Source organism: Corynebacterium sp. HMSC08F01, from assembly GCF_001807545.1.
GTDB classification, from domain to species: Bacteria; Actinomycetota; Actinomycetes; order Mycobacteriales; family Mycobacteriaceae; genus Corynebacterium; species Corynebacterium coyleae.
Genome location: NZ_KV789314.1, coordinates 195,232 through 252,902, shown reverse-complemented (window position 1 = coordinate 252,902; position 57,671 = coordinate 195,232). Strand labels below are relative to the sequence as shown.

At 61.1% G+C, this 57,671-nt stretch carries 51 protein-coding genes, 1 pseudogene and 1 riboswitch (1 of these 53 running past the window's edge); of the genes and pseudogenes, 45 read left to right on the top strand and 7 right to left on the bottom strand.

The window, feature by feature from the left end; genetic code table 11:
• The 13 genes from ctaF to HMPREF3171_RS07640 form a co-directional block, all read left to right on the top strand.
• Nucleotides 1-182 carry the 3' portion of an aa3-type cytochrome oxidase subunit IV gene (gene ctaF, locus HMPREF3171_RS07705; protein ID WP_070422166.1) on the top strand. The gene continues 250 nt to the left of window position 1, outside the view, so 182 of the gene's 432 nt are visible here — the last part of the coding sequence; the start codon falls outside the window, past its left edge; its stop codon occupies nucleotides 180-182.
• Between the two features lie 417 nt (nucleotides 183-599).
• Nucleotides 600-1,220, top strand: coding sequence for an aa3-type cytochrome oxidase subunit III (ctaE, locus tag HMPREF3171_RS07695; RefSeq protein WP_180950032.1), 621 nt, complete (start codon nucleotides 600-602; stop codon nucleotides 1,218-1,220).
• A gap of 62 nt (nucleotides 1,221-1,282) precedes the next feature.
• Entirely contained in the window at nucleotides 1,283-2,131 is an 849-nt protein-coding gene (gene qcrC, locus HMPREF3171_RS07690; RefSeq protein WP_070422169.1) for a cytochrome bc1 complex diheme cytochrome c subunit, read from the top strand.
• Nucleotides 2,128-3,348, top strand: coding sequence for a cytochrome bc1 complex Rieske iron-sulfur subunit (gene qcrA, locus HMPREF3171_RS07685; protein ID WP_070422170.1), 1,221 nt, complete (start codon nucleotides 2,128-2,130; stop codon nucleotides 3,346-3,348). The genes qcrC and qcrA overlap by 4 nt, the downstream gene beginning before the upstream one ends.
• Nucleotides 3,348-4,970: a cytochrome bc1 complex cytochrome b subunit gene (gene qcrB / locus HMPREF3171_RS07680; protein WP_070422171.1), complete on the top strand. Its 1,623-nt coding sequence runs from the start codon at nucleotides 3,348-3,350 to the stop codon at nucleotides 4,968-4,970. The genes qcrA and qcrB overlap by 1 nt, the downstream gene beginning before the upstream one ends.
• A 391-nt stretch (nucleotides 4,971-5,361) precedes the next feature.
• Nucleotides 5,362-5,504: riboswitch (cyclic di-AMP (ydaO/yuaA leader) on the top strand.
• Nucleotides 5,505-5,518: 14 nt separating this feature from the next.
• Nucleotides 5,519-6,265 carry a C40 family peptidase gene (locus HMPREF3171_RS07675; protein WP_070422172.1) on the top strand — a complete coding sequence of 249 codons (747 nt, stop codon included), beginning with the start codon at nucleotides 5,519-5,521 and terminating at the stop codon, nucleotides 6,263-6,265.
• A 195-nt stretch (nucleotides 6,266-6,460) separates the two neighbouring features.
• On the top strand, nucleotides 6,461-7,489 hold the full coding sequence (locus tag HMPREF3171_RS07670) for a C40 family peptidase (protein ID WP_246815349.1): 1,029 nt from the start codon (nucleotides 6,461-6,463) through the stop codon (nucleotides 7,487-7,489).
• 7 nt (nucleotides 7,490-7,496) lie between these two features.
• Nucleotides 7,497-8,624: a glycosyltransferase family 4 protein gene (locus tag HMPREF3171_RS07665; RefSeq protein ID WP_070484012.1), complete on the top strand. Its 1,128-nt coding sequence runs from the start codon at nucleotides 7,497-7,499 to the stop codon at nucleotides 8,622-8,624.
• A gap of 35 nt (nucleotides 8,625-8,659) precedes the next feature.
• Nucleotides 8,660-9,622, top strand: a complete 963-nt coding sequence (locus HMPREF3171_RS07660; RefSeq protein ID WP_070484010.1) for an ROK family protein — start codon at nucleotides 8,660-8,662, stop codon at nucleotides 9,620-9,622.
• Nucleotides 9,623-9,636: 14 nt separating this feature from the next.
• Complete coding sequence (locus tag HMPREF3171_RS07655; protein ID WP_070484008.1) at nucleotides 9,637-10,389, top strand: lysophospholipid acyltransferase family protein; 753 nt, start codon at nucleotides 9,637-9,639, stop codon at nucleotides 10,387-10,389.
• A complete protein-coding gene (locus tag HMPREF3171_RS07650; protein ID WP_070484006.1) occupies nucleotides 10,389-10,604 on the top strand; it encodes a hypothetical protein in 216 nt (71 codons plus the stop codon). Before HMPREF3171_RS07655 ends, HMPREF3171_RS07650 begins: the two co-directional genes overlap by 1 nt.
• A gap of 9 nt (nucleotides 10,605-10,613) precedes the next feature.
• The gene (locus HMPREF3171_RS07645) at nucleotides 10,614-11,126 is read left to right on the top strand and encodes a polyadenylate-specific 3'-exoribonuclease AS (RefSeq protein WP_070484004.1); all 513 of its coding nucleotides are present in this window, start codon (nucleotides 10,614-10,616) and stop codon (nucleotides 11,124-11,126) included.
• A gap of 78 nt (nucleotides 11,127-11,204) precedes the next feature.
• Nucleotides 11,205-12,593 (top strand): class II 3-deoxy-7-phosphoheptulonate synthase, encoded by a 1,389-nt coding sequence (locus HMPREF3171_RS07640; protein WP_070422179.1) that lies wholly within the window; start codon nucleotides 11,205-11,207, stop codon nucleotides 12,591-12,593.
• 33 nt (nucleotides 12,594-12,626) lie between these two features.
• Here the strand turns inward: HMPREF3171_RS07640 and HMPREF3171_RS07635 are convergent.
• A pseudogene (locus HMPREF3171_RS07635) lies at nucleotides 12,627-13,916 on the bottom strand (protein kinase domain-containing protein); the annotation flags it as partial.
• Between the two features lie 25 nt (nucleotides 13,917-13,941).
• Here HMPREF3171_RS07635 and HMPREF3171_RS07630 point away from each other — a divergent pair.
• Nucleotides 13,942-14,304: an Rv2175c family DNA-binding protein gene (locus HMPREF3171_RS07630; protein ID WP_246815348.1), complete on the top strand. Its 363-nt coding sequence runs from the start codon at nucleotides 13,942-13,944 to the stop codon at nucleotides 14,302-14,304.
• Here the strand turns inward: HMPREF3171_RS07630 and HMPREF3171_RS07625 are convergent.
• The 3 genes from HMPREF3171_RS07625 to HMPREF3171_RS07615 are packed head-to-tail and all read right to left on the bottom strand — an operon-like array spanning nucleotide 14,273 to nucleotide 17,441.
• Entirely contained in the window at nucleotides 14,273-15,718 is a 1,446-nt protein-coding gene (locus HMPREF3171_RS07625) for an alpha-(1->6)-mannopyranosyltransferase A (RefSeq protein WP_070483997.1), read from the bottom strand. The genes HMPREF3171_RS07630 and HMPREF3171_RS07625 overlap by 32 nt on opposite strands.
• Nucleotides 15,718-16,809: a polyprenyl synthetase family protein gene (locus tag HMPREF3171_RS07620; protein ID WP_070450867.1), complete on the bottom strand. Its 1,092-nt coding sequence runs from the start codon at nucleotides 16,807-16,809 to the stop codon at nucleotides 15,718-15,720. Before HMPREF3171_RS07620 ends, HMPREF3171_RS07625 begins: the two co-directional genes overlap by 1 nt.
• Nucleotides 16,810-16,853: 44 nt before the next feature.
• Nucleotides 16,854-17,441, bottom strand: coding sequence for a GNAT family N-acetyltransferase (locus tag HMPREF3171_RS07615; protein WP_141743381.1), 588 nt, complete (start codon nucleotides 17,439-17,441; stop codon nucleotides 16,854-16,856).
• 167 nt (nucleotides 17,442-17,608) lie between these two features.
• Between HMPREF3171_RS07615 and HMPREF3171_RS07610 the strand changes: the two genes are divergently transcribed.
• From HMPREF3171_RS07610 to ileS, 21 genes are all read left to right on the top strand, one after another.
• Nucleotides 17,609-18,043: an SAV_6107 family HEPN domain-containing protein gene (locus tag HMPREF3171_RS07610; RefSeq protein WP_070483992.1), complete on the top strand. Its 435-nt coding sequence runs from the start codon at nucleotides 17,609-17,611 to the stop codon at nucleotides 18,041-18,043.
• 81 nt (nucleotides 18,044-18,124) lie between these two features.
• Nucleotides 18,125-18,517 carry a DUF3040 domain-containing protein gene (locus HMPREF3171_RS07605; RefSeq protein ID WP_070450870.1) on the top strand — a complete coding sequence of 131 codons (393 nt, stop codon included), beginning with the start codon at nucleotides 18,125-18,127 and terminating at the stop codon, nucleotides 18,515-18,517.
• 428 nt (nucleotides 18,518-18,945) lie between these two features.
• Complete coding sequence (gene mraZ, locus HMPREF3171_RS07600; protein WP_070422186.1) at nucleotides 18,946-19,380, top strand: division/cell wall cluster transcriptional repressor MraZ; 435 nt, start codon at nucleotides 18,946-18,948, stop codon at nucleotides 19,378-19,380.
• A gap of 175 nt (nucleotides 19,381-19,555) precedes the next feature.
• On the top strand, nucleotides 19,556-20,569 hold the full coding sequence (gene rsmH, locus HMPREF3171_RS07595; protein ID WP_070483991.1) for a 16S rRNA (cytosine(1402)-N(4))-methyltransferase RsmH: 1,014 nt from the start codon (nucleotides 19,556-19,558) through the stop codon (nucleotides 20,567-20,569).
• A gap of 47 nt (nucleotides 20,570-20,616) precedes the next feature.
• Entirely contained in the window at nucleotides 20,617-21,324 is a 708-nt protein-coding gene (locus HMPREF3171_RS07590) for a cell division protein FtsL (protein ID WP_141739360.1), read from the top strand.
• A 109-nt stretch (nucleotides 21,325-21,433) separates the two neighbouring features.
• Nucleotides 21,434-23,386 (top strand): peptidoglycan D,D-transpeptidase FtsI family protein, encoded by a 1,953-nt coding sequence (locus HMPREF3171_RS07585; RefSeq protein WP_083279395.1) that lies wholly within the window; start codon nucleotides 21,434-21,436, stop codon nucleotides 23,384-23,386.
• A 24-nt stretch (nucleotides 23,387-23,410) separates the two neighbouring features.
• Complete coding sequence (locus HMPREF3171_RS07580) at nucleotides 23,411-24,916, top strand: UDP-N-acetylmuramoyl-L-alanyl-D-glutamate--2,6-diaminopimelate ligase (protein WP_070483989.1); 1,506 nt, start codon at nucleotides 23,411-23,413, stop codon at nucleotides 24,914-24,916.
• Entirely contained in the window at nucleotides 24,913-26,433 is a 1,521-nt protein-coding gene (locus HMPREF3171_RS07575) for a UDP-N-acetylmuramoyl-tripeptide--D-alanyl-D-alanine ligase (protein WP_070483987.1), read from the top strand. Before HMPREF3171_RS07580 ends, HMPREF3171_RS07575 begins: the two co-directional genes overlap by 4 nt.
• A gap of 39 nt (nucleotides 26,434-26,472) precedes the next feature.
• The gene (gene mraY, locus HMPREF3171_RS07570; protein WP_070483986.1) at nucleotides 26,473-27,579 is read left to right on the top strand and encodes a phospho-N-acetylmuramoyl-pentapeptide-transferase; all 1,107 of its coding nucleotides are present in this window, start codon (nucleotides 26,473-26,475) and stop codon (nucleotides 27,577-27,579) included.
• Complete coding sequence (gene murD / locus HMPREF3171_RS07565) at nucleotides 27,576-28,970, top strand: UDP-N-acetylmuramoyl-L-alanine--D-glutamate ligase (protein WP_246815347.1); 1,395 nt, start codon at nucleotides 27,576-27,578, stop codon at nucleotides 28,968-28,970. The genes mraY and murD overlap by 4 nt, the downstream gene beginning before the upstream one ends.
• Nucleotides 28,971-29,013: 43 nt before the next feature.
• Entirely contained in the window at nucleotides 29,014-30,408 is a 1,395-nt protein-coding gene (locus HMPREF3171_RS07560; protein WP_070422193.1) for an FtsW/RodA/SpoVE family cell cycle protein, read from the top strand.
• 12 nt (nucleotides 30,409-30,420) lie between these two features.
• Nucleotides 30,421-31,497 (top strand): UDP-N-acetylglucosamine--N-acetylmuramyl-(pentapeptide) pyrophosphoryl-undecaprenol N-acetylglucosamine transferase, encoded by a 1,077-nt coding sequence (locus HMPREF3171_RS07555; protein ID WP_070483982.1) that lies wholly within the window; start codon nucleotides 30,421-30,423, stop codon nucleotides 31,495-31,497.
• Nucleotides 31,497-32,918 carry a UDP-N-acetylmuramate--L-alanine ligase gene (murC, locus tag HMPREF3171_RS07550; protein WP_070483981.1) on the top strand — a complete coding sequence of 474 codons (1,422 nt, stop codon included), beginning with the start codon at nucleotides 31,497-31,499 and terminating at the stop codon, nucleotides 32,916-32,918. Before HMPREF3171_RS07555 ends, murC begins: the two co-directional genes overlap by 1 nt.
• Nucleotides 32,919-32,935: 17 nt before the next feature.
• Nucleotides 32,936-33,613 carry a cell division protein FtsQ/DivIB gene (locus HMPREF3171_RS07545; protein ID WP_070483976.1) on the top strand — a complete coding sequence of 226 codons (678 nt, stop codon included), beginning with the start codon at nucleotides 32,936-32,938 and terminating at the stop codon, nucleotides 33,611-33,613.
• Nucleotides 33,614-33,745: 132 nt separating this feature from the next.
• Nucleotides 33,746-34,960, top strand: a complete 1,215-nt coding sequence (gene ftsZ, locus HMPREF3171_RS07540; RefSeq protein WP_070422197.1) for a cell division protein FtsZ — start codon at nucleotides 33,746-33,748, stop codon at nucleotides 34,958-34,960.
• 14 nt (nucleotides 34,961-34,974) lie between these two features.
• Nucleotides 34,975-35,700 (top strand): peptidoglycan editing factor PgeF, encoded by a 726-nt coding sequence (gene pgeF, locus HMPREF3171_RS07535; protein WP_070483975.1) that lies wholly within the window; start codon nucleotides 34,975-34,977, stop codon nucleotides 35,698-35,700.
• On the top strand, nucleotides 35,693-36,379 hold the full coding sequence (locus HMPREF3171_RS07530) for a YggS family pyridoxal phosphate-dependent enzyme (protein WP_070483973.1): 687 nt from the start codon (nucleotides 35,693-35,695) through the stop codon (nucleotides 36,377-36,379). The genes pgeF and HMPREF3171_RS07530 overlap by 8 nt, the downstream gene beginning before the upstream one ends.
• A gap of 35 nt (nucleotides 36,380-36,414) precedes the next feature.
• Nucleotides 36,415-36,897: a cell division protein SepF gene (locus HMPREF3171_RS07525; RefSeq protein WP_070483971.1), complete on the top strand. Its 483-nt coding sequence runs from the start codon at nucleotides 36,415-36,417 to the stop codon at nucleotides 36,895-36,897.
• 22 nt (nucleotides 36,898-36,919) lie between these two features.
• Nucleotides 36,920-37,228, top strand: coding sequence for a YggT family protein (locus tag HMPREF3171_RS07520; protein WP_070422201.1), 309 nt, complete (start codon nucleotides 36,920-36,922; stop codon nucleotides 37,226-37,228).
• 131 nt (nucleotides 37,229-37,359) lie between these two features.
• A complete protein-coding gene (locus HMPREF3171_RS07515) occupies nucleotides 37,360-38,319 on the top strand; it encodes a DivIVA domain-containing protein (protein ID WP_070483969.1) in 960 nt (319 codons plus the stop codon).
• Nucleotides 38,320-38,537: 218 nt separating this feature from the next.
• Complete coding sequence (ileS, locus tag HMPREF3171_RS07510; RefSeq protein WP_070483968.1) at nucleotides 38,538-41,702, top strand: isoleucine--tRNA ligase; 3,165 nt, start codon at nucleotides 38,538-38,540, stop codon at nucleotides 41,700-41,702.
• A gap of 74 nt (nucleotides 41,703-41,776) precedes the next feature.
• Here ileS and HMPREF3171_RS07505 read toward each other — a convergent pair whose 3' ends face one another.
• Nucleotides 41,777-42,940 carry a S1 family peptidase gene (locus tag HMPREF3171_RS07505; protein WP_070483966.1) on the bottom strand — a complete coding sequence of 388 codons (1,164 nt, stop codon included), beginning with the start codon at nucleotides 42,938-42,940 and terminating at the stop codon, nucleotides 41,777-41,779.
• A 217-nt stretch (nucleotides 42,941-43,157) separates the two neighbouring features.
• Here HMPREF3171_RS07505 and HMPREF3171_RS07500 point away from each other — a divergent pair, with 217 nt between their 5' ends.
• Nucleotides 43,158-44,456 (top strand): HNH endonuclease signature motif containing protein, encoded by a 1,299-nt coding sequence (locus tag HMPREF3171_RS07500; protein ID WP_070483964.1) that lies wholly within the window; start codon nucleotides 43,158-43,160, stop codon nucleotides 44,454-44,456.
• A gap of 42 nt (nucleotides 44,457-44,498) precedes the next feature.
• A complete protein-coding gene (locus tag HMPREF3171_RS07495; RefSeq protein WP_070483962.1) occupies nucleotides 44,499-45,881 on the top strand; it encodes a DNA polymerase IV in 1,383 nt (460 codons plus the stop codon).
• Here HMPREF3171_RS07495 and HMPREF3171_RS07490 read toward each other — a convergent pair.
• A complete protein-coding gene (locus HMPREF3171_RS07490; protein WP_070484142.1) occupies nucleotides 45,870-46,763 on the bottom strand; it encodes an asparaginase in 894 nt (297 codons plus the stop codon). The genes HMPREF3171_RS07495 and HMPREF3171_RS07490 overlap by 12 nt on opposite strands.
• Nucleotides 46,764-46,838: 75 nt before the next feature.
• Between HMPREF3171_RS07490 and HMPREF3171_RS07485 the strand changes: the two genes are divergently transcribed.
• Nucleotides 46,839-47,426 (top strand): WKL family lipoprotein, encoded by a 588-nt coding sequence (locus HMPREF3171_RS07485; protein ID WP_070483960.1) that lies wholly within the window; start codon nucleotides 46,839-46,841, stop codon nucleotides 47,424-47,426.
• 4 nt (nucleotides 47,427-47,430) lie between these two features.
• On the opposite strand, the gene HMPREF3171_RS07480 is transcribed toward HMPREF3171_RS07485, so the two are convergent.
• Nucleotides 47,431-48,351: an oxidoreductase gene (locus tag HMPREF3171_RS07480; protein WP_141743380.1), complete on the bottom strand. Its 921-nt coding sequence runs from the start codon at nucleotides 48,349-48,351 to the stop codon at nucleotides 47,431-47,433.
• 63 nt (nucleotides 48,352-48,414) lie between these two features.
• Here HMPREF3171_RS07480 and lspA point away from each other — a divergent pair, with 63 nt between their 5' ends.
• The 7 genes from lspA to dnaE all read left to right on the top strand — a co-directional run.
• Nucleotides 48,415-48,921: a signal peptidase II gene (gene lspA / locus HMPREF3171_RS07475; RefSeq protein WP_070422208.1), complete on the top strand. Its 507-nt coding sequence runs from the start codon at nucleotides 48,415-48,417 to the stop codon at nucleotides 48,919-48,921.
• Nucleotides 48,914-49,840, top strand: a complete 927-nt coding sequence (locus HMPREF3171_RS07470) for an RluA family pseudouridine synthase (protein ID WP_070422209.1) — start codon at nucleotides 48,914-48,916, stop codon at nucleotides 49,838-49,840. The genes lspA and HMPREF3171_RS07470 overlap by 8 nt, the downstream gene beginning before the upstream one ends.
• Entirely contained in the window at nucleotides 49,821-50,339 is a 519-nt protein-coding gene (locus tag HMPREF3171_RS07465; RefSeq protein ID WP_141743379.1) for a hypothetical protein, read from the top strand. Before HMPREF3171_RS07470 ends, HMPREF3171_RS07465 begins: the two co-directional genes overlap by 20 nt.
• Nucleotides 50,340-50,377: 38 nt before the next feature.
• Complete coding sequence (locus tag HMPREF3171_RS07460) at nucleotides 50,378-51,967, top strand: efflux RND transporter periplasmic adaptor subunit (protein ID WP_070450906.1); 1,590 nt, start codon at nucleotides 50,378-50,380, stop codon at nucleotides 51,965-51,967.
• A 162-nt stretch (nucleotides 51,968-52,129) separates the two neighbouring features.
• Complete coding sequence (locus tag HMPREF3171_RS07455) at nucleotides 52,130-52,840, top strand: ABC transporter ATP-binding protein (protein WP_070422382.1); 711 nt, start codon at nucleotides 52,130-52,132, stop codon at nucleotides 52,838-52,840.
• Nucleotides 52,841-54,109 carry an ABC transporter permease gene (locus tag HMPREF3171_RS07450; RefSeq protein WP_070450908.1) on the top strand — a complete coding sequence of 423 codons (1,269 nt, stop codon included), beginning with the start codon at nucleotides 52,841-52,843 and terminating at the stop codon, nucleotides 54,107-54,109.
• A 33-nt stretch (nucleotides 54,110-54,142) separates the two neighbouring features.
• On the top strand, nucleotides 54,143-57,671 hold a 3,529-nt coding region (dnaE, locus tag HMPREF3171_RS07445), incomplete at its 3' end, for a DNA polymerase III subunit alpha (protein ID WP_246815346.1).

Sequence of the window (57,671 nt, the reverse complement as noted above, 5' to 3'; positions counted from 1 at the left end):
GCGTGCTGGGCTTCTTCTCGCCGGGCTCGATCTGGCCGTTTACGATGTCTGCATCGATTCTGTTCCTCGGTCTCGGCATTGCCTTCTGGCAGTTCTGGCTGATCGCCTTTGGTGCGGTCATGCTGATCTGGGCTACCGCCCAGCTGAACCTGCAGTACGGCATTCCGCGCGAGAAGCACTAACGCAGAAAGAGTGGGTCGCGGCCTTCCTGGCCCACGATAATGCCCCTTCCGAGTTATCGGAAGGGGCACTTTTGTTGTTAAAGAGATATCAATCAATCGAAAGTTTAGGCACGAAGCGGGGGTGTGCCACAATGTGATGTCGGGCACACTTGGGAACTTTCTGGAACCCCAGCGCGACTCCTATTTGCTCGAGTAATTGGAGGAACTATCTTGTGGGGGAGCCGGCGACTTTGGGTGGCGGGGCAATGACCTGCGTTGATGTGCGTCGGATAGACGCTATAAAAAGTTCCCGAAATTCTAAAAATTATTTTTGCAACCAAAATGTTTTTAAATGCTGCTGGTTGGGCCCTGTCTCACAGGGAAATCGTGGGGGTGAATGAGATGAATATCAGGAAGAAATAGGGGATAATCGCATGCGTGACGACCGCAACTACTAACCCAAATATGGCGACTCCGCAGAATCGTCTTCCGGCGCTGAACCGGCCGAACATGGTCAGCGTTGGCACGATCGCGTTCCTCGCCCAAGAGCTCATGTTCTTTGCCGGCTTGTTCGCGATGTACTTCACATCGCGTGCAAACGGCCTCGCCGCAGGTGACTGGAGCAACCAGACGGACCACCTCAACGTCCTTTTCGGCGGAATCATTACCGTCGTGCTGATTGGTTCCTCTTTCACCTCTCAGTTCGGCGTGTTCGCTGCAGAACGAGGTGACGTATACGGCTTGCGCAAGTGGTTCACCGTAACCGTTGTGCTTGGCGTCATCTTCCTCGGTCTGGTGGCATTCGAATGGACCGAGATGGTCATGCACGGCGTGACCCCGCAGTCCAGCGTTTATGGATCGGTGTTCTACATCATCACCGGTTTCCACATGGCGCACGTGACTGCAGGCATCATCGCGTTCATCGTTGTGCTGATGCGAGTAGCCAAGTCGAAGTTCACCCCGGCACAGGCAACTGCTGCCATGGTGGTTTCGTACTACTGGCACTTCGTCGACGCCATTTGGATCGGCGTGTTCATCACCCTGTACCTCGTCCAGTAGCCGTGCCCTGGGTATAACCCGGGCTGCAGACGTGTTCTGAAAACTCGTTAATAAGGAACAAAATGGAAAACTCACCCAACAAGAAGCGTCGCGCACGCAAGGCGCAGCGCACCTTCGCAGGTGCTGCTGCGTTGACGCTGGGCTTGTCCGGCGCGGGTCTTCTCGCATCGGCGTTGGCCCCTAATGCACAGGTGGCCACCGCCCAGCGTGACGACCAGGCCCTTATCCAGGAGGGTAAGGAAATCTACGACGTCGCTTGCATCACCTGCCACGGTGCGAACCTGCAGGGCGTTGCCGACCGTGGTCCGTCTCTGATCGGTACCGGCGAAGGCGCCGTGTACTTCCAGGTCAACTCTGGCCGTATGCCGATGATGTCGAACGACGCGCAGGCTGAGCGTAAGAAGCCGCGCTACACGGAGAACCAGGCTCTCGCCTTGGCTGCATATGTCGCAGCCAACGGTGGTGGCCCGGAGCTCGTGTACAACCCGGACGGCACCCTGGCTAAGGAAGAGCTGCGCGGCAAGAACTACGACGGCAAGGTTCAGGAAGCAGACGTCGCACGTGGCGGCGAACTCTTCCGTTTGAACTGCGCCTCCTGTCACAACTTCACCGGTCGTGGTGGCGCATTGTCTTCTGGTAAGTACGCCCCGGTGCTCGACCCTGCGAACGAGCAGGAGATCTACCAGGCGATGCTCACTGGTCCGCAGAACATGCCGAAGTTCTCTGACCGTCAGCTCAGCGCTGATGAGAAGAAGGACATCATTGCCTTCATTAAGTCGACCAAGGAGACCCCGTCCCCGGGTGGCTGGTCCCTCGGTGGCCTCGGCCCGGTTTCTGAAGGTATTGCGATGTGGATGATCGGCATCTCGCTGGTCGCCGCTGGTGCTATGTGGATTGGATCCCGCTCATGAGTGATGTGAAGAAGAATTACACGAAGGAAGAGCTTGACCGCATGAGCAATGCGGAGCTCGCTGCTCTCGGCACGGAGCTTGACGACGTAACGGTTGCTTACCGTAAGGAGCGCTTCCCGGTCGAGGGTGACCCTCGCGAGAAGTCCTCTGAGCGTGGCATCAAGATTTGGTTGGCCATCTCGGTTCTCGCCGCGATTGCTTTCCTCGGTGTTTACCTGTTCTGGCCGTGGGAGCCGAAGTTCCACGGCGACGAAGGACTCTGGATCTACACCTTCTACACGCCACTGCTTGGCCTGACCGCAGGTCTGGCCTTCCTCGGCCTGGGTGTTGCAATCATCCAGTACGTGAAGAAGTTTGTCCCTGAAGAGATCGCTGTACAGCGTCGCCATGACGGCCCGTCCAGCGAACTGGATCGTCGCACTACGACCGCACTGCTGAACGATGCTTGGGAGACCTCGACGCTTGGTCGTCGCAAGGCGCTCAAGGGTCTGCTCGGCACCGCTGGTGTCCTCGCCGGTCTGATGGTCATCGCTCCGCTTGGCGGCATGATCAAGAACCCGTGGAAGGTCCGCCACGAGCTGAACTACTTCGGCGACGGCACCCTGTGGACCCACGGCTGGACCGTCCAGGATCAAGGCGTGAAGGTTTACCTCGGCCGCGACACCGGTGCGATTGCAGAACTTCACAAGGGTGAGGTCGGCTCGCACTACACCACCGCCGGCGTGTCTCGCCTGGTGCGTATGCGTCCGGAGGACCTTGCCGCCGCTGCGATGGAGACCGTGTTCCCGCTCTACCCAGAGGACGTCAATGACGGCAAGGAATACGACCCGAAGCGCGATGTGTATGAGAACCACATGCACTCCATCCACGGTCCGCGCAACGCTGTCATGCTGATCCGTCTGCGTTCTGAGGACGCGAAGCGCGTCATCGAACGTGAGGGTCAGGAAGACTTCCACTACGGCGATTACTACGCCTACTCCAAGATTTGCACGCACATTGGTTGCCCGACCTCGCTGTACGAGGCTCAGACCAACCGCATCCTGTGCCCGTGCCACCAGTCGCAGTTCGATGCGTTGCAGCACGGTAAGCCGATCTTCGGTCCCGCCGCTCGTGCACTGCCGCAGCTTCCTGTGACGGTTGACGAAGACGGTTACCTCATCGCCAACGGGAACTTCATTGAGCCCGTCGGCCCGGCATTCTGGGAGCGTCAGTCCTAATGAGTACGAAACTTCAGCAAGCCGCAAACAATGCGGATTCCCGCTTTACCGTTGCGGGCGTCCTGCGCCCGCAGCTCAACAAGGTCTTCCCGACGCACTGGTCCTTCATGCTCGGCGAGATGGCGCTCTACAGCTTCATCATCCTGCTGCTGACCGGTATCTACCTGGCCTTGTTCTTCGACCCGTCGATCACCAAGGTGATCTACGACGGTGCATACCTGCCGCTCAACGGCGTCGAAATGTCCCGTGCATACGCAACCGCGCTTGACATTTCCTTTGACGTCCGCGGTGGCCTGTTTGTTCGTCAGATGCACCACTGGGCTGCACTGATGTTCATGATGGCCATGTTCGCCCACATGATGCGTGTCTTCTTCACCGGTGCGTTCCGTCGCCCGCGTGAGGCAAACTGGCTCATCGGTGTAACCCTTGTCCTCCTCGGCATGATTGAGGGCTTCATGGGCTACTCCCTGCCGGACGATCTGCTCTCCGGTGTTGGTCTGCGCATTATGTCCGCGATCATCCTGGGCCTGCCGATCATCGGCACCTGGATGCACTGGGCTATCTTCGGCGGCGACTTCCCGTCCGATCTGATGCTGGACCGCTTCTACATCCTGCACGTGCTGATCCTGCCGGGCATCATCCTGGCGCTGATCGCAGCTCACCTGCTGCTCGTGTGGTTCCAGAAGCACACCCAGTTCCCGGGACCGGGTCGCACCGAGAACAACGTTGTTGGTGTCCGCATCATGCCGGTGTTTGCAACGCACGCAATCGGCTACATGATGATCGTGTTCGCAGTGCTGGCTGCAATGGCTGGTCTGACCACCATCAACGGTATTTGGAACATCGGCCCGTACAACCCGTCGCAGGTGTCTGCTGGTTCGCAGCCTGACGTCTACATGCTGTGGACTGATGGTGCCGCCCGTGTCATGCCGGCTTGGGAGCTCTACATCGGTAGCTACACCATCCCGGGTGCATTCTGGGTCGCACTGCTCTGTGGTCTGATGGTTGCGCTGCTCATCGCCTACCCCTTTATCGAGAAGAAGGTCACCGGCGACGACGCACACCACAACTTGCTGCAGCGTCCGCGTGACGTTCCGGTACGTACCGGCATCGGCGTGATGGGTCTGACCTTCTTCCTGCTGATGACCATCTCCGGTGGTAACGACCACGTTGCTCACTTCTTCCAGATCTCGCTGAACGCGATGACCTGGGTGGGACGTATCGGCATCATTGTTCTGCCGCCGCTGGCATTCTTCATCACCTACCGTCTGTGCATCGGCCTGCAGCGCTCCGACCGCGCTGTGCTGGAGCACGGTATCGAGACCGGCATCATCAAGCGTTTGCCGAACGGTGCCTTCATCGAGATCCACCAGCCGCTTGGCCCAGTGGACGAGAATGGTCACCCGGTTCCGCTCGAGTACGCAGGTGCTCGTGTGCCGAAGCAGATGAACCAGCTTGGCTTCGCTGACTCTGAGACCATCGGTAAGTTCTCGCCCGCCGAGATCGGCGTGTCTGAGCGTGTACGCGATGCAGAGAAGCAGAAGCACGAGGAGGCTGTCGAGACGCTGCGTGCTCTCGAGGCCAACAAGGATCGCGACGACCGCGACGTATCGCCTCGCTAGCATGTAAGTAGTTGCGTGAATCGCCCCGCACCACACTGTGGTGCGGGGCGATTTTCTTTGTAACAATGAGGTTAACAAGCAAGTGTGAGAAAGATCACACAATCCGTTTTAATTGGGTTGTCTTTAACTTTGCGGAGATCAACTTGCTTCTTGGTTTGGCGGATAAATGCGCAGCGTATGGCTGTGTTTTGAGGTTGTTGGACCGTTCTTAGTTTTCATTTAGAAACGCAGACTTCGACGCTGTTTCGCATCAAATCTTTTGATAACGGAACTGTAACGGCGTGTTGGCTGGACACTCTTGTTGCCGTTTCGTAACCTGTTCGAGACATTGCGACAACAGCCGTTGGAAGCATGGATCGAAAACAACATATGAGCCGTAACTCTGAAGTGGAGATCGGAAAAGCCGATCGAAGCCGAAGGGGGCCGGGGAACCAGAGTGGAGCACCTGCTCCCGTGGGGCGTAGGTCGTTCGGACCGAGGGTCATTTCTCAACACCCCGCCCGACAGCTAACCCGGTTGGCGAAGAGAAGATATGGAGAAAATCTAAAGTGGCAAAGCACCGTCGCCAGACCAACACCGCAGCCCGCGCAGCAGCGGCCACCACCGCTCTCGCAGCAGGCGCTGCGCTCATCGCGCCGGCCGCCGCCTCCGCAGCAGAGGTCCGCGTCCCCAACTCGCCGATCGCAGTACAGGTCCCGGGTATTGAGACCATTCCAGGCGTAGCGGCAATCCCGGGCATTGACGCCTGGATCCCGTCGCTGAAGGGCGCAGCCGCTACGGGCGACGCTCAGGCTGCTATCGCTCGCGTGAAGGCTCTGCCTGGTGTGAACAACGTTCCGGGCTTCAGCGCCTTCATCGCGAACGTCGAGAAGCAGGTTCTGCCGGCACAGGCCGCAACCAACTACTCGGCACCGGCCGCTGCGCCGCAGCCGGCTCCGGCCCCGCAGCCGTCCTTCGCTGAGCGCGTCGTGTCCATCGCGCAGTCCAAGGTTGGTTCCCCGTACGTTTACGGTGCAGCTGGCCCGAACGCATTCGACTGCTCCGGTTTCACCTCCTGGGTTTACGCTCAGGCTGGCAAGTCCATCCCGCGTACCTCCCAGGCTCAGGCTGCTGCTGGCCAGCAGGTTGCGCTGAGCAACATCCAGCCGGGTGACATCGTTGTTTACTACGGTGGTGCATCCCACGTTGGTATCTACGTTGGCAACGGCCAGATCATCGATGCGCTGAACTCCGGTATCCCGGTGGGCTACCGCGATCTGCACCTCATGCCGATCCACTCTGTGGTTCGCTTCTAACGGCACGTTTTCAAGCCCCGACTCTCTGTTTGGAGTTGGGGCTTTCGTGCGTTTTGGGGACCTTGACACCTCGTGCGTCACACCAGTGCTCTTGATTCACAATATGCTGTGTGGCCATGTTTTTTGCTTGGACGGTGGGACCGATGTCGCTATAGTTTTTGTGTTCTCACAAGTATTGCGAAAAAGGTTTTGGTCGTGGGTAAGCACTCTTTTCAGTCTCGTCGTCCTTCTGCTCAGAAGACCGCGGTGTCCGCGCTCGTCGGCGCCATTCTCGCCGGCGGCGTAGCGGCCCCTGTGAAGGCCGATGATGTCGATGCTCTCATCGATGAGATGGAGCAGATCTCCCACGACGCCACTGCGAAGTCGGAAGAAATTAAGGGACTCGAAGAGAAAATCGCCGATTCAGAGCGCAAGGTTGAGGAAGCCAATGGCCGCGCTGCAGAGGCGAAACAGGAACTTGCCGCTATTCAAGAGGTAAGCAACGAGCATCGCAGGAATGTCGGTGACATTGCGCAGTCCCGTTACCGTATCCCGAAATCTGACGCGATCCTGACCACCCTGGATTCGGGCAACCCGCAAGAGGCGATCGACCGTTCCGCTTATTTGGCGGCGCTCACTCGCAAGTCTCAGCGTGCGTTGATCGACTTGGAGGATGCCAACCGGGTGGCGGCAGAGAAGTCCAACTCGGCCAATATTGCGGTGGCAGAGGCACGCCATGCGCGCAATGAGCTGGAGATCCAGCGTAAGAAGCTGGAGCGTGAACGTGAAGAGTTGGATAACAAGGTTCGTGACATCGAACACCGCGTAGACAACTTGAGCGAGGCCGATCGCCTGCGCTGGATCAATAAGGACAACCCGATCAGCGGCGCGTCGCTTCCGGGCGTGGACTCCGGAATCGTTGGTGCGGCGTTGGCGCAAGTGGGTAAGCCATATGGCTGGGGCTCTGCTGGACCGGATGCGTTCGATTGCTCTGGTTTGATGGTGTGGGCGTATGGGCAGAACGGCATTAGCATTCCGCGTACCTCCCAAGCGCAGCTTGCGGGTGGCACGCCGGTGTCGCTGGATGCGTTGCAGCCGGGTGACATCATTGGTTACTACCCGGGTGTGACTCACGTGGGTATGTACATCGGTAACGGCATGGTCGTGCACTCGTCTGACTACGGCATTCCGATCCAGGTAGTGCCGGCGAACTCCATGCCGATTCAGGGGGCTGTGCGCTACTAGCGCGATTATGACCACGTTGTTGGTAACGAATGATTTCCCGCCCACTGTCGGCGGGATTCAGTCGTACTTACGGGATTACGTCGACGAGCTCGTCAAGCGCGAAGGCCCGGAATCAATCGTGGTGCTCGCCTCCGTCCAGGAAGCAGATGCTGCGCGCGAGTGGGACGCCGAGCAGAGTTTCGCGGTGATTCGTTGGCCTCGCAACATCATGTTGCCTACCCCGGGGCTTGCTCGGGAGATGGCTCGAATTATCAGAACACACAGCATCGACACTGTGTGGTTCGGTGCGGCTGCACCGTTGGCAATTCTCGGAGCCCAGGCGAAACGCGCTGGAGCAAAACGTGTGGTGGCTACTACCCACGGCCACGAGGTTGGCTGGGCGATGATTCCCGGGGCCCGTCAGGTGTTGTGCCGGATTGGTCGTAGCGCGGATGTGGTGACGTACATTTCGCGGTTCACGATAGAGCGCTTGCAGGCGGTGTTCGGCGATGACGTCGACTATGTTGCGCTGCCGTCGGGGGTGGACACGGATTTCTTCGCGCCAGCGAGCGCGCACAAGCGGGATGAAACGCGGCGCTGGCTCGGCGTGGGTGATGCGCCACTTGTGGTGTGTTCGTCGCGGTTGGTCCCGCGCAAGGGACAGGATGTGTTGATCCGTGCGTTGCCGGAGATTCGTCGATACGCGCCGAATGCGAGATTGGTGATTGTGGGGGAGGGGCCGTACGAGCAGCGGCTGCGCAAGCTCGCCGCGTCTTCGCCGGGCGTGGAATTCACGGGCCGGGTGTCGCGCGAGCGGTTGCGCGACATTGTGGCTGCCTCCGATGTGTTTGCCATGCCCGCGCGGACGCGGTGGGGTGGTCTTGATGTGGAAGGTCTGGGGATTGTGTATCTCGAGGCGCAGGCGTGTGGGGTTGCGGTAGTCGCTGGCGATTCCGGTGGTGCGCCGGAGACGGTGGTGCCGGAAAGCGGTGTCGTCGTCAATGGTCGCGATGTGAATGAGGTCGCGCGGTCCATTGGGCAATTGCTTTGCGACGACCACCGCACCGCCATGGGCACCGCCGGGCGCAAGCATGTACAACGGGAGTTTTCGTGGGGCACTCTGGGGGAGCGCCTGCGCGACGTGTTGGCGGGTTAGGGCTGACCGCTGTCAGGGGCATAAACTGTCCGGCTATGACTTCACAACGAGGAGACCAGGCGCTGACAGTCGGCTTTGACATTGGCGGGACGAACGCTCGTGCATCTGTGGTCGCGCCGGATGGGTCGATCCTCGACACGGTGAGTACGCGGACCCCGCAGGACGCTGACGGGCTGACCCGCACGATCGTGCAGATGGTCGAGCAGCTCCAGGACAAACACGAGATCGGGGCAGTTGGCGCTGCCGTTGCGGGCTTCCTCGACCCGGAGTGTGAAATCGTGCGTTTTGCGCCCCATTTGCCGTGGCGTGATGATCAGCCGGTGCGCAAAGATTTGGAGAATGCGCTGGGGCTGCCGGTCCGGCTCGAGCACGATGCGAATGCGGCAGCCTGGGGTGAGTATCGGTTCGGTGCCGCTCGTGACGCAGAGACGTGGGTGTTTTTCGCCGTCGGCACAGGGATCGGCGCAACGCTGATGCACCGTGGCGAGATTTACCGTGGTGCGTTCGGCACCGCGCCTGAGTTTGGCCACATCACGGTGGTGCCGGGTGGTCGGGTGTGCTCGTGTGGCAAGCAGGGCTGTCTTGAGCGTTACGCTTCTGGCACTTCTCTGGTCGATTGTGCGATCGAGATTGCCAGCAGGGGAGGGTATCGAGGTTCCGATTTGTACCGGGAGGTCGTCGAAAAGCGAGCAAGCGGGCACGACATTATGGCCGCAGCACGCGCAGGCGATGGGCTGGGTGTGGCGGCTCTGGAGAGTTTCTCCATCTGGCTGGGACGAGGCCTGGCAATGGTGTCCGACATTTTGGATCCATCGCTGATCGTCCTCGGCGGTGGTGTGAGCGAAGACGCTGATCTTTTCCTTGACGCTGCCAAAGCGTCCATGGCGTCGAACATCGTCGGCGCTGGATACCGTCCGCTGCCGGAGATCCTCTGTGCTGAGCTCGGAGCGAAGGCGGGTATGATTGGCGTTGCTGATTTGGCCCGCCAGCTGCGATAAAAAGGGGAGAAACAATGGCAAACAAGTGGTATTCCCTGTTCAAGGCTATTTTCGGGCCGTCGCTGTTGGTGTGGAACCGCCCGCGCATTTACGGTGTGGAGAACATCCCGGACGAAGGTCCGGCCCTGTTGGTTTCTAACCATCAGGCTGTGCTGGATTCCTTTTACTTGCCGTTGATGGTTCGCCGACAGCTGAAGTTCCCGGCCAAAATGGAGTACTTCACTGGCACGGGGCTCAGTGGACGTTTGCAGCGGTTTTTCTTCACCGCCGTGGGTCAAGTTCCCATTGACCGAAGCTCCGACACCGCCGGGGACGTCTTGCTGGAAACGGTGAAGAAGATTTTCGACGACGGCGAGCTCTTCGGCATTTATGCCGAGGGAACCCGTTCGCCGGATGGGCGTGTGTACAAGGGGCGCACTGGCATGGCGCGCATCGCTATGCCAACCGGCGTGCCTGTGATTTTGGTCGGCATGATTGGATCTGGTCGCGCGAACCCGATCGGCACCAAGCTCATCCGGCCGGTCAAGGTGCAGATCAAGATTTCGGAGCCGATTGATCCGCGAGCTTGGGCGGTTGAAAATGGCTACGACCCTGACTCGCGCGAGGTCATGCGTCCCTTTACGGACTACTGCATGCATCGCATTGCAGAGATGATCGGTGAGGAATACGTGGATGTCTACGCGACCGATGTGAAGAAGTCCCTCGAGCAGACGGGGAAGTACCCCGAAGGTGCTGAACCGAAAACTGGGCCGAAAGGTGTGCAGTAATGAATAAACCGCTTGTTACCCGAATCGCGTTGGTGTGCGTCGTTGTTGTGGTGTTCCTGATTGCGTCTGAGCAGGGGTGGTACCCGAAGCTGGCAGGCCCGCTTGCTGTCGTTGCGGTGGCTGCAGTGATGTTTTGGCCGAGGCGTGTTGAGGGTGAGAAGGGCCCTTCGCGGCGCGAGGTGTTGGGGGATATTCGATCGGAGCAACGGAAGTAGTTCGACGCAGTGAGATTCTTCTACGACACCGAATTCATTGAGGACGGCGAAACCATCGAGCTGGTGTCCATCGGCATTGTTGCTGAGGATGGCCGCGAATACTATGCGGTGTCCGATGAGTTCGACCCAGCACGCGCCAACGCTTGGGTCAAAGCGCACGTGTTGTCGAAGCTCCCTCCGAAGAACCAACCAGTGTGGAAGTCGCTGGAGCGCATCCGTAACGAGGTCTATGAGTTTCTCACCTCGGGTGACACCAGGCCAGAACTGTGGGCTTGGGTTGGCGCCTATGACCACGTGGTGCTCGCGCAACTATGGGGTGACATGTCTGGTCTGCCGCGTTCGCTGCCGCGCTACACCTGCGAGCTGAAGCAGTATTGGCAGATGGCGGGCAAGCCGCGTCTGCCACGGGTGCCGGAGGGCAACCACGATGCTCTCGTTGATGCGCGCCATAATCTGCGGAAGTTTCGTGTGTGTGCGGAGCATTTGCCGTTGAACCGCGACGGCGCCGTATCCAAAATGTGAGACGATAAAACCGCCTTGTGAGAAGTTGCAGGCTGTACCGCCTGTACTGGGGCAGTAATCCGTGCTAAATATAGAACGGTGAGCTGGACTATTGATATCCCCAAAGAGGTACTGCCCGATCTGCCGCCACTGCCGGGAGATTTAAACGCGCAGTTTGAAGATGTTATTTCCCGCGATGCGAAGCAGCAGCCGTCGTGGGACCCTGCCCAGGCTGAGTATGTTCGCAAGATTTTGGAGTCCGTCCCGCCGGTCGTGCTCGCGCCCGAGGTTGAGGGGCTCAAGTCGCATCTAGCGGACGTCGCCAACGGCAAGGCGTTCATGCTGCAGGGTGGCGATTGTGCTGAGACGTTCGAGTCCAACACCGAGCCACACATCCGTGCCAACGTGCAGACCCTGCTGCAGATGGCTGCGGTGTTGACCTACGGTGCGTCGATGCCGGTGGTCAAACTTGCTCGTATTGCTGGCCAGTACGCGAAGCCGCGCTCGTCTGATCTTGATGAGAATGGTTTGCCGAATTACCGCGGTGACATCGTCAACGGTGTGGATCCGACCGAGGAGTCTCGTCGCCACGATCCGGCCCGCATGGTGCGTGCGTACGCGAACTCGTCGGCGGCGATGAACTTGGTGCGTGCCCTGACGGCGTCCGGTACTGCGGACCTGCACAACATCAACAACTGGAACCGAGAGTTCGTGACTAACTCGCCGGCGGGTGCGCGTTACGAAGCACTTGCTCGCGAGATTTCGCGTTCGCTTGCGTTCATGGATGCTTGTGGCGTCAGCGACACGAACCTGCGTACGTCCAGCGTGTACGCATCTCACGAGGCGCTGTTGGTGGATTACGAACGTGCGATGCTGCGTTTGGCCACGGATTCGAAGGGTGAGACGAAGCTTTACGATCTGTCCGCCCACCAGCTCTGGATCGGTGAGCGCACCCGCGGTATCGACGATTTCCACGTCAACTTCGCCGCGATGATCAGCAACCCGATCGGTATCAAGTTGGGCCCGACCACCACTCCAGAAGAGGCTGTCGCTTACGCAGATAAGCTTGATCCGAACCGCGAGCCGGGTCGTTTGACCATGGTGATCCGCATGGGGCAGGACCGGATCCGCGAAGTACTGCCTGGCATTGTCAAGGCGGTTGAGGCCTCCGGCCACAAGGTCATTTGGCAGTCGGACCCGATGCACGGCAATACGTTCACGTCGAGCAATGGCTACAAGACGCGTCACTTTGACAAGATCATCGACGAAGTTCAGGGCTTCTTCGAGGTCCACCGCGAACTCGGCAGCCACCCGGGTGGTATTCACATCGAGCTCACGGGTGAAGACGTCACTGAGTGCCTCGGCGGTGCGCAGGACATCACTGATGTGGATCTGCCGGGCCGTTACGAGTCCGCTTGCGACCCGCGTCTGAACACCGAGCAGGCACTCGAGCTGTCGTTCCTCGTTGCAGAGATGCTGCGCTACTAAGACAGCGCTACTCGGCCAGCGCTACCGCGGGATGACGATCTCCGGGATGTCGCCGTACATCCCGGAGCCGAACCACCATGCGCCCAGACCAACCGCAGCTACTACGGCGATTGCAACAGCGGTGTAGAGCACGACACCGATCAGAGAGCGGTTAGTTACCGGCTTGACTGCGGGGCGCTTTGCCGGATTGGGAGCGGCAGGCCGGGGTGCACGTGGTGGCACGGGTGCGGGCACGGGGGCGGCTGCAGGCGGAACGGGGGCCGGAACCGGAGCCGGAGACGCCTGTGCAGCGGGCCATTGGCTGCGTGACGGCAGTTCTGGGGACGCCTGCTTAGTTGGCCTCTCAACTGCGGGGGCGACTCGCGTTGGCGCCTCGTCATCGGGGAAGAGGCGTCGCTGTGTGGCGTTGTTGACTAGTCCGAAGTTAGTCGGGTGTGCTGCGGCTCGCGTGGCTGCGGCGTTGCGCGGGGCAGGCACGGTGTAATCCGGCAGTGCAAGTTCGGCTGCTACGTCGTCGAGTGCGGCGAGGAATTCTCCCGCATCGCGGAAGCGCGCTTCGGGGGTGCGGGCGGTTGCGGTGGCGACGAGCTCGTCGAAAAGCATTGGCACCCCGGCAATGAGTGAGGACGGCGCGGGCACATCTCCATGGAGGCGTGCGTACGCGTGCGCGATGGGGGTGTCGCCGTGAAATGGCGTGCGGCCGGTGAGGAGTTCGAACAACACGATGCCGGCGGAGTACACATCCGATGCGGCTGTGATGGGGCTGCCGTCGACTTGTTCGGGGGAGAGGTAGGCGACGGTGCCCACGATTTGGTCGGTCGAATGTGTGTTTTCGGCGGCTGCGCGCACGAGGCCGAAGTCGGAGAGTTTGACGCGGCTGGAGGCGTCGATAAGCACGTTGTCCGGCTTAATATCGCGGTGCACCATGCCTTTCTCATGTGCGACGGACAGTCCCGTGAGCATGCCGCGCATCACTTCGGCGGCTGCGTGGGGAGGCATCGGACCACGCTCGGCGAGCAATTCGCGCAGCGTGCCGCCGGTGATGAGTTCCATGATGAGAAACACGTTGTTGCCGGACGCGGAGAAGTCGTACACGTTGACCAAGTTAGGGTGGCTGAGCTGCGCCATCGCGCGGGCTTCGCGCCGGAAGCGGTCGCGAAACACAGCGTCGTGGACGTATTGCTCGTGCATGACTTTCGCAGCGACTTCCCGGCCCAGGCGGGAATCGATGCAGCGATACACCGTGGCCATGCCACCACGGGCGATGGCGCGGTCCACGACGTAGCGTTCGTCGAGAGTTGTGCCTGGAGCGAGTGTTGCCATGTACCCCAGGGTAGAATCGTGCGCCGTGAGCACACAAACGAATCTCGAGCAATTGCTTAGCGACGAAACCTTGCTGGCCTTTCCCGACGCCGCCGAAGCGTTGGGCGTTCCGGTCACTCGTGTGCACGACTATGTCGGTGCCCGCAAACTTGTCATGTACATCCGGGATGGTAAAAAATTCATCCCGGCTGGGCTGATCGGTGAGGATGGGCTGTCGAAGTTCGTCTCAGGCGCGATCACTGTGCTTGCCGATGGCGGCTACAACGACGAGGAGATCCTCACATTCCTCTACACCGCGGAGGATTCGCTGCCGGGGCGCCCGATTGACGCCTTGCATGGTCAGAAAGCGCGCGAAGTTATTCGTCGTGCGCAAGCGATGGCGTTCTAAACACCCAGCGAGTCGCTACCACGGCGACGATGAAGGCTGCGGCGAGGAACCACACGTCGTAGAGCCTGTGGTTGCCGCTGCCTGTAAACGCGAGTGCCACGACGACGGATGCGCCGGTAGTAATTCTAGCTACCCAGGCCGGTGCCCGGAACGTGCCCACGAGCGCCAAGATGGAGGCGTAGTACCACGGCAGCGTTACCGCGTTGGTGACAAACGCTGCCGTATACGCCACGGTGGTGCCCGCCAGCATCCGCGGCGCGTAGGCCTTGCCGCGCGCCGGGCGGAACCACCACCACGTGATCACGAGCGCGAGGAGCATCGCGAAGCTGAACACCGTGCGGGTGGCTGCAAGCGTTGTGTTGTAGCTGAAGTCGTCGTTGACCAACTGCACGAGCGGGGTAATCAGTTCTGCGGCGAACGTCGGACCAGCCAGCGGATTGATCACCTTCGAGTTACCGGTGATTTCCTCGAGCCAACCCCACGTTGAGCCGCAGACCCACGTCACCACCTGGATGACGGCGACCGAGACCGCCAGCGCCCAGGCTCCAGAGACGGCAAGCGCGGCGAGGTGGTGGGGCACATCGTGGACGCGGGCGCGACGCGTGACCATCAGCCACACCACAAACGGCAACGCGAACGCAGCCGTGGCCTTGAGCGATACCGCGCATGCGATGAGCACGATTCCGGGGGTGCACCACGTGTGTCGCATGCACAGGTACAGGCCCGCGCACACCAGGCCGACCATGACCGCCTCGTTGTGCATGCCGCCAATCAGGTGCAACAGCATGACAGGGTTGGCTACACCTACCCACAGTGCAAACCCGGGGCTAGCACCTGCGAGGCGCGCGATGCGCGGTACCGACCAGACAATGAGCGCGAAACCTGCCAGCGCGATCAGCCGGTAGGCAACGACGCCAAACGCGACGTGGTCGCCGACAATCGTGGTCACCGCTTTGCCAATGCCCAAGTGCAGTGGCCCGTACGGCGTTGTGGTGTTGCGCCAGTCGTGGGAGACCTCCCACAAATACGGGCCGGGGTTGATAGCGGCGCCTTCGGAGTAGGGGTCGAAGCCGTCGCGAAGCATTGCCCCCTGCATGAGGTAGGAGTACACGTCGCGCGACATGATTGGTGCGCTCAAGGCGAGTGGAGCGGCCCACGACCACACCGCACGGAGCACGGTCTGCTCGCCTGGGCGGGTGCGCCACAGCCACAGCCAGGCAAACACGAGAAGACCAGTGCCCGCCATCAGGAGGCCGTCCATCATGCCGCGGCCGTGGCCGTACGTGAGGAACTCAAGGCCTATCGAGCGCATGAGGCCGTCACGGTAACGCGTCGCTCCGGCACCAAAGGAACCGATCGCGATGAGAACGGCTGCGACAACGCCGAGGGGGATCGGCCGGATTTTACCGGCCATCACATACGCCGGTCTGTGGCCTTGTGGGCCAACTCGGATAGTGCCTGGCGAGCCTCAGCAGTAATACCGGCGGTATCCAGGTGAGCAATGCCGGACGCGGTGAGACGGTTAATGCGCTCTTCGACCGCATCCTCCGCACCACTTTGGCGGATGAGATCGGCGAGGCGCTGAAGCACCTTTGGGTCGGTGGCGGTACCTACACCGGCGCGGAGCTCGTCGGCATCGTTGGCGTCGAGAAGCTCAAGCGCCGTCGCGTAAAGGACAGTGCGCTTTCCTTCGCGCAGGTCATCGCCCGCGGGTTTTCCGGTGATTGCTGGGTCGCCGAAGACACCGAGGAGGTCGTCGCGAAGCTGGAATGCGATGCCAATATCGCGTCCGTAACCACGGAATGCCGCAATGGTCTCATCGTCGGCACCAGCAATAGTCGCACCAAGATGAAGCGGACGCTCGATCGTGTACGCGGCGGTCTTAAACCGGTTCACCCGATCCGCCATGTCCGCAGACTCGCTGCCACGGCTTTCCAACGAAATATCAAGGATCTGCCCACCGATGACTTCCGTGCGCATACCCACCCACGGTTCCGCGGCGCGTTGCAGCGCCTCCAACGAAACACCGGAGTAGCGCCACATATCTTCCGCCCAGACTAAGGCGAGATCGCCGAGCAAAATCGCGGTGTTCACGCCAAACGTCGCAGCGTCGCCCAGCCAATGGTTTTCGAGGTGCTGGGCCTCCACACTGCGGTGCACCGTGGGGTTTCCGCGACGGGTATCGGAGGCGTCCACGATGTCGTCGTGGACCAGCGCACACGCCTGGATGAACTCAAGCGCACTCATCGCGCGCAAGACCGCGTTTGGGTCCTCGCCGCTAGTTTCCAAACCACCGGCGCCGACAAAACCGGCCCAGCCGTACAGCGGACGCACTCGCTTGCCACCACCCAGTGTGAACGCGCGCAAGTGCGCGACTGCTTCCGAGACAGGCTCACCGATCGCGGAAATTGCCGGCCCGTGTTCGTCGAAAAACTGCTCCAAATGCTTTTCGACGACACCAGGCACCGCACTTAAGTTCCCAATCCCCAATTCGTGTGTAGCCACGCTGCTCCTCACCGTCGTCTACGAAAATCTCTCTGGAACGTACCCTAGTCAGCCTCGCCGACATGAGGTGTGCCCGCCATGTCGAGTGCGAGAATCGCAAACGGGCGAGGGTCGCTTCCGTAATAAAAATTGCGAGCAACGTCCTGGAACCCAAACTTGCGGTAAAGCCCAAATGCGTTATTAGCTTCGCCGTCTACCTCGGGAGTAGATAGGACAGCCCAACGAGCTGATGTCGATGCGAGCAGTTCCCTGAGCATCGCCGCACCAATGCCGCGGCCCTGGTGCCTCGGATCCACATGCACTTCGGCGATTTCGAAGTAGTTGGCCAGTAGCGCACGGTCGTCGTCAGAAAGCATGCCGTCTAGACGTTGCTGAGTGAGTGCTTTGACGAGTTGTTGGTCCCACCAGCGCTCCCGCGCGCCGAGAAAACCGTAGGCCACTCCGATGACGCTGTTGTCCGAGATTGCGGCCACGGCGGAAAAGCCTGGCCAGGTGACCTCTCCACGCCACACGCGTAAACGCTGCGCGCGCATGGTTTGGGGGTACCCCATAGCTTCCATGTAGATGTCCACCAACCGTGGCACGAGGAAAGAAAACTCCGCATTGGTCAGCCTTTGGATCTCAATGTGCACCCCACTATCGAACCACTTATGTGCCTGTTGCGGGGCTTGACCACACATCCTCGTTCGAACAGTCGAACAAACGTGCTAATTTTTGGTTGTGGTGTCGTGGGTGACTTCTAAGGTCATGGGCAATCAAAAGGCGACATGCACTGGTAACAGCGAAAGGGGAAAGTGTCATGGGAAGCGTAGTTTCAGCCACAACGGGCAGGGCGTACGGGGATATGGGGGCGCCGCGAAAGTTTGACTCGTTCATCTTCTCTGCGGAGGCACTGCTTGCACAGGCGCATGCTGACTTTGCGGCAAGGCGCTACGACCTTGCGATGGAAAACGCATACCGGGCTGCACTGCGCATCGCTGGCGCATGCAACGCTCGCAGCATTGTGCTCCGGAAGCGGAAGCGGCTGCCAACTAATGCGTGGGACAAGCTCGCGCTCACCGGGGAAAGTGGCCAGCACTGGGCGACGGTATTTTCTGCATACTCGGCGCGCCGGGCGAGGGTGGCGTCTGGGATCGACGACAACCCGTCGCCGGTCGTGGTCTCAAGCCTTATCGGTTCGGCTGAGGACTTTCTCCTGGACACCACTGGGGGTGATGCGTCAATGGCGGCGTAATAAGGCGCGGGAACAATGTGGGTACGATGTTCGTTGTATCCATACATTGTTCATTCATAGCTGGGATCTGGAGAGAAAGTAGTGTCTCTTTCTGAGCAGGAAATGCGCGCACTGCGCGAGATCGAGCAGTCGCTCCTTGCGGACGACCCGAAGTTCGGTTCCTCGGTCGCTCCGTCCTCTGAGTATGGTGCTTCGCGCCCGTCGGGCCGGCTGACTATGCGTAGCCTCGCCCTCATTGTGCTGGGCCTTGTCCTTCTTCTTGGGGGAGTGGCGCTGGCGTCGTGGAGTCTGTGGACTGTGGTGTTGAGCATCGTCGGCTTCGGTGTGATGTTCTATGGGGGGATCATGGCGCTCCGTACCCCGGCTGCCGCTGGTGTTTCGCTGCAGCGAGCGCAGGCTCAGTCCAAGTCGCGCTCGCCGCGCAGTGTTAGCCTGGAGGAGAGCTTCCGTCGACGGTTTGAGGATCGTCAGTAGCTTTTAGCTTTCCCTTCGCCCTCCCGGGTCTCTTCGGGAGGGCGATTTTTTATCCCCACTTCGCCCCACATTCCCCACTTTGCCCCACCCGTTGGTTTGATCCGGCCATTTTGCCTGTTAAAGGACGTTCGGAGCGGGTTGCGTCTCGTGTGCCTGTAGGTGATTGATGGGGTTGTAGTGGGGGATGTGGCGGTAAGTGGGGGACATTGGCGGGTAATTGCCCCACGGGGATTGTGGCCGTTGACCTGCGTGTTCTTCTTGTTGTGGGAACTAAGTTGCTCAGAGTGTGGCGTTTGTGGGGGGAAGTGGGTTAAAGTGGGGCACAGCGGAGCACCGTGGTGCGCATCTTGACTACGTGCGTAATGCGGAGCGAAGCCGAGAAAACTGCAAATGCCAATCTCTGAAGGTGAAGGAAGGTAGGTCGCCGGATGTTTCTGGGAACCTACACTCCCAAGCTCGACGACAAAGGGCGCCTGACGCTGCCTGCGAAGTTCCGTGAGGACTTGGCAGACGGCCTGATGGTGACCAAAGGGCAGGACCACTCCCTCGCGGTGTACCCGCGGGACGAGTTTGCTGCACGCGCCCGCAAGGCCGCTGCAGCATCAAGGACGAACCCGAAGGCGCGCGCGTTTATCCGCAATCTGGCTGCCAGTGCGGATGAGCAAACGCTCGATGGGTCCGGACGTATCACCCTGTCGCCGGCACACCGTGAGTACGCAGGCCTTTCCAAGGAATGCGTAGTTATCGGTTCTGTGGATTTTCTCGAGATCTGGGATCTTGAGTCCTGGAATAAGTATCAAGAAGAGACTGAAGCCGCGTTCTCCGCGGCGGATGACGACGACATTCTCTCCGGTCTGCTGTAGGACTGACTACCCAACAGCGGGCAACCAATTCGGAGAGTGTGTACGGACTCTGTCCGGGGCGTGAAGCATTCTGGTGTACTTCCCCGACATCAGAACAGCCGCCCCGGACAGGGCTCTACATACTCCCCGGCTTAGAAGGAGCCGACGACTAACTGACCGCGAGGGGTGAGCCCGGATGGTGTACCGCACACACGCTGCAGACCCTCATGGGCATGTGCCGGTCATGCGCGACCGCATGGCCGAACTCCTGGCCCCAGCTGTAGAGGCGTTCGGCGCCAACGCCGTCATTGTCGATGGAACCCTTGGCGCTGGTGGCCACACCGAACACTTTCTCAACGTATTTCCGCAAGCGCGCGTGATCGGTGTGGATCGCGACCCGAATGCGCTGCAGCAGGCGACTGAGCGCCTGGCTCAGTTCGGTGAGCGTTTCACTCCGGTGCAATGCCGGTTCGACTACATCGGCGACGAGATCGCATCGGGGGAGGGCGAGACCTTCGACCTTGTGAGGCAGCACGGTGTGGCTGGTGCGCTGTTCGACCTCGGTGTTTCATCGATGCAGTTGGACCAGGAGGAGCGTGGCTTTTCCTACCGCGGTGACGCACCGCTGGATATGCGCATGGATCCGACCACCGGCATCACTGCGGCCGAGGTACTTAACACGTACTCGCACGGAGACCTGGCGAGGATTCTGAAGTCCTACGGCGATGAACGTTTCGCAGGCAAGATTGCGTCGGCTGTGCTGAAGGAGCGCGAGCGTGCGCCGTTCGACCGTGCGGACCGGCTCGTGGAACTGCTGTACAGCACCATCCCGGCCGCCACGCGACGTACTGGCGGTCACCCGGCGAAGCGCACCTTCCAGGCGCTGCGGATTGAGGTCAACCGCGAGCTTGAGGCTGTCGAGCGAGTGGTTCCGGTGATTACGGATTTGCTCGGCGTCGGCGGGCGAGCAGTGTTCATGAGTTACCAGTCGCTCGAGGACAAGATCGTCAAATCTGCCTTCGCTGAACTGACAGCTTCAAAGACGCCGGCGGGACTTCCGATGGATCTGCCGGGCACCGAGCCAACGTTCAAACTCATCACCCGCGGGGCGGAAAAAGCTCCGCAGGAAGAGATTGAGCGCAACTCGCGTGCAGCACCGGTGAGGGTGCGCGGCGTCGAGAAGCTTAAGCACTCAACGACAACCACATAACCCACAACAAACCACGTACAACACACAACCATCTGAGGACGGACACCATGGCAGCACGAGACACACGAGGTGGCTCCCGCGCGATGACGCTGACGCGCGATGGCAGTGCCCGCACCAGCCGTACAAGCGCTCCGGCACGTCGTCGCACGATGCCGGGTGTGAAGCCGCATGTGCCGCACTCCCGAGGGCGGGGGCGCCTCGGCTCGCAGCAGGTTGTGTCTGTGCGTGGGCGTCGGGTTGGCACGGTCGCGGCGCCGTCGCGTTTTTCCGCAGTGTCCGCACTTGCGGTGCCTCTGCTGGTGATCGGTATTGCTATAGCGATGCTGCTGTCCGGCGTGGCCACGACACAAACCTTCACCATCCAGCAGCTGCAGTCGAAGGAGCGTGAACTTGCCAACGAGGTCGAGTCGCTCAACCGTGACTTAGAGGATCGTCGTTCTGCTGCGGAGATCGCACAGCGCGCTGCAGGCGCAGGCATGGTGGTCGCTGGAGAACCTGGCCTAGTGGAGGTCATGGAAGATGGTCGTGCTGAAGAGCGCCGGCCTTTCAACCCAGAAAAGGTTGCCAAGATTGTCGACGTTAACGGCGAAGCGTTGCGTCAGGGCCGTGCAAGCAGTGATGACCGTGCAACCCGCGAGCTGGCGGATGCGCTGACTCAGGTTCCAGGTGGCAATCAAGCTCCGCCTCGTCCGCAGCAAGCACCGCAGGTTGCCAACGTGGCGCCGTATCAGGCAAATGTGCCCGCCGGCGAATAGACGTTAACGGTGGGGGTTGTGCCGCAGGCGTGTGGCGCAACCTCGTTTCGCATTTGTGCGGGGCATGATAAACGAGTCAATGAGCAGTTTTGGTAGGTGAGGAGGGCACGTGACATCCACGGGCACACCCCGGAAGCGTCCGGCGCCACGGAAGAGTCAGCGTCACATCACCAACCACCGTGTATTCCTTTTGACGCTTGTGTTCCTCAGCGTCGCAGCCTTGCTGATCGCACGCCTGTTTTGGGTCCAAGTGATCATCGGCGGCGAGTTGCGTGAAGTTGCCAAGGTGCAACGCCAGCGCGAGTATGTTGAGCCAGCACGTCGCGGTGAGATCGTGGACCGTGACGGCAAGCAGTTGGCGTACACGATGCAGGCAAGGTCGTTGACGGTCTCGCCGAAGCAGTTGCGTGAGGAACTGCGACAGCAGCAAGAGCTGCAGATGCGTATCGACGGCGTCCCCAAGGCAGATATCGACGCGCAGCTCGACGCCCGCGTTGAAGACGTGCTGCGCACAATGGCGAATGAGATCCCCGGCATGATCGGTGGCGAAACTGATCCACAGCCTACGGGTACAGACACAGAGCAGTTGCGCACTGTGGGCAGTGTCAGTGCCAAGGAGATTTTGGACAAGCTCCACGCCGACACGTCGTACGAAGTTTTAGTGCGCAACGTTGACCCGGATGTCGCTGCGAAGGTGGCGGCGAAGTTCCACGGTGTGGCTGCTGACCAGCAGGACATCCGCCAGTACCCGAACGGTGCTGTGGGGGAGAACATCATTGGCAAGGTTTCCATGGACGGGCACGGTCAGTTCGGCCTTGAGGCCTCTAGCGATGCGGTGCTTACCGGTATCGACGGCCGCTCGACCGAGGACGTCTCGGGAGGTGGGCAGTCCATTCCGGGCTCCCTGCGCGATGTGGTGCCAGCGGTACCTGGTGCGCGCATTGAGCTCACGGTAGACCTCGACCTGCAGACGTATGTGCAGCAAGTGCTTGAGCAGGCAAAGGCAAACTCTTTGGCAAAGTCGGCTGAGGCTGTCGTCCTTGACGCTCACACGGGTGAGGTGTTGGCGATGGCAAATACAGACACCATCAACCCGAACGGGGATATTGAAAAGCAGATCAAGCAGGGTAAGGATTTTGAAAACCCAGCGATCTCGCACCCGTTCGAGCCAGGCTCGGTGGCAAAGGTCATCGCTGCAGCGGCTTCAATCGATCAGGGGGTGACTGACCCGTTCGAGGTGCACCAGGTGCCGGGCTCGATCGACATGGCCGGTGTGACAGTGAGCGACGCCTGGCAGCACGATGTTCTGCCGTACACCACCGCAGGCATCTTCGGTAAGTCCTCCAACGTGGGCACATTGCAGTTGGCGCAGCGCCTCGGCGAGGAGCGCTACTGGGATTACCTCAACCGTTTCGGTATCGGTGCTCCGACCGGCATTGAATTGCCCAATGAGTCGCCGGGTCTGCTGCCGGTGCTTGAACAGTGGTCGGGCGGTACCTTTGCCAACCTGCCAATCGGTCAGGGCATGAGCTGGACTGCGCTGCAGATGGCGAGTGTGTACCAGGCGTTGGCCAACGACGGCGAGCGCATCCAGCCACGCATCATCGAGCGCATCGTCGGACCGGACGGGCAAGATATCCCGCAGGATGAGCCGCAGCGCAACCAAGTGGTGAGCAAGGAGGCGGCGCGTACAACGGTGGATATGTTCCGTGCCGCATTCCAAGAAGACCCGACCGGCAACCAGTCGGGTACTGCACAAGGAAATGCGCTAGAGGGCTACCAGTTCTCTGGCAAGACAGGTACTGCACAGAAGGTGAACCCGGAAACGGGCGCATACTCACAGAGCCAGTATTGGATTACGTTTGCGGGTATTGCCCCGGCGAACGATCCGAGATTTGTTGTGGCGGTCATGCTGGACGAGCCGCAGCGCGGTGTACTCGACGGCGGTGCCGGTGGCCAGTCTGCGGCGCCGGTGTTCCGCCAGATTGCGAGCTGGATGTTGGATAAGGAAAATATCCCGCCGAGCCCGCCCGCGGAACCGTTTGTTCTGCAAGCCCAGTAACGGCCCTGAAAGGAAGGAATTATCATGTCCTCAGCGCCCACGCTGACATCCCTCGCTGAGATTGCGGGGGCACGCATCGTCAATGCGCCGCAGGCACCGTTTGAGGTGTCGTTTATTGGTCTTGATTCCCAAAACGTGGAGCCCGGTGGCTTGTTTGCTGCGCTGCCTGGCACGCGGGTGCATGGCGCGTCGTACGCGTTCGATTCGGCCGCAGGTGCGATTCTGACTGACGAAGAAGGTCTTGCGATCATCCAGCAGACGTCGGATCGCCGGCCGGTGTTGGTCGTCGATAATGTGCGCGCGATTCTTGGCCATGTTGCCGCGGAGGTGTACGGGCATCCGTCGAAGGACTTCACGCTGCTGGGCGTGACTGGGACGTCGGGCAAGACCACCACGACGTACATGCTGGAGCGTGGACTGACACAGGCTGGTTGCAAGGTCGGCCTGATTGGTACGACGGGCACGAAGATCATGGGCCGCGATGTGGCCACCGAGTTGACTACGCCTGAGGCGCCGACGTTGCAGGCACTGTTTGCCCGCATGCGCGACGAGGGCGTTACGCATGTGGTGATGGAGGTTTCCTCCCACGCGCTCATGCTTGGGCGCGTGACGGGAGCCCAGTTCGACGTCGCTGGTTTTACCAATCTGTCGCAGGATCACCTTGATTTCCACCCGACGATGGAGGACTACTTCGAGGCGAAAGCCTTGTTCTTTGACCCGTCGAGCGACCTCCACGCGAAGCGCAGCGTGATCTGTGTCGACGATTCTTGGGGTCAGAAGATGGCCGCGCGCGCGGAGCACCCGGTGACGGTGGCAACCCGCGGTGAGCATGCAGAAGTCACTGCGGAGCTATTGCGTATCGACGACACCGGAACCCAGCACATTCGACTTCACACTCCAGAGCGTCAGGTGGAGTTTGCTCTGCCGATGCCGGGTGCGTTTAACGTCGCCAATGCCGCCCTTGCCACCACGCTTGCGGCGCAGGTTGGTGTCGATGTAGCAGCGTTTGTCGCAGGCCTAGAGCAGGCGGCGGTGCCGGGGCGCATGGAGCGAATTGATGAAGGCCAGGATTTTGTAGCTGTTGTGGATTACGCCCACAAGCCGGCCGCTGTCGCAGCAGTGCTTCAGACGCTGCGTGGACAGGTCGATGGCCGGATTGGTGTGGCGATCGGCGCTGGTGGTGACAGAGATTCCTCGAAACGCCCCCTCATGGGAGCGGAAGCAGCGAAGGGCGCAGACTTTGTTGTGGTGACTGATGACAACCCGCGCACCGAAGACCCGGCAGCGATCCGCGCAGCGGTGCTGCAAGGCGCACGCGACGCAGAAACGGCAGCCGAGATCATCCAGGAAGGCTCCCGTGCGAGGGCGATCGACGCGCTCGTCGAGTGGGCAAAGCCCGGCGATGCCATCATTGTCGTGGGTAAAGGCCACGAGGTTGGACAGATCATCGGCGACACCAAGCACCATTTTGATGACCGCGAAGAGATGCGGCGCGCACTTCGCGCCCGCCGAGAGAAGAGGAACGCATGATTGCACTGACGCTTCGCCAGATCGCGGAGATCACCGGAGGACACTTGAGCCCGGAGGCTGATCCGGACGCCTCGGTGACCGGGTTTGTGGAGTTTGATTCCCGCAAGATCGGCCCCGGCGGGCTATTCGTTGCGTTCCCGGGTGCGAACGTGGATGGCCACGACTTTGTGGGCAAGGCGGCTGCGGCGGGTGCCACGGCGTCGTTGACCACGAGGGAGGTCGGTCGGCCGGCTGTGGTCGTCGAGAAGCGACCGCCCAGTGCCGACGACAACTCGGACCTGGCGGTCAACGATCCAACTGGCTCCGCAGCAGGCGTTGTGGATGGGATGTCAAAGTTGGCCACCTATGTGGCCCGCGAACTGATGGAGAACCACGGGTTGCGGATCATCGGCGTGACTGGTTCTGCCGGCAAGACCTCGACGAAGGACCTGATCGCGGCGGTCCTGCAGCGTGCGGGCGAGACGGTGGCTCCTCCGGGGTCGTTTAATAACGAGATCGGCCACCCATACACGGTGCTGCGCTGCACGGAGGAGACGAAGTTCCTGGTCGCGGAGATGTCGGCGCGCGGTATCGGCCACATTGCGCACTTGGCCACGATTGCACCACCGCAGATCGGTGTGGTGCTTAACGTGGGCTCGGCGCACCTGGGGGAGTTCGGCTCCCGCGAGAACATCGCGCAGGCCAAGGGCGAACTCGTTGAGGCGCTGCCTGCCGATGGCATCGCGGTGCTCAACGCCGACGACGACCTGGTCAACGCGATGGCTCCGCGGACGAAGGCACGCGTGGTGCGCTTTTCCGCCAACGGCAATACGGCAACGGATTACTACGCCACCGATGTGGAACTGGATGCGGTGGCGCGTGCGTCGTTTATCATGCACACCCCGAAGGGTGATCCGCAGCGCGTAACCCTCAACGTGTTCGGTGCCCACCAGGTGGGCAATGCGCTGGCTGCAGCTGCAGTCGGCATTGAATCGGGCATGGATGCCGCAACTGTCGCGCAGGCGTTGTCTGATGCACATTCCGTGTCGGTCAACCGCATGGACGTCAACACCCGCGCCGATGGCGTGACCGTGATCAACGATGCCTACAACGCCAACCCTGAATCGATGCGGGCTGCCATTGCCGCGTTGGGTTACACCGCCGCGGCGCGCCCAGGTGTGCGCTCTCTTGCGGTGCTGGGGGAGATGGGCGAACTTGGCGCCGGTGCGGAACACGAGCACGCGGCGCTTGCCGATGAGTTGGCGCGCTACAGCGTCACCGACCTCATCACTGTCGGGAATAATGCGTCGATGGAAGCGCTGGCCGAGCGTGCTGAGCAATTCGGCATCCGCACCAGCAGCGTCGCCGATGCTGCCGAAGCCAGCGAGGTAGTGCGCGAACTGTTGGCTATGCCGCCAGCGGGTATCGACGACTGGCAGTCGCGCACCGACCGCGATGTCGTGCTGGTAAAAGCATCAAACGTAGCGCGACTGTGGGCAGTGGCCGAGGCGCTACTGCAAGGGCATACGCTTAGATAGTTCAACATGAATAACGAAACAGCAGCGAGGTAACACTTCATGGTTCAAGTCATTTGCGCCGGGATTCTTAGTTTCCTGGTCTCGATTTTTGTGACCCCGCTGCTCATTAGATATTTCCATCGCCGCGAGATGGGGCAGGAGATCCGCGAGGACGGCCCGAAGTCGCACGCCCGCAAGCGTGGCACGCCAACAATGGGCGGCATCGCTATTTTGTTAGCAATCGCGCTTGGCTACGTCGGCGGCAGTCTCTCAGCCTTGGCTACGGGCCACACGGCGTTTACTGCCTCGGGCCTGATCGTGCTGGGGCTTACGCTGTCGCTCGGCCTCGTAGGTTTTGCCGATGACGGCATTAAGTTGTTCATGCACCGCAACCTTGGCCTCAATAAGACGGCGAAGCTTGTGGCGCAGTTTCTCATTTCTATCGCCTTCGGGCTGCTTATCTTGCAGTTCCCGGACGAGAACGGTCTGACACCTGGCTCGACGTTCTTGTCGTTCGTGCGCGACATCGACACGATCAACCTCGCCATCGGCGGGGGTGTGGTGGGCACCATCATCTTCCTGGTGTTCATCTACATCCTGCTGGCCGCGTGGTCGAATGCAGTGAACCTGACTGACGGTCTCGACGGGTTGGCCGCTGGTACGACGGCACTTGTGATGGCTGCCTACTCGGGCATTACGTTCTGGCAGTTCCGTAACTCTTGTGACGCTGTCGCGACCGCTGGCTGTTACTCGGTGCGCGACCCGTTGGACCTGGCTATCCTCGCAGCGGCCGGTTTTGGCGCCTGCGTGGGTTTTTTGTGGTGGAACGCCGCACCCGCGAAGATCTTTATGGGGGATACTGGCTCGCTGGCACTCGGTGGCCTTGTTGCGGGCCTGTCGGTTGCTTCGCGCACCGAGTTGCTGATGGTTGTCATCGGCGCGTTGTTCGTCCTGGAGGCCGCCTCCGTGGTGATTCAGGTTGCGTCCTTCAAGACCACCGGCAAGCGAGTGTTCCGCATGGCGCCGTTCCACCACCACTTTGAAAACGGCGGCTGGCCAGAGACTGCCGTAGTGGTGCGTTTCTGGATCATCTCCGGGATGTCGGTCATGCTTGGCCTCGCGGCGTTTTATGGTGAGTGGCTCTCGTTGAACGGAGCGGGCCTGTGACGCTGCCAGATCATGTTTTAGTCGCCGGTGCTGGTGTTTCTGGTCTCGGCGCAGCACACTTGCTGACGAAGGCGGGTGCGAATTGCACGGTTGTCGACGACAACCCGGATGGGCGCGCAGCCGCTACCGCAAAAGGCTTCGCGGTGTGTTCCAGCGCTGAAGCGCGCGAGCGCTTCGCCGACACTGGCCTTGTGGTCACCTCGCCCGGGTGGCGACCTGATACGCCATTTCTTGTCGACGCCACCGCCGCCGGCATCGACGTCATCGGCGATGTTGAACTGTGCTTCCGCCTTGACCGCGCCGGCGTGTTTGGCGCACCGAGGACGTGGCTCGTCGTCACGGGCACCAACGGCAAAACCACGACTACGGGCATGCTGGCGGCGATGATGACCGAAGTCGGCGCCGACTCCGGCCGTATCGCACGTGCCTGCGGCAACATCGGCACCGCGGTCGGAGAGGTGCTGCTTCTCGACGAACACGTCGATGTCCTCGTTGCCGAACTGTCCAGCTTCCAGCTGCACTGGTCCTCCGAGCTCGTGCCGGATGCTGGCGTGCTGCTGAACCTGGCTGAAGACCACATTGACTGGCACGGCTCGTTTGCGGAATACGCCGCGTCGAAGGCGAAGGTATTGCAAGCAACGCATGCGGTTGCAGGTATCGACGATACGGAGGTGCAGCGTTTAGCTGAGCAGACTGGTCGCGACGACATCATCGGGTTCACACTTCAAGAGCCTGGCGACAACCAGGTCGGTGTTTCGGGCGGCAGGATCGTGGCCAAACTCGGCGGCGAAACTATCGACGTTGCAAGTGCCGACGGCATCGAGCCCGCCGGAGCCGCCGGTCTGCTTGACGCACTCGCGGCCGCTGCGGTGGCGTTGACCCAGGGGGCCAAGCCGCATCACATCCAGCGGGCACTGGAGAAGTACCGCGTGGCCGGTCACCGTGGGGCGGTGGTGCACTCCGGCGGCGGTGTGGATTGGGTGGATAACTCCAAGGCCACGAACCCGCACGCGGCGGATTCTGCGCTCACCGGTGCGGGCACGGTGGTGTGGGTCGCGGGAGGACAGCTCAAAGGCGCTGCCGTCGACGGTGTCGTCAAAGCACACGCTGATCAGTTCCGCGCCGTTGCTCTGCTCGGTGTGGATCGTGAGCTCATCCGCGCGTCTGTCAACGCGGCCGCCCCGGACGTTCCGGTGTTTGTCTCTGACTCCACGGATCCGGAACAAGCCATGGATGAGGTTGTTGCGTGGGCGGCGACCCAGGCGCAGCCGGGCGATACGGTGCTGTTGGCGCCGGCTGCTGCGAGCTTGGATATGTTTTCGGGCATGTCAGCGCGTGGCGACGCCTTCGCAGCGGCAGCGATGCGACACTGGAGCCCGGATAACAAGTAAGCTCAACTTCACGTTGAGACTTCTCGAATGAAAGGGCAGCTGCATGGCGGTGCAACAGGGGACAACGCGGCGTGCCCCGCGATCGACCGAGCCAACCTCAAAATTGGCGCTTAAGGTGCGCAAATTCGAGGAGTTTCTGGATTCCCGGCCGCTCATCGACTACACCATGATCCGCAGCATTGTCCTGGTGCTTGCAGGTCTTGGTGTGGTCATGGTGATGTCGTCGTCAATGGCGACGTCGTTCGCAGATTCCGAGAGCGTCTGGGGCGTGGCCATCCGTCAAACCGTCATGGTCATCGGTGGCCTGATCGCGTTTTGGGTGGCGCTGAAAACGCCGCCTGAGCGGCTGCGCAGCTTCTCCGCTGTCCTGATGGCCGCTTCCGTTATTTTGCTGATCTTGGTGCTCACGCCCTTGGGCACCGGCCGCGAAGAGGTAGGTTCCCAGTCGTGGATTGTGCTGGGCCCGCTGCGCCTGCAGCCATCGGAGGTGGCCCGTGTGGCTATCGCGATGTGGGGCGCGAAGGTGCTCGAACACAGAAATCCGCAACGTTTGTTCCAGGCCAACAACGGTTTCCTCGCGTTCTTTATCGTGGCTGCAATCTGTGTCGCGTTGATTGCCGCACAGGGCGACATGGGTATGGCTTTGTCGTTCGCGGTTGTGGTCGCCTTCATCCTGATCTTCGCGGGTGTGCCAAAGAAGGCAATCGTTTACCTGGGAATTGGTGGCGCGTTCTCACTGATTGTGGCGTTCTTGTCCGGAGGTTTCCGCTCTGCGCGTTTCCACGTGTACTTCGACGCACTGCGCGGCCACTTCGATGACACGCAAGGTATTGCGTTCCAGTCCCACCAAGGCTTTTTGTCGCTCGCAGACGGTCACATTTTCGGTGTCGGTCTTGGCCAGTCCCGCGCGAAGTGGTTCTACCTGCCTGAGGCACGCAACGACTTTATTTTCGCGATCATCGGCGAAGAGCTCGGCCTGTGGGGCGGCACCTTGGTTATTTCCCTGTTCGCCTTGCTCGGCTTTTTCGGTTTCCGTACCGCTCGGCGTGCGCAGTCGCAGTACCAGACGCTGATGGCGGCGGCGCTGACGGCAGCGGTTGTTTCGCAGGCGTTTGTCAACATCGGCTACGTCATCGGTCTGCTGCCGGTAACCGGCATTCAGCTGCCGATGCTCTCTGCCGGCGGTACCTCGGCGGTGATCACCCTGGGTGCGATGGGTGTGTTGGCAAACGTGGCTCGCCACGAGCCGGATGCGATTTCCGCGATGCAGAACTACGGCCGCCCAGTGTTCGACCGCATGCTTGGCGTCCAGGAGCCCCGTCCGATCACACAGCAACGCCAGCCTCGCGAGCACCCACGTGAGCAGGTACAGCGCAATCACCGCCCGACGGCGCCGGTGCGTCAAGCCACTGGTGGGCCGCGCCGCGTGCGTAGATAGCAGGAGGATTACATGAGTGAACTCAACGTCGTCTTGGCAGGCGGCGGCACCGCAGGCCATATTGAGCCGGCGCTCGCCGTGGGGGAGGTGTTGCGTGATCAGTTCGGTGCCAATGTTGTCGCGTTGGGCACGGAGCGTGGTTTGGAAACCACGATTGTTCCCGCCCGCGGTTTTCAGTTGGCGTTGATTGATCCGGTGCCCATTCCGCGCAAGAAGCCGTGGAAGTTGGCTGCGGTGCCGGCGAAGCTGCTGCGTTCGGTCAATCAGGCCAAGGAGGCGATGAAGTCTTCGGGTGCTCAGGTGGTGCTCGGTACCGGCGGGTATGTGTCCGCGCCGGCGTACTTGGCGGCGAAGTCGCTGCGGCTGCCGTTTTTCGTGCTGGAAACCAACGCGCTTGCGGGCATGGCGAACAAGCTTGGGGTCAAGCTCGGCGGCGTGGGCTTGAATGCGGTGGCGAATTCGGGCATGGCTGGCGATGTCGTCGGCATTCCGGTGCGTCCCGGTGTCGGGGTCGACCCGGATGGGGCAAAGCGTGAGCGTGGCCTACGCACGTGGGGCCTTGATCCGGAGAAGACGACTGTCCTCGTCACTGGTGGTTCCCAGGGTGCGGTGAGCATCAACACGGCGCTCGCCAATGCAGTGGAGCGCATCACCGCTGCCGGCCACCAGGTGCTGCACGCCTACGGGCGCAAGAACGACGCACCTGCACCCCACGAGGGTTATACGGCAGTGCCGTACATCGACGACATGGAGGCGGCCTATGCGGTCGCAGATGTGGTGGTGTGCCGCTCGGGGGCGATGACGGTTGCGGAGAACTCTGCGGCCGGAGTGCCTGCGATTTACATCCCGCTGCCGCACGGTAACGGTGAGCAGGGGTTGAACTCTGCACACTTGGTGGCCACAGGGGCGGCATTGCGTATCGACGACGCCGAGCTCAACGGCGACGTACTCGTCGAGAAGCTGCTGCCTTTGCTCAATAACGACGACGTGCGCGCCGAGATGCGTCGCGCAATTGCTCAATCCGGTGCCGGCAATGTTGCCGAGGACCTCGCGCGCCGCATTGCTGATGCGGCTGGAAAGGAAAACTGATGACGGATCTCTCACGCGTGCACCTCATTGGCATCGGCGGTGCTGGCATGTCGGGCGTGGCGCATATCTTGTTGGACCGAGGCGCAACCGTGACTGGCTCTGACGCGAAGGACTCCCGTCCGGTTCGCGCACTGAAGGCCAAGGGCGCGAAGGTGGCGCTTGGCCACGACGAGGCCCACCTGGAGCTCTCAGGCGAGCTGCCCACCGCGGTGGTGACGAGCTTTGCTGCTATCCCGCAGGACAACCCCGAACTCGTCCGCGCCAAGCGGGAGGGTGTTCCGCTGCTGCGCCGCTCGGACCTGCTGGCCGAGTTGATGGAGGGCCGTACTCAGCTGTTGCTCGCTGGCACGCACGGCAAAACTTCGACGACGTCGATGGCGGTCGTGGCGCTGCAAGCAGCAGGGCAAGACCCGTCGTTCGCGATCGGCGGGCAACTCAACCGTGCTGGCACGAACGCTCATCACGGCCAGGGCGAGGTTTTTGTCGCGGAGGCCGACGAGTCGGACGCGTCGCTGTTGCGTTACTCCCCAGATGTCGCCGTGATTACGAACATTGAGCCGGATCACCTGGACTTCTACGGCACGCGTGAGGCGTATTTCAAGGTGTTCGATGATTTTGCGGACATTGCGAAGAACATCGTGGTGTGCCTAGATGACGAACACGCCGCAGCTTGCGGTGAGCGCGCAATCGAGCGTGGTCTGACGGTTTACGGATACGGCACTGAAGAAGCCGCAAAGCGCCACCCGAGCGTGCCGGCAGCGGCGGTGATTACCGAAGAGCGCCAGGAAGGCGAGCACACCGCAGTCGGTGTGCGTTTGCGCACGCCTGATGTCTCCGGCGAGGTCACCTACAGCATGGCTATCCCGGGCCGCCACATGGTGCTCAACTCGGCAGCAGCGCTGCTCGGTGGGGTACTCGTCGGTGCGAATCCGGAGAAGCTCGCCCAGGGGCTCAGCGAGTTCACGGGCGTGCGCCGTCGTTTCGAGTACAAAGGCAGCGTCGGCGAGACTCGCGTGTACGACGACTACGCCCACCACCCGACCGAGGTGGAGGCGGTGCTTACCGCGGCCCGCGACAAGGTGGAAGCAGAAGGCAACGGTGCGCGTGTGGTCGTGTGCTTCCAGCCACACCTGTACTCGCGCACCCAGGAGTTCTCCAGCGAGTTTGCTAAGGCATTGTCGCTGGCAGACGAGTGCGTGCTGTTAGATATCTACGGTGCCCGTGAAACCCCGGTTGAGGGTGTGACCTCGCGCATTATTAGCGACGAAATGACCATCCCGGTGCACCTTGAACCGGACTTCTCTGCTGCTCCTGCAACCGTTGCGTCCGTGACCGAGCCGGGTGACTTGGTGCTCACGATGGGGGCGGGCAGTGTGACCATGCTGGCAGACGAGATCCTGGATGCGTTGGCGGGCAAGTAATGTCCACAAAAGTTCCCATGCCTGACTCAACCGAGGAGCAGCCGAAGCACCGGAAGATCCCGTACGGTGCGATCGCAGCAACGGTGGCCATTGTTGTGGCTGTGTGCGCGGCCGTGCCGTTCACGCCGCTGATGAGCGTGAACGATATTGCCGTCGAGGGGTCCGTGAACCTGCCCGAGGAGGAAGTACGCAACCTCACCGGGATTGATTACGGCACGCCGATAGGCAAGGTGAAGCCGCGCCGAGCCGCCGAGAATGTTGCCGCAAACCCCTGGGTGGATTCCGCAACAGTGTCGCGCGCGTGGCCGAACGGTGTCAGTGTGGAGATCACAGAGCATGATCCGGTGGCGTGGGTGGACATTGATGGCCAGCCGCACCTGATCGACCGGGAGGGCCGCGATTTCATCGTTGCGGCGCCGCCCGCAGGCGCTGTGGAGATCCAGGGGGTGGCCCAGGAGCGGTTTGCGCAGGCGGTGGAGGTGGCGTCGTCGATTAGCGATGTTGCCCGGCCTCGCGTCCGCGCGCTCAAAGCCAACGGTGACTACACCTACATGCTCGTGCTTGACGACGACCGCGTAGTCCAGTGGGGAGCTGCAACCGACAATGCGAATAAGGCGCTGGCGCTCGAAACCGTGCTCCAGTTGGAAGGCCACGAGTTCAATATTTCTAACCCCGAGTTGGTGACCTCGCGCTAAAACCCCAGGTCACAACCCTAAAGTACAGGTTTAGGGTTGTGACACGCCGGGGGAGAACACAAAAAATGCTTCGCTTTCAAACATGATGGGACGCAACTGAACACCCGAGTTTTGAAAGGCGAGACTTACGCTATGACTTCTCCCGCCAACTACCTCGCCATGATCCGCGTCGTCGGTGTCGGCGGGGGCGGCGTCAACGCTGTGAACCGAATGATTGAGGAGGGGTTGAAGGGCGTCGAATTCGTCGCCATCAACACTGACTCGCAGGCGCTGCTGTTTACCGATGCCGACACCAAGCTCGACATTGGTCGAGAAGCCACCCGTGGGCTGGGTGCAGGCGCGAACCCCGAGGTTGGCCGCACTTCTGCCGAGGACCACAAGCAGGAGATTGAGGAGTCCCTGAAGGGCTCCGACATGGTCTTCGTTACCGCAGGCGAAGGCGGCGGCACCGGTACTGGTGCGGCCCCGGTCGTCGCAGGTATTGCAAAGAAGATGGGCGCACTGACTATTGGTGTTGTGACCCGCCCGTTCACCTTTGAGGGCAAGCGCCGTACCCGCCAGGCGCTGGCTGGCATTGAGAACCTGAAGGAAGTTTGCGACACCGTCATCGTGATCCCGAACGACCGCCTCCTGCAGCTCGGAGACGCGGAGCTCTCCATGATGGAAGCGTTCCGCGCGGCTGACGAGGTGCTCTACAACGGTGTTCAGGGTATTACCAATCTGATCACCATCCCGGGCATGATCAACGTCGACTTTGCGGACGTGCGCTCCGTCATGGCCGACGCGGGTTCCGCGCTCATGGGCGTTGGTTCCGCGCGCGGCGAGAACCGTGTGATGACCGCAACTGAGCAGGCCATCAACTCCCCGCTGCTGGAGACCACCATGGAGGGCGCCAAGGGCGTGCTCATCTCCGTCGCCGGTGGCTCCGACCTCGGCCTGATGGAAGTTAACAACGCTGCTTCCATCGTGGAGGAGAAGGCCGACGACGATGCCAACATCATCTTCGGCACGATTATCGACGACAATCTGGGCGACGAGGTCCGCGTGACCATCATCGCCACTGGCTTCGACGAGAAGGCCAACGCTCGTCCTGCCGAGGACGCCCCGCAGGCAAGCGTCGTCGCTCCGGCCGAGGAGCTTGAGTCCCAGCCGGAGAAGCCGGCCGAGCCACGCACTGAGACCCGGACCGAGACCCGCGCCGAGCAGCCGTCGGAGAGCTACCAGGCTCGTCACCGCTACGAGCCAAACCGTGGCCTGTTTACGGACCGTGAGGACTCCCGTCCGCGCCGCGACGAGGAGTTCGGCGGCGGCTTCGACGACTTGGATGTGCCTGATTTCATGCGCTAGTTAGACTGGCTGGCATGCCAGATCTTTCCAACCGCCCCGTCCGCATGGTGTTTACTTCCCGTGCTGGCGGGGTTTCGCGTTCTCCGTACGATGCGTTCAACCTGGGAACGCATGTTGGCGACGACCCAGCCGACGTCGCCGCGAACCGTCAGCGTCTCGCCGACATCTTGGGCCTTCCCGCCGAGCGTTTCGTGTGGATGGAACAACTCCACACCAACACCGTCACCGTGGTCGACGGGCCTGCGGATGAGCCGGTTGCGACCACTGACGCGATCGTGACTCGCGAGAAAAACCTCGCGCTGTGCGTGCTGGTTGCGGACTGCACCCCCGTGCTGCTGTCCGACCACAGCGCAGGTGTGATCGCCGCAGCCCACGCGGGCCGTATGGGAGCTCGCAACGGCATTGTGCGCCGCACCGTCGAGGAGATGGTGGCGCTTGGCGCAGCCCCGGAGCGTATCCAGGTGCTGCTCGGGCCGGCGGCGGCAGGTGAGTCCTATGAGGTGCCTGCCGAGATGGCTGCGGACGTCGAAAAGCATTTGCCCGGCTCGCGCACAACCACCAAGCAGGGGACCGCGGGCATCGACGTCCGTGCCGGGCTTGTGCGCCAACTGATGAGCATGGGCGTGACCCACATCGACGCAGATCCGCGCGATACCATCACCGATACCGATTTCTTCTCTCATCGCCGCGAGGGCGTCACCGGACGTCAGGCCGGCGTGATTTGGATGCCAGATGCATAACCTTGAAACCGTAACCAAGCAGATTCACGACGCCGAGCGCGCCGCCCGCCGCCCGGAAGGCAGCGTGCAACTCTTGCCCGTGACCAAATTCCACCCCGTTGAGCGCATTATTGAACTCGCCGAGGCAGGCATCACCCTCGTCGGTGAGAACCGCGAGCAGGAGGCCCGCGCGAAGGCTGAAGCTCTGGATGGGCGGTGCCAGATCGCCATGATCGGCCAGATCCAGTCCAAGAAAGCTAACGCCGTCGCGCGTTGGGCGGCTCAGGTCCACTCGCTCGACTCGGTCAAACTCGCCCACGGCCTTGACCGTGGCATGGCGCTTGCCCTCGAGCGCGGCGACCGCACCACGGACACCCTGCCGTGCCTGATCCAGCTTTCCGACGACGGCGATACCGCCCGTGGCGGCGCCTCCTACGACGACGTGCCGGAAATCATCGAGGCGGTCGAAAATTCCGAGCATCTTCGCCTCGACGGGTTCATGGTCGTGCCCCCGTTGAACTCCGACCCCGAGACGGTGTTCCGCAGGGCACGTGCGCTTGTCGACGACACCTCCGCCCACCTCGGCCGCGACCTCATCTTGTCGGCCGGTATGAGCGGGGACTTTGAGACAGCAATCGCGTGCGGATCCGATCTCGTGCGTGTCGGAACAGCGCTGCTTGGGCCCCGCCCCGTAGGCTGACCTTCATCGCAAAACCACCCCCAAGGAGCCCCACTATGTCCTTCTTTGGCAGCGCAAAAGAATTCTTCGGCCTCGGTCCGATCGAGAACAACGAGGACGACGCCTACTTTGAGGATTCGCGCTACTCCGAAACTTCCTCGACTGCTGGCGCTGGCGCGTACGACCGTGCTGAGCGTCCGTCGCGTTATGAGCGTGACCACCGCGAGGTGTCGTCGACACGCGCCAGCTACCGTCCGACCCCGCGCATCGTCAACGTGTCTCCGCGTAATTACAACGATGCCAAGGAGATCGGCGAGCCGTTCCGCGATGGCGACGCAGTGGTGATGGACCTCACCGATCTGGACACCGCCGATGCAAAGCGCATCGTCGACTTTGCTGCTGGCCTGTGCTTCGGCCTGCGCGGCAGCATGCACAACCTGTCCCGTGGTGAGGACACTCGCAAGCGCCTGTTTGCCATCGTCCCGGAAAACGCCAACGTGGACAAAGATGCGCTGAAGCGCTCCGCGGGCCTGCGCTAGACAACCTGTAGGGTGTGAACGCGTGGCACTTATCGGAGCAATTCTTTACGCCGTCATCGGCATCTACTCGCTGATTGTCGTCGTGCGCATCATCATTGAGATGATTCAGGCATTTTCGAAGCACTTCGACCCGCCCCACTGGTTCATCATGGTGGCGGAACCACTGTTCAAGATCACCGACCCTCCAGTGTTTGCATTACGCAAGCTCATCCCCCCGTTGAGGTTGAACGGGGGAGTAGGGCTCGATGTGAGCGTGATCGTGCTTTTCCTGGCACTTTCCCTGCTCCAGATGGTTATCCGGGCGACGATGATCGTTCCGGCACTGCATTAGCGCGCTGTCATGTGCGTTGTGTAGACGAAACAGTTACAATTCAGCAGACAAATTAAGTACGTTCCCGTAACGTGGGGCGCATTCGCGACCCGCAGACGCGGGTCCGTTACAAGAACATGAAGGGAACGCAAATGCCGTTGACGCCAGCTGACGTGCACAATGTCGCTTTCAGCAAGCCCCCGATTGGCAAGCGGGGCTACAACGAGGACGAAGTTGATCAGTTCCTCGACCTGGTTGAAGACGCGCTTGCACAGCTCCAGGATGAAAACGAAGAGCTCCGCGCACGACTCGAAGAGGGTGGCGCTGGCGTAGCGGCACCGGCAGCAGCCGGTTCTTCCGCAGACGAGGCTGCAATCCGCCGCGAGGTGGAGCAGAAGATCCGCGCTGACTACGAGGCGCAGCTGCGTTCCGCGAAGGAAGCCAAGGACAAGGCCGAGGCTGAGGCTAAGGCTGCCAAGGAAGATGCGGCAGCAGCCCGCAAGCAGGCTGAGGAAGCTTGCGCACAGGCTGCGAAGCGTCCGGCTGAAGGCGTGTCCAAGGCGGTCAACACCGCCCCGCAGAAGGCAGAGCCTTCGCAGGATTCGCACATCCAGGCTGCCAAGGTGCTCGGCCTTGCACAGGAGATGGCAGACCGTCTGACCAGCGATGCCCAGGCAGAGGCAACCTCCATGCTGGCAGACGCACGCAGCGCTGCAGAGCGTGAGGTGGCCGAGGCTGAGGCGAAGTCCAAGAAGCAACTGCAGGACGCTCAGACCCGCTCCCAGTCTCAGCTGCAGGAGGCGGAGACTCGCGCCAAGCAGCTCGTCGCCGAGGCCCAGAAGAAGGCCGAGGAGACCACTGGCGAGGCCGCTTCCCGCGCCGAGGCCCAGATCCGCCAAGCGGAGGAGAAGGCCAACAAGCTCAAGGCAGACGCAGAGCGCAAGCACACCGAGATTATGAACACGGTGAAGCAGCAGCAGACTGCGCTGGAGAATCGCATTGCGGAGCTGCGCACCTTCGAGCGCGAGTACCGTACTCGCCTGAAGACGCTGCTTGAGTCCCAGCTCGAGGAACTCGAGGCCCGCTCAACTACGGCGCCGAACGAGAAGTAAAACCTCAACGCCCGGGAGTGCTACACTTCCGGGCGTAACGCTTTGATCCGGCTATCACCGGGGAGCATTCCGGAAGAACGGCATCGCGCTTATTAGAACCGGACGTTAAATGGGAAGACGTCACTTCCTTCACCACAAATGAAGTGGGGGCTTTCGCCCCAAGCAGGGTGGTACCGCGCAGCACATGCGTCCCTGCAGATTGTGTGTGGAGGAGTGTCATGGTTGGCAACGTCTACCCCAAGGTCGATATGACCGGAGGCAGCGACAAGTTTCCCGAGATGGAACGCGCTGTGCTCGACTACTGGAACAAGGATGAAACGTTCCAGGCATCGCTTGAGCAGCGTGAAGGCAGCGAAGAATACGTGTTCAATGACGGCCCGCCGTTTGCTAACGGTCTGCCTCACTACGGCCACCTGCTGACGGGCTACGTCAAGGACATCGTTCCGCGCTACCGCACGATGACCGGCTTCCACGTGCCGCGTGTGTTCGGCTGGGACTGCCACGGTCTGCCTGCGGAGCTTGAGGCAGAAAAGCAGCTCGGCATCACTGACAAAGCCCAGATCCATGACATGGGTCTGGAGAAGTTCAACGAATACTGCGCGAAGTCCGTCATGCACTATGCCGGCGAGTGGGAAGAGTACGTCACCCGCCAGGCTCGTTGGGTCGATTTTGAGAACGGCTACAAGACCATGGACCCGGAGTACATGGAATCTGTCATGTGGGCGTTCAAGGAGCTCTACGACAAGGGCTTGATCTACCAGGGCTTCCGTGTGCTGCCGTACTCCTGGGCAGAGCACACGCCGTTGTCCAACCAGGAGACGCGTCTCGACGATTCCTACCGCGACCGCCAGGACCCTACCGTCACCGTCACCATGCCGTTCACCGGCGGGCGCGCCGGCTACGCTGCGGAGAAGACGTGGGCTGAGCACCCTGAACTGCACGATGCGGCTGCGATCGCCTGGACCACCACGCCGTGGACGCTGCCGTCGAACTTGGCGTTGGCGGTTCACCCGGAGGTTGAGTACTCGTTGGTGAAGCCGGGGGATGAGGGTGTCGTCGATACGCCATTGCTCTTGGCGACGAACCTGCTCGGCGCATACGCGAAGGAACTCGGCGAGTACGAGGTCATCTCCACGTTCACCGGCGCCCAGCTCGAGGGCCTGGAGTACGAGCCGGTCTTTGACTACTTCCGCGACCACGAGAACGCGTTCATGGTGCTCAACGCGGACTACGTCACCACCGAGGACGGCACCGGTGTCGTCCACCAGGCGCCCGCCTTCGGTGAAGACGATATGTTCACCTGCCAGGACTACGGCATCGATTTGGTCATCCCCGTCGACGCCGACGGCAAGTTCACCTCGCTGGTTCCGGACTACGAAGGCAAGTTGGTCTTCGACGCGAACCGCGACATCATCCGCGACCTGCGCGCCAAGGGCCGTGTCGTGCGTGACCAGACCATCGTCCACTCTTACCCGCACTCCTGGCGCTCCGGCGAGCCACTGATCTACATGGCGCTGCCGGCTTGGTTTGTGAAGGTCACGGACATCCGCGACCGCATGGTCGAGCTCAACCAGGAGATCGACTGGATCCCGTCGCACATCCGCGATGGCCAGTTTGGCAAGTGGCTCGAAGGCGCTCGCGATTGGAACATTTCGCGTACCCGCTACTGGGGCTCCCCGGTGCCGGCGTGGGTATCCGATAACCCGGAGCACCCGCGCGTGGATGTCTACGGTTCCCTCGATGAGCTCGAGCGTGACTTCGGTGAGCGCCCCAAGTCGCTGCACCGTCCGCACATTGATGAACTGGTGCGTCCGAACCCGGACGACCCGACTGGTAAGTCCATGATGCGCCGCGTGCCGGACGTGCTTGACTGCTGGTTCGAATCCGGCTCTATGCCGTTTGCGCAGTACCACTACCCGTTTGAGAACCGCGAGGAGCACGACGCTCGCCAGCCGGCTGACTTCATCGTCGAGTACTCGGGCCAGACCCGTGGCTGGTTTTACGTCCAGCACGTGCTGTCTACCGCGCTGTTCGACCGTGTGGCGTACAAGAAGGTCGTCGCCCACGGCATCGTGCTTGGTTCCGACGGCCAGAAGATGTCCAAGTCCAAGGGCAACTACCCGAACGTCAACGAGGTTTTCGACCGCGACGGTTCCGACGCGATGCGTTGGTTCCTGATGTCTTCGCCGATCCTGCGTGGTGGCAACCTGATCGTCACTGAGCAGGGTATCCGCGAGGGCGTGCGCCAGGCGCTGCTGCCGATCTGGAACGCGTACACCTTCCTGCAGCTGTACTCCTCTGAGGACGCTCAGTGGTCGGTGGATTCCGACAACGTGCTCGACCGTTACATCCTGGCCAAGACCCACGACTTGGTGGAGGCCGTGGGCGAGGCTCTCGACGACACGCGCATCGCCGATGCTTGCGATGAGGTGCGTCGCTTCGCGGACACCCTGACCAACTGGTACGTGCGTCGCTCCCGCGACCGTTTCTGGGAAGGCCAGGAGGCCCACCCGGAGGCGTTCAATACGCTTTACACGGTGCTTGAAGTCGTGACCCGTACCGTCGCGCCGTTGCTGCCGTACATCTCTGAGGTGATCTGGCGTGGCCTGACCGGTGGCCGTTCCGTGCACCTGACTGACTTCCCGAAGACAGACAACCTGCCGGCGGATGCTGACCTGGTCGCTGCGATGGATGCGACGCGTGCGGTGTGTTCGGCGGCGTCGTCGGTACGCAAGGCGAACAAGCTGCGTAACCGTCTTCCACTGCCGAAGCTCACTGTTGCTCTGCCAGAGGCTGATCTACTTGAGCCGTTCCGCTCCACCATTCGCGACGAAGTGAACGTCAAGGACGTTGAGCTCACCGCGGATGTGGACTCGGCTGGTTCGTTCGAGGTCGTCGTTAATGCGAAGGTTGCTGGTCCGAAGCTGGGCAAGGATGTCCAGCGCGCGATCAAGAACGTCAAGGCTGGCAACTACGAGCGCCGCGGCGACGACGTTGTGGTCGACGGCGACATCGTGCTTACTCCGGAGCTCTACACCGAGCGTCTCGTTGCCGAGAACCCGGAGAGCACTGCGCGTGTCGACGCCGACGCCGCCGTCGGCCTCGTCGTCCTGGACACCAACGTCACTGAGGAACTCGAGGCTGAAGGCTGGGCCGCCGACGTCATCCGTGGCCTGCAGGATGCGCGCAAGCGTGAGGGCCTTGAGGTCTCCGATCGCATTGCGGTTGTGCTTGCGGTGCCGGCTGAGAAGGAGGAGTGGGCTCGTCGTCACGCAGAGCACATTGCCGCTGAAACGCTGGCAACCTCCTTCGATGTGGTCACCGAACCAGTCGAAGGCCATGATGTTGTCGACGGTGTGACCGCCACCGTTCGCAAGAATTAGGCGCTGACGGACTATGCCGCTGCATAGTGGATCCTGACCCGGACCACTATGCAGCGGCATAGTGTTTTTAGGGGCTAGCCGTGAAGCGTGAGGCCCCAGTGCTGCATTGCGCCTGCGATTTCCATGCCGCTGGTGAGCGTCTTGTTGTAGTCGCTGCCGTTCGACGTCACCCCTAGCGCCCATGCGTCCGTGCCGTCGAACGCGAAGATTGCGCCTCCGGAATCGCCTCTGTCAGCGATGTTGCGAAACACGAATTGGCCGGCCCTATCTACCTCGACGAATTTGCCGCAGGAGTAGCCAGTGGTGGCACCGAGACGGCAAATGGTCATGTTGCCTTGCCCCGCTTGTGTTGGGGTGATCCAGCCCTTCAATCGGGAATTTACGGGCAGTGCGGAATCCACGTACGGCTTGGCATCGTCGTAAATCTCAATCAGTCCGATGTCGGTGCCGATAAAGCCCGTGTTGTCGCGCTCGTAGAAGGATTCGACCATCTCGCCCACAACCAGTGACCCGCCGTATTGGTCATTGACGTAGAACTGGTCACCCACATCGCCGCAGTGCCCGGCAGTAACGATGAATGTGCGGTTTTCCCGCGACGCGATAAAACCAGTAGAGCAGTAGCTTTTGTTCACGTTGTAAATCTTCGCGCCAGGTACAACCTTGCCCGGAGCCTCGAGAAACAGCCAGTCTTGTTTGTTGTGATAGTAAATGCCCAGGTTGTCGTCCCTGCCGGTTACTCCCGCGCCGTTGTTTCGTGGGTCGATGCGTTGCGGGTCCACGGCCTGTGCCTGTGGTTGCTGCGGCTGTGCGTGCTGTCGCTGTGCTTGCCTTGTGGGGCTGGATTCCGATTGCGGGGCGAGAAAGTTCTCGGGAGGGAAATAAAAATTGCTCACTTGGGCGTCGGAGTCGTCGATCCTGCAACGGAATGTGAATTCACCGATGTATTCGTCATTGCTGAGAAAACCGGAGATCTCGCTGTCGAACGTCTGTCCTGTGATTGCGTCGGTGGGCACTTCGTGTGCATAGACCGTTAGGGCGTCGTAGGCAACGCCGTCGGCGGTGGACGCGTTTCTGGCGGCGCTCTCGCATAATTCGGCGACCTCAGTCGGTGTCAGTTTGGTCTCGGGAGCATCGGCGGCGATATCTTCTGCACCGGAACAGGCAGTGAGCGCAGTGAGCGTGGTCGCGGATGCGAGCGCTACCGAGATTAACGTTTGGATGATCTTCACAGATGTCATGGTGACACATCGTGGCGACGAATGTGTCGACTATGCAGCGGCATAGTTTTTCGAACAAAGAACCGCCGTCTGCTCCAAACTATGCAGCGGCATAGTGAAAAAGCTGCGCAGCCAAGGTGGGGGAATGGCCTCTTTGGGTAGATTTGAGGAAAACTATTGACTCGAACACCTATGCGATATATAAAGGTGTCAATGTTTGTAAACAAGGGGTGTGAACATGACAGTTGCAGTGAGCCAGTGGGTGGCTGATCGAACGAATGATTTGTCGGCAGAGGTGCTCGAAGACCGGATTAAGGTCAACCACCTTTCGGCCAATCACCATCGTGCGCGGATGCTTGAAGCAGTCGGGCAGTTCGATGAGCAGGATCTCGCGTCGCAGTATGGGGAGAAGTCGACCGCGACGTGGTTGCGTAGGGAACTCAACCTGCCCGAACCGACGGCCTTTGAGTATGTGAGGGTTGCCCGGGGCCTGCGCAGGTATCGCCGGTTATTCGAGGCGTTTGAGTCTGGGGTGATGCCGTATTCGACGGTTCGTTTTCTCCTGCAGTTTCTAGACGAGCAAAACGAAGAGGAGCTTGTCGCTCTTGCGTTGTCTCTGGCGTTTTCGGACCTGAAACTTGTGCTCGCCGGTGCCGGGCCGAAAGGCGATGAGCCGACCGAACCTTTCGCCCGGGCCAGAGAGTGCGACGATGGCATGCTTGCGTTCGAGGCCCGTCTTCCCGCCGTGGCTGGGCAGAAACTTCTGACCGCGCTGAAAATGGCGCAGTTGGCCAGTTTTGGTCTGGAGGACGTCGATCCGGAGGATCTCAACGATCCTGAAAAGGTGCAACTGCTTATCGACGACGCCACCAACGCCAAGGATGCTGTCGCCTCTGAGCAGGATCGCGAACCACGGAAACGGACAAAGATCACCGCCGAAGACATCGCGAAGACGGTTTCGCGCTACGGGCCTCCGGAGAAACAGGACGTTTACGCAGCGTTGCTGGCCATGGTGGATATGGTGCGGGCTCACCCGATTAGTCCGCTTCGTAGCCCCGGTGTGCAGGTCAATCTCATGGTGAATCAGGGCGGGGGCTGTTGGATGCCCGAAAACCGTGCCGCACGGTCAGAGGATGTGCGAAGCTACCTTGCTAACGCCGTGGTGCGGTTGCACTTGATGGACAAACATGGGCTGACCATCAACGTCGGCCGTGCACAGCGGTTCGCCACTGACGGCCAGGTGCAGGCGTTGCTAGCAACGTGGGGGTATCAATGTGCCATGCCTGGGTGCTCGCATCGCCGGTTTATTGAGATCCACCACATCCGAGAATGGGAGCATGGTGGCTCGACCAACATGGATAACCTCATTCCACTGTGCTCGAGTTGTCACTCGCAGGTTAGCCACGGGACGATCACAATTGAAAGCAGGGGAACCGACCTGTTCTTCACGTTTAACGATGGTGCGCGGTTTGTTTCCCGCGGGCGAGGGTTGCCGCGTCGCCTGGATTTCATCACGGGTACCTCATTCGATGAATGACGAAATTGGAACTCGGCGGTAGCGGTGGTGCACAGTGGTGGCATGACTCGCTGGGTGCTGCATATCGACATGGACGCGTTCTACGCGTCATGTGAGCAGCTCACCCGTCCCACGCTGAAAGGGCGGCCAGTGCTCGTTGCGGGTGTGACCGGCCGCGGGGTCGTGGCGGGCGCCAGTTACGAGGCAAGAAAGTATGGGGCGCGCTCCGCCATGCCAACACACCGGGCGGCACGTTTGGTGGGGCCAAAAGCAGTTCTTGTGGCACCCCGGCGGGCGGTGTACACGACCGTGTCGAGGCGAGTGTTCGAGGTGATTAGCAAGCACGTTGATGTGGTGGAGCAACTGTCTATCGATGAAGCCTTCATGGAGCCAGCTGAGCTCATTGGTGCTACCCCTGACGAGGTGCGTGAGTGGGCGAACCAGTTGCGCGCGGAGATCAAGGAGGAGACTGGCTTGCCGAGCTCGATCGGAGCTGGGTCGGGCAAGCAATACGCCAAGATTGGTTCGGGCCGTGCGAAACCGGACGGAGTGTTTGTCATCCCGCATGAAGAACAGTTAGAGATCCTGCATCCGATGCCGGTCAATGAGCTGTGGGGTGTGGGGCCGGTGACGGAGGCGAAGTTAGCGTCGGCGGGGATCGAGACGATTGGGGATTTGGCGGCGCTGACCGAGAAAGAACTCGATATCGCGATTGGTGGTGCGGTGGGCAAGCAGCTGTGGTGGCTTGCTCGCGGTGTGGATGAGCGGCCGGTTGCCCCGCGTGCTGTGGCGAAGCAGATCTCCTCCGAGCACACCTACCCGAACGATTTAACCCAGCCGTCGGAGGTAGACACTGCGCTGGAACGTGCGGCAGCGGATTCGCATCGACGGTTGCTCAAGGACGGGAGAGGGGCTCGCACGGTGACAGTGAAGCTGCGGATGGCGGACTTTCGCATTGAATCCCGCTCGGCGACCCTGCCGTATGCAACCGACGATGCGGAAACCCTGCTCGCAACGGCGTTTCGACTGGTGCGTTACCCGGACGAAGTCGGGCCAATCAGGCTTGTCGGGGTGTCGTATTCGGGCCTGGAGGATGCGCTGCAGGATGTGTTGTTTCCGGAGTTGGATCAGGAGATTGTGAAGCCGGCGCCGGTGGCGGAGGACTACGAAACTGGGGTGAGTGATCATGCCGCACCGGCTGGACTCGAGGTGGTCTCAGAGATGGGAGACACGCCAGGGCAGTGGCGGGCTACCCAGGACGTGTTTCACCCTGAGTTTGGGCACGGTTGGGTGCAAGGGGCCGGCAAAGGGTGGGTCACGGTGCGGTTTGAAACGCGCGCGACGGGGTCTGGCAGGGTCAAGAGCTTGCGTAGCGACGACCCCGCGCTCGTCCCGGCCGACCCCGTCGATTCGTTGGCGTGGGAGGATTGGCTGTCAGAGCAGTGAGCTGTGATTCACGCCGGTTGCCAGGGCGGTGAGCAGTGCGATACGAGCTTGGCCGGGGGAGAGGTGGCCCGCGGGCAGTGCGCCGAGGTCGCCGAGGGTAGAGCCGCCACCTGCGCCGCCGTAGGCGAAGGTCACTGCACCGTAGGGAGCAGAAGTGGCGATCACTACGGGGATGCCGCGGTGCAGCATGTTGCGAAGTGCTTCGCCGGTGCCGTCGGAGACGTTGCCGGCGCCGAGAGCCTCGACAACGACGCCGTCGGGGGACTTCGAGGCGACAAGATGTGCAACGGTGCCGTCGTCACCCGGCCATGCACGCAGGATCGGCACGAACAAGCCGTCCAATGGCGCAGCGGGGACAGGCATAGGTCGGCGCAGTGAAACGGGGACGTCGAAGGCGTCCAGATCGGTAGTGTGCCGCTTGCGTAGGCCGCGTGCAGGCAAGGTTGCGCCACCGAAGTGAACGAAGGCGCCACCGCCGCGTTGGGTGGCGGCCACCTCGATCGCGCCACGCAGGTTCGCGGGCCCGTCAGGGTGGGGATGATCGGCGGAGCGCATCGCACCGGTCAACACGACGGGACGTTCATCGCGGTGGACGAGGTCTAACGCGAGGGCGGTTTCTGCCATGGAGTCGGTGCCGTGGGTGATGACGAGGCCGGTGAGGGTGTCGTCGTGAAGCAATGTGCTAGTCAGCGCACGAAGGCGGTCGATGTCGGCGAGCCCCATTGACGACGAATCCAGGCTCGCGATCTCGCGAGTTCGCACGTCACGGGTTGTTTTGCTGCGGGCGACAAGTTCGTCGGCGGACAGGGTGGGCACCAGTGCGCCGGAGGCATCGGCGGTGGAGGCGATGGTGCCTCCGGTGGAGACAACGTAGACGGTCATGTGCACCAGAGTGCCAGAAATGGGCTTCAGTGCAGTAACGTTGAGCAAGTCAATCAAGGTATGCAAGGAGAACACGTGAAAGCACAGCGATTTGCTGCGGCACTTGCAGCGGCCAGCCTCGCGCTGGGTCTGACCGCCTGCTCGGGCGAGTCCGACAACACGGAGAACACCACCACCGCAGCCGAACAGGCAAGCGCATCCGACGCAGCGCCCGTGGCAGAAATGCCCACCGCAGAAGAGCTCAACGCAGTCCTGCAGCGCGCTGCCGACCCGAACCTGCCCATCGCAGAACGCGCGAACACCGTCCAGGGTGGCGAAACCACGCCGGAACTGTTCGATCTGATGACCCAGTCTCAGCAGGAATCAGGCGCGAACTTCCAGGTGGTCAACCCGGTGTTGCCGGGCTACACCACCAACTCGGTGTTGGCGACGGTGAACTTCACCCGACCGGACGCGGAATCGCAGCTGGCTGAGGATGTGGAGTTTGTGTACGAGGAGGGCCACTGGAAGATCTCGCAAAGCTGGGCGTGCTTCCTGGTCAGCAACACCTTGCCGCCGGAGCAGGTCCCAGACATGTGCAACACCGGCGCACCGGCCGCGCCAGCTGAGGCACCGGCCGAAGCGCCAGCTGAGCAGGCGCCTCCGGCAGCGCCCGCGCTGTAATCAGTTAAGCGCCGTACCGCACAGCCCGCGTGATGTCTTGGACCACGCGGGTTGTTTGCTCCCCGCCGGAGTACACCAGGTGGGTTGTCGCTTCCACCTCGCCTGACACTGGCAACGGGCGGGAGAAATCGACGGTGATGTGCCCCTTCGACGTGGTGGAAGAGGACTCCACCTCGATGTGCTGGCCGTTGAGGTCCCCGGCGGCATCGGCGTCGACCGTCATGTCCTTTTCCGAGGGGCGTTCCTCGATGTCGACGGCGAGGTCAACGGTGGAATCGGTAAGCGACTCGACAGTGTAGGTGGTGGTGCGCAACATCGTGTTGTCGCCGGCGACTCGGTTTTCCACCTTCCATACGCCACCCTCACCGATTGGTTCGGTGGGGAACACGACGTTTTGGGTGATCAGCGCCAGCAGGGCGGGCTCCACATGTTGCAGGCCGCGCTCCGGTGCTTCCGGTGGGGCGAGCAGTTTGATGGTGGAGATCTTCCCGGAGTCGTCGCCACGCCAGCTCATGCGGAAGCCTTCAGTGGCGGCGACGTCCTGGCCGATGTCCAGGTTGGAGTGTTTGCCGGAGCCGACGGTGAAGTCGATTCGTCGAGAAGCAGCTGCTTCTCCCTCGCCGGGTTCAGGTGCGTCACCAACCGAGATGTCCAGCGGCAACGTCGTGATCGCCACATCGCCGCCCCGGACCTGATCGCCCACTGTCTGCGCGACACCGGACGAGACCGCAACCGTGGTGGACCAGGGCTCGGCGTTCTCGGTGTACGACAACACGCGAGCATGTTCGCCCGTATCGACGACAGTGACACCCGGCTCGTCCACAAGGAACGCGGGCACGCCCTCGATCAGGTCTTCCTCGCCCGCGCATGCGGTGAGGGACAGTGACAAAGCAACGGCGGCAACGGCGGCAGTTAAACGAGACATCTTTAAGAACGTACCGCACGGCATACGCAGGGGTAGCGTCCGAGGCGCTAAGGTGGGACGGCGATGGAACAGGCAACGAAACCCCGCTCGACACCCCGCTACCTTGGTGTCGTGATCGCTGTGATGCTCATCGTGGCGGCGCTGGACCAGCTCCTGAAAATCATCATGGTCGCATGGCTGGAACCCGGAGTGCCCCACCCAGTGATCGGAGATTGGTTCCGCTTCTACCTGCTGTTTAACCCGGGCGCCGCATTTTCAATGGGGCAGAATTCGACGTGGTTATTCACCACCCTCCAACTTGCGTTTGTCATTGGTGCGCTGTGGTTTGGTCCTCGCATGTCCACACGTTGGGAGGCGTTTGGTCTAGCGCTGGTCGCAGGTGGCGCACTGGGCAACCTGTGCGACAGGTTGTTCCGTGAGCCTGGATTCTGGTTCGGACATGTGGTGGACTACATCTCCGTAGGCAGTTTCGCGGTGTTTAACCTGGCCGATGCTGCTATTACGGTCGGTGTGGTGGTGTTTGTCGTGGCCACCTTTGTTGCAGAGCGGAAGGGGGACAACGATGGGTAAGTTCCGGGCGCTTCCAGTGCCGGAAGGGCTGGACGGGATGCGTGTCGATGCTGCGATGTCGAAGCTGTTCGGTGTCTCCCGTGCCGTCGCCGCAGAAATTGCCGCGAACGGTGACGTGCTTGTTAATGGCACTGCTGCACAGAAATCGGAACGAGTCCACACAGGCGCCATGCTGGAGGTCACGCTGCCCGAGCCGAAGCGGGCACCGCAGCCGGTCACCGAACTCGTTGAAGGTCTGGAGATCCTGTACAAGGATGCCGACGTCATCGCGGTGGATAAGCCTGTGGGCGTGGCGGCGCACCCGACCCTGGGCTGGGAAGGCCCCGATGTGGTCGGTGGGTTGCAAGCCATGGGATTCACGCTTCCCGATGCCGGCCCGCCGGAGCGCAAGGGCATCGTGCAGCGTCTCGACGTCGGCACATCCGGCGTCATGATCGTTGCCGCAAGCGTGCCCGCTTACTCCGCGTTGAAACGCGCCTTTAAAGAACGCACCGTGGACAAGACCTATAACGCGTTGGTGCAGGGGCTGCCGGACCCGACAGTTGGCACAATCGATGCACCGATCGGACGCCACCCTTCCGCCGGGTGGAAGTTTGCCGTCACGCAGGACGGCCGGCCGAGCGTGACCCACTACGAGGTAATTGAAGCGTTCCGCCGGGCGAGTCTCATCGAGGTCCACCTAGAAACGGGCCGGACCCACCAGATCAGAGTGCATATGTCCTCGGTGGGCCATCCCTGCGTGGGAGATCCGATGTATGGGTCGGACCCGACTCTGTCGAAGCAACTCGGGTTGAAGCGTCAGTGGCTGCATGCCACCAGCCTTGGGTTCGTCCACCCGCGTACCGGTGAATATATGGAGGTCACCTCCGAGTATCCGGAGGACCTTCGTGTGGCGCTTGATGCGGTCCGTAACGGGTAGGCGGGTCGTCGCAACGCTGCTTGCAGCTGGTGTTGCGCTCTCAGCGTTGTGGGCGATTGGCGTTGCGACGCCACCACTGCCATCTGTGCTGCAAGGCGACACCCTCGGGCCCGAAGACGGGGAAGAGAACTACAAGCAACGCGCCGACGACACCTTGCGTGCCGCCGACGCCCCCGCGTTCGCGCTTGTGACGTTCGATACAGCATTATCTGTTCACGATGCTGCGGTGACGGTTGCGCCGGCGCGCCGGGCGAGTGCTCTGGTCGCGAACGGCGGAGCGCCTATCGCGGTTGGTGAACCGCCTGCGGGGCAGCTACGTGACGAAATCTTCCAGCAAGCAACCACGCAGCCAATTGACGCAGTGATCGTTTACGGTTCAGGCGATGAACTCCGCGCGGTTGCCGAACAGCCAGCTGTTTTCGCCGTGGAAGTATTGCCTTCTGATGCTGTGTGGGGAGCGTTTGCATTGACCCGAAACGTCTCTGGGGGCCGTGTATAGTTTGCGGAGTTATATGCCTGCTACCGGGAGGAGACCCCTTGGCTTCCGAGACCAATCACTCGACCGCACGTCGCCGGCTGACACGCGTGAGCCTGGCAATTGTCACGTCGTCCGCACTGCTGCTCGGCGCGTGCGGATTCGGTGGCGATGGCAACGGCGAAGGCGAAGGTGACGGGCTGCAGCCCGGCGATTACACCGTCGTGTCCCAGGAAGGCGTCTCTGACAGTGTTGTCGTCTCCGGCAAGATTGAGCCGGTGCGCACGGTCAACATCACCTCCGCGGTGCAGTCTGAGGTAAAGAACGTTGCAGTGAAGGCTGGCGATAGGGTCCAGGCGCAGCAGTTCCTCGTTGCCATGAATACCGAGGAGCTGGAGCGCCAGTTGGCGGTCCAGCAAAAGCAGCAGGCGAACGCGCAGGCTGATGCGCAGGCCAACGTGCAGCAGGCGCAGCAGCAGTTGAACGCGTATCAGGCAAGCATCAATAACGGGACGCACCCGGCGATTGCTGCTGCTCAAGCGCAGGTCGACCAGGCGCAGGCGGCTTATAACGCAGCTGTTGCTGCAGAGGGCGGCCCGCGCTTGATCAACCGCGGCATGGCGGCTGTGGAGCAGATGGCGGGTCAGATCTCCTCGCTTGGCAATGCGACGGCAAAGCCGGGTGTTCCAGCACCACCGGCACAGCCGGCACAACCGGCACCGCAAGCTCCGGCGCAGCTCGCTGGTGGTTCGTTGAGCAAGCAGGAGGCTCAGGCGGCGCTGCAGCAGGCTCAGGCGGAACTTGAGTCCGCACGTGCGCAGGCGGCGCAGGAACGTGACCAGTTGCAGGCGCAGGTGAGCTCCGCTACCCGTCAGGCCGAGTCGGCGCAGCTTGGCGAGGGCGACGGCACCCTCGAATACCAAGTCCGTGAAGGCACCGTGTACGCCCCGATCGCGGGATTGGTGACCGAGGTTTCCGTGCACGAAGGCGACATCCCGCAAGGCAAATTGCTCAGTATTGCCGACGATTCCTCCCTGGTCATCCGGGCAGACGTCCGTGAGTCGGACGTGCCAAACATCTCTGTCGGGGACCGGGTTGATTTCACGTCGACCGCAACTGGCAAGAAGCAGTTCAAGGGCAAGGTCACGCGCATTGCGCCGGCCGCGAGCGGTTCTGGTTCTGCTGAGGTTCCTGGCATGGCGATGGGCGGCGGCGGATCGCAAAATTCGAGCGAGGTGACGTTCCCGGTCGAGATCGAAATCACCGGCGACAAGGAAGGTCTGCTGCTGGGTGGTACCGCGCGTGCGGAGATCATTACCGCTGAGGCGAAGGACGCGCTCAACGTCCCGCTCGACGCCGTGTATGAGGAGGACGGCAAGAAGAAGGTTCTCGTCATGGCAACCGAGGGCGAAGATGCGACCTCTGGCAAGGTCGAGGAACGCATCGTGAAAACCGGTGCGTCCAACGACGTCGACATTGCCATTACGGGCGGCGACCTCAAGGCTGGCGATATTGTCGTGAACTGGCCGGACGAGTACCGCGAGCGTATCGGGGAGACCGTTGAGATCAACGACCCGAACTTCGACCCGGAGAAGGTCCGCGAGGCTCGCGAAGGCAAGAAGAAGCAGGACGGCGAGAAGGAGCAGCCGTAAGTGTTTCGCAGGAAAAAGCGTCCGCTTGACGACGACACCCTGACCGACACGACAGACACCCACGACCCGTTCTTCCTCGACGGCGAAGAAGACCCAGCCGATGAAGACGAACCGGTAGTTGAAACTGTCCCGGTGGAGGAAGTCGTCGATACGCAGCCGCGCATGGAGAACACCGGCAGGTTGATCGACATGCGCCGGATCGTGAAGACGTACAACGTTGGCGAGCCGAGCGAACTGACCGTACTGCACGGCGTGGATTTCTACGCTGAACAGGGCGAATTTGTTTCTATCGTGGGTCCTTCGGGCTGCGGTAAATCGACGTTGATGAACCTGATTGGCATGCTCGACCGCCCGACTGAAGGTGCGTATGCCTTCAACGGCGAACCTGTGTACGCGAAGCAGGACAAGGAACTGGCGCATTACCGCAGCCAAAACATCGGATTCATTTTTCAGAACTTCAACCTCGTTGGCCGCATCGACGCGCTGCAGAACGTGGCCATGCCGATGATGTACGCCGGTGTGCCGAAGCGCGAGCGCGAGGAGCGCGCCGCCGAACTGCTGGATCGCATGGGCATGGGGGATCGGTTGCACCACAACCCCAACGAACTTTCGGGTGGCCAGAAGCAGCGTGTGGCAATCGCACGCAGCCTGGCCAATGACCCAGGGCTGCTGCTTGCCGACGAGCCCACGGGCGCCCTGGATTCCAAAACCGGACGCATGGTCATGGATCTGTTCCACGAACTCAACCAGGAACTGGGCAAAGCCATCGTGTTTATTACCCACAACCCGGAGTTGGCTGAAGAAACCGGCCGGATCGTGGAAATGATGGACGGAAAAATCGCTCGTGTGCGCCAGCCGGGTGGGGTGAACTAGGTGAATATTCGCGAATCGCTACGGTTGGCGCTGTCCAGCCTGAATACCAACAAGTTGCGCTCGCTGCTGACGCTTTTGGGCATCATCATCGGCATCATGGCCGTGATCATCATCATGACGTTGGGCCGTGCTCTCGAGAACGATGTGATGGGTGGTCTGGAAGACGCCGGCACGACCACGTACCCGGTGATGGTGCACGAACGCGCGGAAGAAGGCGAGAAATCCGAGGACCCGTTTGCGGCGTTTGATCTTGCCCCGCCGACAAACGAGAACGATGCTGTCACGTTTGATCAGCTCAACGAGCTGCAAGCGTCGTTCGGCGACCGCGTGCAAGGCATCGATCTGGAGCTTTCCGGCGGTGGTGACGCACAGGTCGGGGACAACACTTCAAGTGTGTCGATCTACCCGTCGCTTGCGAGTTCGCTCGACATGCGTGGCCTGAAGGTTCAGTACGGTCGCGGGTTGGATCAAGACATCATTGATAGTCGTCGCCCCGTTGCCGTTGTGTCGCCAGAGCTGGTCGAGGCGTTGTTCGACAACGATCCGAGCAAGGCGCTCGGCTCCCGCTTCGACCTCATCATCGACGGCAAGCCGGCGGTGTTCACCATCATCGGTGTGCTGGAAAAATCGGAGAGCCAGCCCATGTTCGGGGAAACCGCGTTTGCGGACGCCTACATTCCGGTCACGGCCGCGGGCAGGGTTGGCTTGGAGGCGGACTGGGTGTCGTCGTTTAGCGTGCGTGCTGCTGTGGATGAGGACCCGGAAGTGTTCCGCGCAGACCTGCAAACGTACCTGGATCGCATGTACGCCGGTAACGACAACTACGAGGCCGAGGTGTTCGATATCTCAGCGAGCCTCGAAGGCTTGACGACGATCTTCCGCACCCTGTCGACCGTGCTCTCCGCAATCGGCGGCATCTCGCTCCTCGTCGGCGGTATCGGCGTGATGAACATCATGCTGATCACGGTTACTGAACGCACCCGCGAAATCGGCGTGCGTAAAGCGCTCGGCGCAACCCACAATGATATTCGTGTCCAGTTCATCGTAGAGGCGATGCTGGTGTGCCTCATCGGCGGCGTCATTGGCGTCATCCTGGGTGGCGCTGTCGGCATGATCGCCAGCTCGGCGCTTTTGGAAATGACATGGCCGCCGATCGGAGCCGTGGTGTTCGCGCTGCTGTTCTCGCTGGCGACCGGTGTGTTCTTCGGCGCATACCCTGCGTCGAAGGCCGCGAAGATGCAGCCCATCGACGCGCTGCGCTACGAATAATTCGGACTTGCGTAGCCGTCTAAGATGAGCCGCATGGCCAAAAAATCCTCCTTCGTTCATCTTCATAACCACACCGAGTTCTCCATGTTGGACGGCATGGCAAAGGTGGACTTGCTGGCTGAGGAGGTGTCCCGCCAGGGCATGCCAGCAGTCGGCATGACCGACCACGGCAACATGTTCGGCTCCAATGCGTTTTACCGTCGCATGGTCGATGCTGGTGTGAAGCCGATCATCGGCATTGAGTCTTACATGGCACCGGACTCTCGTTTTAATAAGAAGCGTGTGCTGTGGGGTACGCCGGATCAAAAGCGTGACGATGTCTCCGCGTCCGGCGCATATCTCCACCAGACCATGCTCGCCGAGAACGCGACGGGTCTGCGCAACCTGTTCAAGCTGAGCTCCCTTGCGTCGTACGAGGGACAGTTGGGCAAGTGGCCTCGCATGGATGCGGAACTTATCGCCGAGCATGCTGACGGCATTATCGCGACCACTGGCTGCCCGTCCGGTGACGTGCAAACTCGCCTGCGTCTAGGCCAGTTTGACGCCGCGTTGGAGGCTGCGGCGATGTGGCAGGACATCTACGGCAAGGACAACTACTTCCTTGAACTGATGGACCACGGGTTGCATATTGAACGCCGCGTGCGCGACGACCTGTTGCGCATCGGAGAGATGCTTGAACTGCCGCCGCTGGTGACCAACGACTGCCACTACGTCCTCGAATCCCAGGCGCCCGCGCACGAGGCAATGCTGTGTGTCCAGACAGGCAAGACGCTGCTGGATCCGGACCGCTTCAAGTTTGATGGCTCCGGCTACTACATCAAGACTGCCGAACAGATGCGTGAGTTGTGGGACTCCACCGTGCCTGACGGGTGCGACAACACCCTGTGGATCGCGGAGCGTGTCGGCGACTACAGCGAGTTGTGGGAGGAACACCCGCACGATCGCATGCCGATCGCGGACGTTCCGGAGGGACACACTCCGACGACGTGGCTGCGTGAGGAGGTTCGCCGCGGACTGTCGGAGCGTTTCAACGGGGGAGAGGTTCCGCAGGAATACACCGAGCGTGCGAATTACGAGATCGACGTCATCGACATGAAGGGCTACCCCTCCTACTTCCTGATCGTTGCGGAGCTGATTAAGCACGCCCGCGAGATCGGCATTCGCGTTGGTCCCGGTCGTGGTTCCGCCGCTGGTTCGTTGGTTGCGTATGCGTTGACCATTACAAATATTGACCCGATGGAGCACGGCCTGCTCTTCGAGCGATTCCTCAACCCGGAGCGTCCGTCCGCACCGGATATCGATATCGACTTCGACGATCGCCGCCGCGGAGAAATGATCACCTACGCCGCCGAGCGTTGGGGCGAGGACAAGATCGCCCAGGTGATCACCTTTGGCACGGTGAAGACAAAGCAGGCGATTAAGGACTCGGCGAAGGTGAACTTCGGCCAGCCGGGCTTCCAGATGGCCGACCGCATCAACGGTGCCTTGCCACCAGCAATTATGGCGAAGGATATTCCGCTGTCCGGCATCACGGACCCGGAGCACGAGCGCTACGCGGAAGCGGCTGAGGTTCGCTCGCTGATCGAGACAGATCCGGATGTGGCCAAGATCTATGAAACCGCCCGTGGACTTGAAGGCGTTGTGCGCCAAGCAGGTGTGCACGCATGTGCGGTGATTATGGCGTCGGTGCCGCTGATGGACCACATTCCGATGTGGAAGCGTCCTGCCGACGGTGCGATCATTACCGGTTGGGACTATCCGGCGTGCGAGGCCATTGGCCTGCTGAAGATGGACTTCCTCGGCCTACGCAACCTGACAGTGCTTGGCGACGCGCTGGAGAACGTGGAGAAGAACCGCGGCGAGACCATCGACCTTGAAGCCTTGGACACCGACGACGAGGCGGTGTACGAGTTGCTGTCTCGTGGCGACACCCTTGGAGTGTTCCAGCTCGACTCCGGAGGTATGCAGGAGCTTCTCAAGCGTATGAAGCCGACGGGCTTTAACGATATTGTCGCCTCGCTCGCTCTGTACCGTCCGGGCCCGATGGGTGTGAACGCTCACTGGGACTACGCCGACCGCAAGAATGGGCGCAAGCCGATCACTCCGATTCACCCGGAGCTTGAGGAGCCGCTGCGCGAGATTCTCGACGAAACCTACGGCCTGATCGTCTACCAAGAGCAGATCATGAACATCTCGCAGAAGGTAGCCAACTACACGGCTGGTCAGGCAGACGGCTTCCGTAAAGCCATGGGTAAGAAGAAGCCGGAGGTGCTGGCGAAGGAGTACGAGACGTTTTCTGCCGGCATGTTTGAAAACGGCTACTCCAAGGAAGCCGTCGATGCACTGTGGGGAACGATTGAGCCGTTCGCGTCGTACGCGTTTAACAAGTCGCACGCCGCAGGCTATGCGTTGGTGTCGTACTGGACTGCCTACATGAAGGCGAATTACGCCGCTGAGTACATGGCCGCGCTGCTGACCTCTGTTGGTGATAAGAAGGACAAGTCCGCGATTTACCTGGCGGATTGCCGCCACTTGGGCATTAGCGTGTTGCAGCCAGATATTAACGAGTCTGAAGAGAACTTCATGGCTGTCGGCAAAGACATCCGTTACGGACTTGCGGCTGTGCGAAACGTCGGTGCGGAAGTGGTGGAGTCCATCAAAGAGACCCGCAAGTCCAAGGGGCACTTCACCAGCTTCTCTGACTACCTGGACAAGATCGATCTCCTTCCGTGCAACAAGCGCATCACGGAATCGCTGATCAAGGCAGGCGCGTTCGATTCTTTGGGTCACCCGCGTAAAGGCTTGATGCTGATCCAGGAAGACGCGGTGGACTCAGTCTTGGCGACGAAGAAGGCCGCTGACAAGGGCCAATTCGACCTCTTCGCGGGCCTTGGCGGCGAGGACGGTTCCGCGAACTCTGCGTTTGCCATTGAAGTACCTGAAGACGAATGGGACCGTAAGCACAAACTCGCCCTCGAGCGCGAAATGCTTGGCCTATACGTGTCCGGGCACCCGCTTGATGGGTACGAGGAAGCCATCGATGCACAGACCGATACGCAGCTCACCACCATCCTGTCCGGTGAACTGCGTAACGGCGCAGAGGTCACCATCGGTGGGTTGATTTCGAATGTGGACCGACGCTTCTCTAAGAAGGACGGTTCCCCCTGGGCGATTGTGACCATCGAGGATCACCACGGCGCGCAGGTGGATGTGCTGCTCTTCAACAAGGTGTACGCGCTCGTCGCTCCGCAAATTGTGGAGGACAACATCATTTTGGTCAGAGCACATGTCTCAATTCGCGACGAGCGTATGAGCTTGTTTGGCGACGACGTCAAAGTCCCCGAACTTGGCCCCGGCAACGGTGCTGGCCTGCCGCTTCGTCTAACGCTGCGGACGGACCAGTGCACCATCGACAACATTTCGAAACTCAAGGGAGTGCTGTCGAACAACCCAGGCGACTCAGACGTCTATCTCAACCTGGTCAACGGCGAACACAGTCAACTGATGATCCTCGGCGACCATTTGCGAGTGCACCGTTCTGCGAGCCTGATGGGTGATCTCA

What these genes read in the sequence shown, in the direction of transcription:
- qcrC (WP_070422169.1), top strand. Translation starts at nt 1,283, where the DNA reads ATGGAAAACTCACCCAACAAGAAGCGTCGCGCACGCAAGGCGCAGCGC.
- qcrA (WP_070422170.1), top strand. Translation starts at nt 2,128, where the DNA reads ATGAGTGATGTGAAGAAGAATTACACGAAGGAAGAGCTTGACCGCATG.
- qcrB (WP_070422171.1), top strand. Translation starts at nt 3,348, where the DNA reads ATGAGTACGAAACTTCAGCAAGCCGCAAACAATGCGGATTCCCGCTTT.
- HMPREF3171_RS07665 (WP_070484012.1), top strand. Translation starts at nt 7,497, where the DNA reads ATGACCACGTTGTTGGTAACGAATGATTTCCCGCCCACTGTCGGCGGG.
- HMPREF3171_RS07660 (WP_070484010.1), top strand. Translation starts at nt 8,660, where the DNA reads ATGACTTCACAACGAGGAGACCAGGCGCTGACAGTCGGCTTTGACATT.
- HMPREF3171_RS07655 (WP_070484008.1), top strand. Translation starts at nt 9,637, where the DNA reads ATGGCAAACAAGTGGTATTCCCTGTTCAAGGCTATTTTCGGGCCGTCG.
- HMPREF3171_RS07650 (WP_070484006.1), top strand. Translation starts at nt 10,389, where the DNA reads ATGAATAAACCGCTTGTTACCCGAATCGCGTTGGTGTGCGTCGTTGTT.
- HMPREF3171_RS07625 (WP_070483997.1), bottom strand. Translation starts at nt 15,718, where the DNA reads ATGGCCGGTAAAATCCGGCCGATCCCCCTCGGCGTTGTCGCAGCCGTT.
- HMPREF3171_RS07610 (WP_070483992.1), top strand. Translation starts at nt 17,609, where the DNA reads ATGGGAAGCGTAGTTTCAGCCACAACGGGCAGGGCGTACGGGGATATG.
- mraZ (WP_070422186.1), top strand. Translation starts at nt 18,946, where the DNA reads ATGTTTCTGGGAACCTACACTCCCAAGCTCGACGACAAAGGGCGCCTG.
- rsmH (WP_070483991.1), top strand. Translation starts at nt 19,556, where the DNA reads ATGGTGTACCGCACACACGCTGCAGACCCTCATGGGCATGTGCCGGTC.
- HMPREF3171_RS07590 (WP_141739360.1), top strand. Translation starts at nt 20,617, where the DNA reads ATGGCAGCACGAGACACACGAGGTGGCTCCCGCGCGATGACGCTGACG.
- HMPREF3171_RS07580 (WP_070483989.1), top strand. Translation starts at nt 23,411, where the DNA reads ATGTCCTCAGCGCCCACGCTGACATCCCTCGCTGAGATTGCGGGGGCA.
- HMPREF3171_RS07575 (WP_070483987.1), top strand. Translation starts at nt 24,913, where the DNA reads ATGATTGCACTGACGCTTCGCCAGATCGCGGAGATCACCGGAGGACAC.
- mraY (WP_070483986.1), top strand. Translation starts at nt 26,473, where the DNA reads ATGGTTCAAGTCATTTGCGCCGGGATTCTTAGTTTCCTGGTCTCGATT.
- HMPREF3171_RS07560 (WP_070422193.1), top strand. Translation starts at nt 29,014, where the DNA reads ATGGCGGTGCAACAGGGGACAACGCGGCGTGCCCCGCGATCGACCGAG.
- HMPREF3171_RS07555 (WP_070483982.1), top strand. Translation starts at nt 30,421, where the DNA reads ATGAGTGAACTCAACGTCGTCTTGGCAGGCGGCGGCACCGCAGGCCAT.
- murC (WP_070483981.1), top strand. Translation starts at nt 31,497, where the DNA reads ATGACGGATCTCTCACGCGTGCACCTCATTGGCATCGGCGGTGCTGGC.
- HMPREF3171_RS07545 (WP_070483976.1), top strand. Translation starts at nt 32,936, where the DNA reads ATGCCTGACTCAACCGAGGAGCAGCCGAAGCACCGGAAGATCCCGTAC.
- ftsZ (WP_070422197.1), top strand. Translation starts at nt 33,746, where the DNA reads ATGACTTCTCCCGCCAACTACCTCGCCATGATCCGCGTCGTCGGTGTC.
- pgeF (WP_070483975.1), top strand. Translation starts at nt 34,975, where the DNA reads ATGCCAGATCTTTCCAACCGCCCCGTCCGCATGGTGTTTACTTCCCGT.
- HMPREF3171_RS07530 (WP_070483973.1), top strand. Translation starts at nt 35,693, where the DNA reads ATGCATAACCTTGAAACCGTAACCAAGCAGATTCACGACGCCGAGCGC.
- HMPREF3171_RS07525 (WP_070483971.1), top strand. Translation starts at nt 36,415, where the DNA reads ATGTCCTTCTTTGGCAGCGCAAAAGAATTCTTCGGCCTCGGTCCGATC.
- HMPREF3171_RS07515 (WP_070483969.1), top strand. Translation starts at nt 37,360, where the DNA reads ATGCCGTTGACGCCAGCTGACGTGCACAATGTCGCTTTCAGCAAGCCC.
- ileS (WP_070483968.1), top strand. Translation starts at nt 38,538, where the DNA reads ATGGTTGGCAACGTCTACCCCAAGGTCGATATGACCGGAGGCAGCGAC.
- HMPREF3171_RS07505 (WP_070483966.1), bottom strand. Translation starts at nt 42,940, where the DNA reads ATGACATCTGTGAAGATCATCCAAACGTTAATCTCGGTAGCGCTCGCA.
- HMPREF3171_RS07500 (WP_070483964.1), top strand. Translation starts at nt 43,158, where the DNA reads ATGACAGTTGCAGTGAGCCAGTGGGTGGCTGATCGAACGAATGATTTG.
- HMPREF3171_RS07495 (WP_070483962.1), top strand. Translation starts at nt 44,499, where the DNA reads ATGACTCGCTGGGTGCTGCATATCGACATGGACGCGTTCTACGCGTCA.
- HMPREF3171_RS07490 (WP_070484142.1), bottom strand. Translation starts at nt 46,763, where the DNA reads ATGACCGTCTACGTTGTCTCCACCGGAGGCACCATCGCCTCCACCGCC.
- HMPREF3171_RS07480 (WP_141743380.1), bottom strand. Translation starts at nt 48,351, where the DNA reads ATGTCTCGTTTAACTGCCGCCGTTGCCGCCGTTGCTTTGTCACTGTCC.
- lspA (WP_070422208.1), top strand. Translation starts at nt 48,415, where the DNA reads ATGGAACAGGCAACGAAACCCCGCTCGACACCCCGCTACCTTGGTGTC.
- HMPREF3171_RS07470 (WP_070422209.1), top strand. Translation starts at nt 48,914, where the DNA reads ATGGGTAAGTTCCGGGCGCTTCCAGTGCCGGAAGGGCTGGACGGGATG.
- HMPREF3171_RS07465 (WP_141743379.1), top strand. Translation starts at nt 49,821, where the DNA reads ATGCGGTCCGTAACGGGTAGGCGGGTCGTCGCAACGCTGCTTGCAGCT.
- HMPREF3171_RS07455 (WP_070422382.1), top strand. Translation starts at nt 52,130, where the DNA reads ATGGAGAACACCGGCAGGTTGATCGACATGCGCCGGATCGTGAAGACG.